The organism is Variovorax sp. VRV01 (genome assembly GCF_014852545.1).
GTDB classification, from domain to species: domain Bacteria; phylum Pseudomonadota; class Gammaproteobacteria; order Burkholderiales; family Burkholderiaceae_C; genus Variovorax; species Variovorax beijingensis_A.
Map to the genome: position 1 here is coordinate 55,669 of NZ_JACVBS010000003.1, position 55,439 is coordinate 111,107.

54 protein-coding genes and 1 tRNA gene (2 of these 55 only partly in view) are annotated in these 55,439 nt (G+C 66.7%); 25 read left to right on the forward strand and 30 right to left on the reverse strand.

All coding sequences use genetic code 11. The features are described 5' to 3' along the window. Positions 1 to 340, forward strand: the 3' portion of a protein-coding gene (locus IB278_RS06515) for a VWA domain-containing protein (protein WP_025569678.1). 698 nt of this gene lie to the left of the window's left edge; 340 of the gene's 1,038 nt are visible here — the last part of the coding sequence; its start codon lies beyond the left edge, outside the window; its stop codon occupies positions 338 to 340. On the opposite strand, the gene IB278_RS06520 is transcribed toward IB278_RS06515, so the two are convergent. Both IB278_RS06520 and IB278_RS06525 read right to left on the reverse strand, forming a co-directional pair. After that, positions 324 to 965, reverse strand: a complete 642-nt coding sequence (locus tag IB278_RS06520) for a TetR/AcrR family transcriptional regulator (RefSeq protein ID WP_025569679.1) — start codon at positions 963 to 965, stop codon at positions 324 to 326. The two genes, IB278_RS06515 and IB278_RS06520, sit on opposite strands and share 17 nt — an antisense overlap. Positions 966 to 1,024: 59 nt before the next feature. Then, positions 1,025 to 1,627, reverse strand: a complete 603-nt coding sequence (locus tag IB278_RS06525; RefSeq protein WP_145741183.1) for a phenylacetic acid degradation protein PaaY — start codon at positions 1,625 to 1,627, stop codon at positions 1,025 to 1,027. A 152-nt stretch (positions 1,628 to 1,779) separates the two neighbouring features. Here IB278_RS06525 and IB278_RS06530 point away from each other — a divergent pair, with 152 nt between their 5' ends. The 16 genes from IB278_RS06530 (at position 1,780) to IB278_RS06605 (ending at position 17,451) form a co-directional block, all read left to right on the forward strand. After that, positions 1,780 to 2,583 (forward strand): enoyl-CoA hydratase-related protein, encoded by an 804-nt coding sequence (locus IB278_RS06530; RefSeq protein ID WP_192323012.1) that lies wholly within the window; start codon positions 1,780 to 1,782, stop codon positions 2,581 to 2,583. 3 nt (positions 2,584 to 2,586) lie between these two features. Next, positions 2,587 to 3,030 (forward strand): hydroxyphenylacetyl-CoA thioesterase PaaI, encoded by a 444-nt coding sequence (gene paaI, locus IB278_RS06535; protein ID WP_145741179.1) that lies wholly within the window; start codon positions 2,587 to 2,589, stop codon positions 3,028 to 3,030. Between the two features lie 14 nt (positions 3,031 to 3,044). Further along, positions 3,045 to 4,361, forward strand: coding sequence for a phenylacetate--CoA ligase PaaK (gene paaK, locus IB278_RS06540; RefSeq protein ID WP_192323013.1), 1,317 nt, complete (start codon positions 3,045 to 3,047; stop codon positions 4,359 to 4,361). Between the two features lie 37 nt (positions 4,362 to 4,398). Next, complete coding sequence (paaA, locus tag IB278_RS06545) at positions 4,399 to 5,409, forward strand: 1,2-phenylacetyl-CoA epoxidase subunit PaaA (RefSeq protein ID WP_192323014.1); 1,011 nt, start codon at positions 4,399 to 4,401, stop codon at positions 5,407 to 5,409. Continuing rightward, positions 5,406 to 5,702: a 1,2-phenylacetyl-CoA epoxidase subunit PaaB gene (gene paaB / locus IB278_RS06550; RefSeq protein WP_025569821.1), complete on the forward strand. Its 297-nt coding sequence runs from the start codon at positions 5,406 to 5,408 to the stop codon at positions 5,700 to 5,702. The genes paaA and paaB overlap by 4 nt, the downstream gene beginning before the upstream one ends. Positions 5,703 to 5,712: 10 nt before the next feature. Continuing rightward, positions 5,713 to 6,492, forward strand: a complete 780-nt coding sequence (gene paaC, locus IB278_RS06555; protein ID WP_145741173.1) for a 1,2-phenylacetyl-CoA epoxidase subunit PaaC — start codon at positions 5,713 to 5,715, stop codon at positions 6,490 to 6,492. Beyond that, on the forward strand, positions 6,489 to 7,019 hold the full coding sequence (gene paaD / locus IB278_RS06560) for a 1,2-phenylacetyl-CoA epoxidase subunit PaaD (RefSeq protein ID WP_192323015.1): 531 nt from the start codon (positions 6,489 to 6,491) through the stop codon (positions 7,017 to 7,019). Before paaC ends, paaD begins: the two co-directional genes overlap by 4 nt. Positions 7,020 to 7,022: 3 nt before the next feature. Further along, complete coding sequence (gene paaE / locus IB278_RS06565) at positions 7,023 to 8,117, forward strand: 1,2-phenylacetyl-CoA epoxidase subunit PaaE (protein ID WP_145741169.1); 1,095 nt, start codon at positions 7,023 to 7,025, stop codon at positions 8,115 to 8,117. A gap of 37 nt (positions 8,118 to 8,154) precedes the next feature. Next, a complete protein-coding gene (locus IB278_RS06570) occupies positions 8,155 to 9,303 on the forward strand; it encodes an ABC transporter substrate-binding protein (RefSeq protein WP_192323016.1) in 1,149 nt (382 codons plus the stop codon). Between the two features lie 140 nt (positions 9,304 to 9,443). Then, positions 9,444 to 10,472: a branched-chain amino acid ABC transporter permease gene (locus IB278_RS06575; protein WP_145741165.1), complete on the forward strand. Its 1,029-nt coding sequence runs from the start codon at positions 9,444 to 9,446 to the stop codon at positions 10,470 to 10,472. Continuing rightward, the gene (locus IB278_RS06580; protein WP_192323017.1) at positions 10,469 to 12,367 is read left to right on the forward strand and encodes an ABC transporter permease subunit; all 1,899 of its coding nucleotides are present in this window, start codon (positions 10,469 to 10,471) and stop codon (positions 12,365 to 12,367) included. Before IB278_RS06575 ends, IB278_RS06580 begins: the two co-directional genes overlap by 4 nt. After that, positions 12,364 to 13,095, forward strand: a complete 732-nt coding sequence (locus IB278_RS06585; protein WP_145741161.1) for an ABC transporter ATP-binding protein — start codon at positions 12,364 to 12,366, stop codon at positions 13,093 to 13,095. Before IB278_RS06580 ends, IB278_RS06585 begins: the two co-directional genes overlap by 4 nt. Positions 13,096 to 13,237: 142 nt before the next feature. Then, positions 13,238 to 15,292, forward strand: coding sequence for a phenylacetic acid degradation bifunctional protein PaaZ (paaZ, locus tag IB278_RS06590; RefSeq protein ID WP_192323018.1), 2,055 nt, complete (start codon positions 13,238 to 13,240; stop codon positions 15,290 to 15,292). Further along, positions 15,292 to 16,050: an SDR family NAD(P)-dependent oxidoreductase gene (locus IB278_RS06595; protein WP_192323019.1), complete on the forward strand. Its 759-nt coding sequence runs from the start codon at positions 15,292 to 15,294 to the stop codon at positions 16,048 to 16,050. The genes paaZ and IB278_RS06595 overlap by 1 nt, the downstream gene beginning before the upstream one ends. A 30-nt stretch (positions 16,051 to 16,080) precedes the next feature. After that, on the forward strand, positions 16,081 to 16,641 hold the full coding sequence (locus IB278_RS06600; protein WP_145741155.1) for a methyltransferase family protein: 561 nt from the start codon (positions 16,081 to 16,083) through the stop codon (positions 16,639 to 16,641). Between the two features lie 6 nt (positions 16,642 to 16,647). Then, a complete protein-coding gene (locus IB278_RS06605; protein WP_192323020.1) occupies positions 16,648 to 17,451 on the forward strand; it encodes a CPBP family intramembrane glutamic endopeptidase in 804 nt (267 codons plus the stop codon). A gap of 27 nt (positions 17,452 to 17,478) precedes the next feature. On the opposite strand, the gene IB278_RS06610 is transcribed toward IB278_RS06605, so the two are convergent. From IB278_RS06610 to IB278_RS06650, 9 genes are read right to left on the reverse strand one after another with little or no spacing between them, the layout of a single operon-like run. Next, positions 17,479 to 18,087, reverse strand: coding sequence for a flavin reductase family protein (locus IB278_RS06610; RefSeq protein WP_192323021.1), 609 nt, complete (start codon positions 18,085 to 18,087; stop codon positions 17,479 to 17,481). Between the two features lie 36 nt (positions 18,088 to 18,123). Then, positions 18,124 to 19,599, reverse strand: a complete 1,476-nt coding sequence (locus tag IB278_RS06615; protein ID WP_192323022.1) for an N-acyl-D-amino-acid deacylase family protein — start codon at positions 19,597 to 19,599, stop codon at positions 18,124 to 18,126. Further along, positions 19,596 to 20,507, reverse strand: coding sequence for a MurR/RpiR family transcriptional regulator (locus IB278_RS06620; RefSeq protein WP_145741147.1), 912 nt, complete (start codon positions 20,505 to 20,507; stop codon positions 19,596 to 19,598). Before IB278_RS06620 ends, IB278_RS06615 begins: the two co-directional genes overlap by 4 nt. 11 nt (positions 20,508 to 20,518) lie before the next feature. Then, positions 20,519 to 21,829, reverse strand: coding sequence for an amino acid deaminase (locus IB278_RS06625; protein ID WP_186454140.1), 1,311 nt, complete (start codon positions 21,827 to 21,829; stop codon positions 20,519 to 20,521). A 2-nt stretch (positions 21,830 to 21,831) separates the two neighbouring features. Beyond that, positions 21,832 to 22,809 carry an ABC transporter ATP-binding protein gene (locus IB278_RS06630; protein WP_145741143.1) on the reverse strand — a complete coding sequence of 326 codons (978 nt, stop codon included), beginning with the start codon at positions 22,807 to 22,809 and terminating at the stop codon, positions 21,832 to 21,834. Positions 22,810 to 22,861: 52 nt separating this feature from the next. Beyond that, positions 22,862 to 23,896 (reverse strand): ABC transporter ATP-binding protein, encoded by a 1,035-nt coding sequence (locus IB278_RS06635; protein WP_192323023.1) that lies wholly within the window; start codon positions 23,894 to 23,896, stop codon positions 22,862 to 22,864. Then, a complete protein-coding gene (locus IB278_RS06640; RefSeq protein ID WP_145741139.1) occupies positions 23,896 to 24,735 on the reverse strand; it encodes an ABC transporter permease in 840 nt (279 codons plus the stop codon). The genes IB278_RS06635 and IB278_RS06640 overlap by 1 nt, the downstream gene beginning before the upstream one ends. A gap of 4 nt (positions 24,736 to 24,739) precedes the next feature. Continuing rightward, positions 24,740 to 25,681, reverse strand: a complete 942-nt coding sequence (locus tag IB278_RS06645; protein ID WP_124957374.1) for an ABC transporter permease — start codon at positions 25,679 to 25,681, stop codon at positions 24,740 to 24,742. Between the two features lie 21 nt (positions 25,682 to 25,702). Further along, complete coding sequence (locus IB278_RS06650) at positions 25,703 to 27,277, reverse strand: ABC transporter substrate-binding protein (RefSeq protein WP_145741138.1); 1,575 nt, start codon at positions 27,275 to 27,277, stop codon at positions 25,703 to 25,705. 183 nt (positions 27,278 to 27,460) lie between these two features. On the opposite strand from IB278_RS06650, the gene IB278_RS06655 reads away from it, so the two are divergent. Next, positions 27,461 to 27,850 carry a RidA family protein gene (locus IB278_RS06655; protein WP_192323024.1) on the forward strand — a complete coding sequence of 130 codons (390 nt, stop codon included), beginning with the start codon at positions 27,461 to 27,463 and terminating at the stop codon, positions 27,848 to 27,850. Here the strand turns inward: IB278_RS06655 and IB278_RS06660 are convergent, their stop codons facing one another. The 3 genes from IB278_RS06660 to IB278_RS06670 all read right to left on the reverse strand — a co-directional run bounded on the left by IB278_RS06660 (position 27,851) and on the right by IB278_RS06670 (position 30,498). Further along, positions 27,851 to 28,447 carry an ATP-dependent Clp protease proteolytic subunit gene (locus IB278_RS06660; RefSeq protein WP_124957377.1) on the reverse strand — a complete coding sequence of 199 codons (597 nt, stop codon included), beginning with the start codon at positions 28,445 to 28,447 and terminating at the stop codon, positions 27,851 to 27,853. Positions 28,448 to 28,541: 94 nt separating this feature from the next. Beyond that, the gene (gene lolD, locus IB278_RS06665; RefSeq protein WP_145741135.1) at positions 28,542 to 29,249 is read right to left on the reverse strand and encodes a lipoprotein-releasing ABC transporter ATP-binding protein LolD; all 708 of its coding nucleotides are present in this window, start codon (positions 29,247 to 29,249) and stop codon (positions 28,542 to 28,544) included. Beyond that, positions 29,242 to 30,498: a lipoprotein-releasing ABC transporter permease subunit gene (locus IB278_RS06670; RefSeq protein ID WP_021005926.1), complete on the reverse strand. Its 1,257-nt coding sequence runs from the start codon at positions 30,496 to 30,498 to the stop codon at positions 29,242 to 29,244. The genes lolD and IB278_RS06670 overlap by 8 nt, the downstream gene beginning before the upstream one ends. A gap of 74 nt (positions 30,499 to 30,572) precedes the next feature. On the opposite strand from IB278_RS06670, the gene IB278_RS06675 reads away from it, so the two are divergent. From IB278_RS06675 to IB278_RS06685, 3 genes are all read left to right on the forward strand, one after another. Next, positions 30,573 to 31,541: a hypothetical protein gene (locus IB278_RS06675; RefSeq protein ID WP_145741133.1), complete on the forward strand. Its 969-nt coding sequence runs from the start codon at positions 30,573 to 30,575 to the stop codon at positions 31,539 to 31,541. Continuing rightward, positions 31,538 to 33,259, forward strand: coding sequence for a single-stranded-DNA-specific exonuclease RecJ (gene recJ, locus IB278_RS06680; RefSeq protein ID WP_145741131.1), 1,722 nt, complete (start codon positions 31,538 to 31,540; stop codon positions 33,257 to 33,259). Before IB278_RS06675 ends, recJ begins: the two co-directional genes overlap by 4 nt. A 124-nt stretch (positions 33,260 to 33,383) precedes the next feature. After that, positions 33,384 to 34,397: an SDR family oxidoreductase gene (locus tag IB278_RS06685; RefSeq protein ID WP_145741129.1), complete on the forward strand. Its 1,014-nt coding sequence runs from the start codon at positions 33,384 to 33,386 to the stop codon at positions 34,395 to 34,397. Here the strand turns inward: IB278_RS06685 and IB278_RS06690 are convergent. Then, entirely contained in the window at positions 34,372 to 35,160 is a 789-nt protein-coding gene (locus IB278_RS06690) for a YoaK family protein (protein ID WP_145741127.1), read from the reverse strand. The two genes, IB278_RS06685 and IB278_RS06690, sit on opposite strands and share 26 nt — an antisense overlap. Positions 35,161 to 35,320: 160 nt before the next feature. Between IB278_RS06690 and IB278_RS06695 the strand changes: the two genes are divergently transcribed. Next, positions 35,321 to 35,722, forward strand: a complete 402-nt coding sequence (locus tag IB278_RS06695; RefSeq protein WP_145741125.1) for a YXWGXW repeat-containing protein — start codon at positions 35,321 to 35,323, stop codon at positions 35,720 to 35,722. Between the two features lie 86 nt (positions 35,723 to 35,808). Here the strand turns inward: IB278_RS06695 and IB278_RS06700 are convergent. The 6 genes from IB278_RS06700 to petA all read right to left on the reverse strand — a co-directional run bounded on the left by IB278_RS06700 (position 35,809) and on the right by petA (position 40,167). Further along, positions 35,809 to 35,884 (reverse strand) — tRNA-Thr (locus tag IB278_RS06700). A gap of 80 nt (positions 35,885 to 35,964) precedes the next feature. Beyond that, complete coding sequence (locus IB278_RS06705) at positions 35,965 to 36,558, reverse strand: ClpXP protease specificity-enhancing factor (protein WP_145741123.1); 594 nt, start codon at positions 36,556 to 36,558, stop codon at positions 35,965 to 35,967. A 30-nt stretch (positions 36,559 to 36,588) separates the two neighbouring features. After that, positions 36,589 to 37,200, reverse strand: a complete 612-nt coding sequence (locus tag IB278_RS06710; protein WP_012746352.1) for a glutathione S-transferase N-terminal domain-containing protein — start codon at positions 37,198 to 37,200, stop codon at positions 36,589 to 36,591. 95 nt (positions 37,201 to 37,295) lie between these two features. Beyond that, positions 37,296 to 38,069: a cytochrome c1 gene (locus IB278_RS06715; protein WP_021005919.1), complete on the reverse strand. Its 774-nt coding sequence runs from the start codon at positions 38,067 to 38,069 to the stop codon at positions 37,296 to 37,298. A gap of 29 nt (positions 38,070 to 38,098) precedes the next feature. Further along, positions 38,099 to 39,535, reverse strand: a complete 1,437-nt coding sequence (locus tag IB278_RS06720) for a cytochrome b (RefSeq protein WP_145741122.1) — start codon at positions 39,533 to 39,535, stop codon at positions 38,099 to 38,101. Positions 39,536 to 39,549: 14 nt separating this feature from the next. After that, the gene (gene petA / locus IB278_RS06725; protein ID WP_145741120.1) at positions 39,550 to 40,167 is read right to left on the reverse strand and encodes a ubiquinol-cytochrome c reductase iron-sulfur subunit; all 618 of its coding nucleotides are present in this window, start codon (positions 40,165 to 40,167) and stop codon (positions 39,550 to 39,552) included. 283 nt (positions 40,168 to 40,450) lie between these two features. Here petA and IB278_RS06730 point away from each other — a divergent pair, with 283 nt between their 5' ends. From IB278_RS06730 to IB278_RS06740, 3 genes are all read left to right on the forward strand, one after another. Then, the gene (locus tag IB278_RS06730) at positions 40,451 to 40,744 is read left to right on the forward strand and encodes a hypothetical protein (RefSeq protein WP_145741118.1); all 294 of its coding nucleotides are present in this window, start codon (positions 40,451 to 40,453) and stop codon (positions 40,742 to 40,744) included. Between the two features lie 134 nt (positions 40,745 to 40,878). Then, on the forward strand, positions 40,879 to 41,499 hold the full coding sequence (locus IB278_RS06735) for a YjbF family lipoprotein (protein WP_192323025.1): 621 nt from the start codon (positions 40,879 to 40,881) through the stop codon (positions 41,497 to 41,499). Further along, positions 41,496 to 44,585, forward strand: coding sequence for a YjbH domain-containing protein (locus IB278_RS06740; protein WP_192323026.1), 3,090 nt, complete (start codon positions 41,496 to 41,498; stop codon positions 44,583 to 44,585). Before IB278_RS06735 ends, IB278_RS06740 begins: the two co-directional genes overlap by 4 nt. 149 nt (positions 44,586 to 44,734) lie before the next feature. Here the strand turns inward: IB278_RS06740 and IB278_RS06745 are convergent, their stop codons facing one another. The 9 genes from IB278_RS06745 to IB278_RS06785 all read right to left on the reverse strand — a co-directional run. Then, positions 44,735 to 45,964: a lipopolysaccharide biosynthesis protein gene (locus tag IB278_RS06745; RefSeq protein WP_145741106.1), complete on the reverse strand. Its 1,230-nt coding sequence runs from the start codon at positions 45,962 to 45,964 to the stop codon at positions 44,735 to 44,737. A 16-nt stretch (positions 45,965 to 45,980) separates the two neighbouring features. Next, complete coding sequence (locus IB278_RS06750; protein ID WP_225612778.1) at positions 45,981 to 47,258, reverse strand: hypothetical protein; 1,278 nt, start codon at positions 47,256 to 47,258, stop codon at positions 45,981 to 45,983. Next, entirely contained in the window at positions 47,258 to 48,325 is a 1,068-nt protein-coding gene (locus tag IB278_RS06755) for a glycosyltransferase family 4 protein (protein ID WP_145741102.1), read from the reverse strand. Before IB278_RS06755 ends, IB278_RS06750 begins: the two co-directional genes overlap by 1 nt. Before the next feature lie 11 nt (positions 48,326 to 48,336). Beyond that, a complete protein-coding gene (locus IB278_RS06760) occupies positions 48,337 to 49,485 on the reverse strand; it encodes a polysaccharide pyruvyl transferase family protein (protein WP_145741100.1) in 1,149 nt (382 codons plus the stop codon). Between the two features lie 39 nt (positions 49,486 to 49,524). Beyond that, positions 49,525 to 50,238, reverse strand: coding sequence for a sugar transferase (locus IB278_RS06765; RefSeq protein WP_192323027.1), 714 nt, complete (start codon positions 50,236 to 50,238; stop codon positions 49,525 to 49,527). Between the two features lie 342 nt (positions 50,239 to 50,580). Continuing rightward, the gene (locus IB278_RS06770; RefSeq protein WP_145741096.1) at positions 50,581 to 52,833 is read right to left on the reverse strand and encodes a polysaccharide biosynthesis tyrosine autokinase; all 2,253 of its coding nucleotides are present in this window, start codon (positions 52,831 to 52,833) and stop codon (positions 50,581 to 50,583) included. Beyond that, positions 52,830 to 53,285: a low molecular weight protein-tyrosine-phosphatase gene (locus IB278_RS06775; RefSeq protein ID WP_192323028.1), complete on the reverse strand. Its 456-nt coding sequence runs from the start codon at positions 53,283 to 53,285 to the stop codon at positions 52,830 to 52,832. Before IB278_RS06775 ends, IB278_RS06770 begins: the two co-directional genes overlap by 4 nt. Then, complete coding sequence (locus IB278_RS06780; RefSeq protein ID WP_192323029.1) at positions 53,282 to 54,445, reverse strand: polysaccharide biosynthesis/export family protein; 1,164 nt, start codon at positions 54,443 to 54,445, stop codon at positions 53,282 to 53,284. Before IB278_RS06780 ends, IB278_RS06775 begins: the two co-directional genes overlap by 4 nt. A 371-nt stretch (positions 54,446 to 54,816) precedes the next feature. Further along, positions 54,817 to 55,439, reverse strand: partial view of a phosphatase PAP2 family protein gene (locus tag IB278_RS06785; RefSeq protein WP_192323030.1) — the 3' portion only. 70 nt of this gene lie beyond the right edge of the window; only the last 623 of its 693 coding nucleotides appear in the window; its start codon lies off the right edge, out of view; its stop codon occupies positions 54,817 to 54,819.

A 55,439-nucleotide genomic window follows, 5' to 3' on the forward strand; every position in this document is an offset into this window, starting at 1 on the left:
CGATCCGCTCGATGCCGCCAAGGCCGCGGCGGATCGCGGCGTGCGCATCTACACGGTGGGCGTGGGCACGGTCGACGGCGAGACCATCGGCTTCGAAGGCTGGTCGATGCGCGTGCGGCTCGACGAGGAAACGCTCAAGGCCGTGGCCAACAAGACCCAGGCCGAATACTTCTACGCCGGAACCGCCGCCGACCTGAAGAAGGTCTACGAAACGCTGAGCTCGCGGCTCACGGTCGAGAAGAAGGAAACCGAGATCTCGGCGCTCTTTGCACTCGGCGCGGCCATCCTCACGCTGCTGTCGGCGGGGCTGTCGCTGCTCTGGTTCAACCGGATTCTTTGACGGAAGCGCCGGGCCGTGAAACGGCAGGCGGCGACTTCACCGCCCCGATGCCGCCCAGGAACAGGTCGGCCACGATCGGCGCAATGGACGCATGGTCGAGCCGGCCGCCGGGCTTCATCCAGGTAAACATCCAGTTGATCATGCCGAACAGCAGCATGGTCAGCGGCTTGGCGAGGTCGTCGCTCGGCGCGCCCGGCCGCAATGCCGACACGGCACGTGCAAAGCCCGCCACCACCTCGCGCTCCTGGTTCAGCACGCGCTCGCGGTCTTCTTCTTCCAGAAAGCGCACGTCGTCGGTCAGCACGCGGTGCGCGTCCTGCGCGCCGGCGTATTCCTCGACGATGCGGTAGATGAAGCGGCGCAGGCGCTCCTCGTCGGTGTGCGTCGACGCCTCTTCCTCGGCCACCAGCGCCGCGAGCTTGGACACGTGCGTCTCGGCAATGCTGATCAAGAGGCTGCTCTTGTCCTTGTAGTAGTGGTAGAGCGTGGCCTTCGAGAGATTGCAGGCCTCGGCCACCTGGTTCATCGAAGTGGCGGGATAGCCGCGGCGCGCGAACAGCTGGGCGGCCTGCGCCAGGATGAACTCGCGCTGGTCGTCATAGGTGGCGGATCTTCCACGCGGCATCGGGTCTTCTTTCTTCCTTGATTGCAGTGCTTGCGGACAGGCCGTGATCTTGCACGAAGCTAGCCGCGCCTCGTCGCGATCAGCGAACGCACCTCGGAAGCGGGCAGCCGCGGGCGGCCGGGCTCCATCTGCTGCAGCGGCGCGACCTCGCGCAGGCTGGCCAGGCTGCGCACGGTGAGCGCCTGGTAGGTCTGCGTGCCTTCGAGCTTCCAGGCGATTTCTTCCTCGCTCAGCATCTTCTTCACCTTGGCCGGAATGCCCGCCACCAGCGAGCGCGCCGGCACCTTCATGCCGGCCGGCACGAAGGCGCAGGCCGCGACGATGGCCTGCTCGCCGATCTCGGCCTCGTCCATCACCACCGCATTCATGCCCACCAGCGCATCGCGCCGCACGATGCAGCTGTGCAGGATCGCGCCGTGGCCGATGTGGCCGTTGACCTCGACCACCGTGTCCTGGTCGGGAAAGCCGTGGATGCAGCAATGGTCCTGCACGTTGGAGCCTTCCTGCAGCACGATGCGGCCGAAATCGCCGCGCAGGCTGGCGCAGGGGCCGACGTAGCAGCCGGGGCCGACGATCACGTCGCCTATCAGCACGGCGCTGGGGTGCACGTAGGCCGTCGGGTCGACGACGGGAATCACGCCGTCGATGGCGTAGCTGGGCATTCGATCGGTCTCCTTTGTTGTGGCGGGCTCAGGGTTTGCCCTGAATCCATCCGCTTGTGCTGGCATCGGGCTCGATCTTAAAATCTACCGGACGGTCGGTCAATAGTGTTTGCACGCCGATTCGATTCCCACAGACAAGAGAGACAAGCCCGATGCCAGAACCTTTAGTTCTCACCAGCAATGCCGGTGCGGTTCGCACGCTGAGCCTCAACCGGCCCGCGGCGCTCAACAGCTTCACGACCGAAATGCACGGCGAACTGATGGCGGCGCTGGACCTCGCAGCCGACGACCCGGAGGTGCGCTGCGTGGTGCTCACGGGTGCGGGGCGCGCCTTCTGCGCCGGGCAGGACCTGGCCGATCCGGCGGTGGCCCCCGACCTTTCGCCCGGCGCCGCACCCAAGGACCTGGGCCGGGTCATCACCACCTGGTACGCCCCGCTCGTCGCGCGGCTGCGCTCGATGCCGGTGCCCGTGGTTGCCGCCGTCAATGGCGTGGCCGCCGGCGCGGGCGCCAACATCGCACTGTGCTGCGACCTCGTCGTGGCGGCGCGTTCGGCCAGCTTCATCCAGGCCTTCGCCAAGATCGGCCTGGTGCCTGACACCGGCGGCACCTGGCTGCTGCCGCGGCTCGTGGGCTCGGCACGCGCGCTGGGCATGGCGATGCTGGGCGACAAGCTGCCGGCCGAGGAAGCCGCGCGCATCGGACTGATCTGGCAGTGCGTGGACGACGCGGCGCTGCCCGAGACGGCCGCCGCGCTCGCCTCGAAGCTGGCCGCCATGCCCACCCGTGCCCTGGTCGCCACGCGCCAGGCCATGGCCGCAGCGCAGGGCATGGACCTGGAAACGGCACTGGCCGAAGAAGCACGCATCCAGCGAGAGATGGGCAATGCCGGCGATTACCGCGAAGGTGTCGAAGCCTTCCGCGCCAAGCGCGCGCCGCAATTCAAGGACCGCTAGACCATGGCAGACACGACCCGCACCCCCCAGCAAACCGCCGAGCACGTCCGCGACGGCATGTTCGCGAACGACAACGCCAGCAAGGGCCTGGGCATGCGCATCGTCGAGGTCGGCCCCGGCCAGGCCACGCTCGAAATGCGCGTGCGCACCGACATGCTCAACGGCCACGCCATCTGCCACGGCGGCTTCATGGCCACGCTGGCCGATTCCACCTTTGCCTTCGCCTGCAACTCGTACAACGAGCTGACCGTGGCCTCGGGCTTTTCCATCGACTTCATCGCACCGGCGCGTGAAGGCGACGTGCTTACCGCGCGCTGCTTCGAAGTGTCGAAGGCCGGCCGCACCGGCGTGTACGACACCGAAATCACCAACCAGCGCGGCGAGCGCGTCGCCATCTTCCGCGGCCGTTCATACACCGCCAAGGGCCGCCCCGCCGTTGCCGCCTGAGGAGACACAAGCCCATGACAGCCAGACACCCTGCCCCCGGCGAGCTCGAGCCCATCGAAACCGCGAGCCGCGACGAGATCACCGCGCTGCAGATCCAGCGCCTGCGCGCCACGCTGCAGCGGGCGTACGACAACGTGCCGCACTACCGCAAGGCCTTCGATGCCAAGGGCGTGCACCCCGATGACCTGAAGTCGCTCGCCGACCTGTCGAAGTTTCCGTTCACGGTGAAGGCCGACCTGCGCGACAACTACCCCTTCGGCATGTTCGCCGTGCCGCGCACGCAGGTGGCGCGCATCCACGCCTCGTCGGGCACCACCGGCAAGCCGACCGTGGTGGGCTACACGCTCAAGGACATCGACACCTGGGCCGGCCTGGTCGCGCGTTCCATCCGCGCGGCGGGGGGGCGCGCCGGCGACATGGTCCACGTGTCTTACGGCTACGGCCTGTTCACGGGCGGCCTCGGCGCGCACTACGGCGCCGAGCGCGCGGGCTGCACCGTCATCCCGATGTCGGGCGGCCAGACCGAGAAGCAGGTGCAGCTGATCCAGGACTTCAAGCCCGACATCATCATGGTCACGCCCAGCTACATGCAGGTGATCATCGAGCAGTTCGAGCGAATGGGCCTCGATGCAAAGGACAGCTCGCTCAGGATCGGCATCTTCGGCGCCGAGCCGTGGACCGAGGCCATGCGCCGCGACATCGAAGGCAAGGCCGGCCTCGATGCGGTCGACATCTACGGCCTGTCCGAGGTGATGGGCCCGGGCGTGGCCAGCGAATGCGTCGAGAGCAAGGACGGCCCCGTGATCTGGGAAGACCACTTCTACCCCGAGATCATCGACCCCGACACCGGCGAGCCGAAGGCCGACGGCGAGGAAGGCGAACTGGTCTTCACCTCGCTCAGCAAGGAAGCCATGCCGATCGTGCGCTACCGCACGCGCGACCTCACGCGCCTGCTGCCGCCCACCTCGCGTTCGTTCCGCCGCATGGGCAAGATCGTCGGGCGCAGCGACGACATGATGATCATCCGCGGCGTCAACGTCTTTCCCACGCAGGTGGAAGAGATCGTGCTCGCGCACGAGCGGCTCTCGGGCCTCTACCAGGTGCACGTGCGCCGCGAGGGCCTGCTCGACGAGGTCGAGGTGCATTGTGAGCTCGAGCACCGCCACGCCGGCATCGACGAGGCCGAGCGCAGGGCCATCGCGGCCTGGGTGCAGGACCGCGTGAAGACGCTGGTCGGCATCTCGACCACGGTGCGCGTGTTCGACCCCGATTCCATCGAACGCACGCAGACCGGCAAGGCCCGGCGCGTGATCGACACGCGCCCGCGCTGAGCGCGGCGTTTCAACCCCTTTTGCGAAGGACACCCACATGTACACCCAGGCCATGGACACCGCGGGCAAGGATGCAGGCGACGGCAAGCAGAAGGCCGTGCGCTCCGCCGAGGAGATGCGGCTCGAGGAGCGCTTCGACGCGCACATCGACGCTGGCGACTTCATCGAGGCGAAGGACTGGATGCCCGAGCACTACCGCAAGACGCTGGTGCGCCAGATCAGCCAGCATGCGCATTCGGAGATCGTCGGCATGCTGCCCGAAGGAAACTGGATCGGCCGCGCGCCCACGCTCAAGCGCAAGGCCATCCTGCTGGCCAAGGTGCAGGACGAAGGCGGCCACGGCCTCTACCTGTATGCCGCCGCCGAAACGCTGGGCACCTCGCGCGACCAGATGTTCGATGCGCTGCACAGCGGCCGCGCCAAGTACAGCTCGATCTTCAACTACCCGACGCTCACCTGGGCCGACATGGGCACCATCGGCTGGCTGGTGGACGGCGCGGCCATCATGAACCAGGTGCCGATCTGCCGCTGCTCGTATGCGCCCTACGCGCGCGCCATGATCCGCATCTGCCGCGAGGAAAGCTTCCACCAGCGCCAGGGCTACGAAGCGCTGCTGACCATGATGACCCACGGCACCGAGGCGCAGAAGGCGATGGTGCAGGACGCGGTCAACCGCTGGTGGTGGCCCTCGGTCATGATGTTCGGCCCGCCGGACGACCAATCCCCCAACAGCGCGCAATCGATGCGCTGGGGCATCAAGCGCTTCAGCAACGACGAGCTGCGCCAGAAGTTCATCGACGCCACGGTCGAGCAGGCGCGCATCCTCGGCGTGACCCTGCCCGATCCCGACCTGAAGTGGAACGAGGAGCGCCAGGCGCACGACTTCGGCGCCATCGACTGGAGCGAGTTCTGGCGCGTGATCGGCGGCGACGGCCCCTGCAACCGCGAGCGGCTGCAGGCCCGCGTCGACGCCTGGGAAGACGGCGCATGGGTGCGCGAAGCCGCGCTGGCCCACGCCAACAAACAACCTATGAAGGAGGCGGCATGACCGTCGAACAGAAGCAAGAGTGGCCCCTGTGGGAAGTGTTCGTGCGCAGCAAGGCCGGTCTCGACCACAAGCATTGCGGCAGCCTGCACGCCGCCGACCCGAAGATGGCGATCCAGATGGCGCGCGACGTCTACACGCGCCGCCAGGAAGGCAGCAGCATCTGGGTGGTGCGCTCGGACCAGATCGTGGCCAGCGACCCGGGGGACAAGGACATGTTCTTCGATCCCGCGGAAGACAAGGTGTACCGGCATCCCACCTTCTACAAGTTGCCCAAGTCCGTGGACCACATGTGAGCGGCGCGCCATGCAAGCATCGATCGAACTGAACCGCACGCCTGCCGTGCAATACCTGCTGCGCATCGGCGACACCTGCCTCGTTCTGGCGCAGCGCCTCGGCGAATGGTGCGGCCATGCGCCCGTGCTGGAAGAAGACATCGCGATGGCCAACATCGCGCTCGACCTCGTGGGCCAGGCGCGCGCACTGCTCACGCACGCCGGCAAGCTCGAAGGCGCCGGCCATGAGCACGACGAAGACCAGCTCGCCTACCTGCGCGACGAACGCGACTACTTCAACCTCACGATGGTCGAGCTGCCGCGCGGCGACTTCGCCTTTGCGGTGGTGCGCAACACGATGGTCGCCACGCTGCTCAAGCTGCTGTGGCAGCGCCTCGCCGCGTCGTGCGATGCCGAAGTGGCCGCCATCGCCGGCAAGGCCGTGAAGGAAGCGCGCTACCACCAGCAGCATTCGGGTGACTGGGTCGTGCGGCTCGGCGACGGCACCGATGAATCTCGCCGCCGCACGGAAAAGGCGCTGAGGCAGCTCTGGCTCTACATGCCCGAGCTGTTCGAGAGCGATGCGGTCGATGCGCAGGCCAGCGCGAGCGGCCTCGGCCCCGCATGGAGCGAGCTGCGCGAACCGTGGCTTGCCGAGATGCAGCAGGTGCTCGACGCCGCCGGGCTCGCGATGCCGCAGGAGACTGCCTTCCGCAGCACCGGCAAGCAGGGCGTGCACAGCGAGCACATGGGCTACATCCTGGCCGAGATGCAGTATCTCCAGCGCAGCTATCCCGGAGGCGTGTGGTGAACACCGCCCTCGCATCGCGCGTCGACGCGGCCTGGGCCGTGCTGCACACCGTCCTCGACCCCGAGGTGCCGGCCGTGTCGGTCTGCGACCTGGGCATCGTGCGCGAGGTGATCGAACACGGCGACGGGCTGGAGATCGTGCTCACGCCGACCTACTCGGGCTGCCCCGCGACCGAAGCCATCGAGCACGACGTGCTGGCCGCCATCGAAAAGGCAGGCCTCGGCCGCGCACGCGCCACCTTGCGGCGCGCGCCCGCCTGGAGCAGCGACTGGATCAGCGAGGAAGGCCGCGCCAAGCTCAAGGCCTATGGCATCGCGCCGCCGGCCCACCTCACGCCCGAAGCGGCCGCCGGCACCGCCGTGCCCATCCGCCTCTTCGGCCGCATCGCCGGCGGCGAACGCATTGCCTGCCCGCGCTGCGCGAGCGAGCGCACCGAGCGCCTCTCCGCCTTCGGCTCCACCGCATGCAAGGCGCTCTACCGCTGCCTCGCCTGCCGCGAACCCTTCGAACACTTCAAGCCGATCTGAGCGATGAGCACCCTCTTCCATCCCCTGCGCGTGAAGGCTGTCGAACCCGACACTTCGGAAGCCGTCATCGTCTCGTTCGAAGTGCCGCCCGAGCTGCAGCAGGTCTTCGGCTTCACCCAGGGCCAGTACCTCACGCTGCGCCGCGACATCGACGGCCAGGACCTGCGCCGCTCCTATTCGATCTGCGCCGGCCTGGACGACGGCGAGCTGCGCGTGGGCGTGCGCAAGGTGCAGGGCGGCGTGTTCTCCAACTGGATCAACGCGCACCTGCAGCCCGGCGACACGGTGCAGGTGATGGCGCCGCAGGGCCGCTTCTTCGTGCCGATCGAGCCGGGCTCCGCGCGGCATCATGTCGGCATTGCGGGCGGCAGCGGCATCACGCCGATCCTCTCGATCATGAAGACGGTGCTCGCGCGCGAGCCGCTGAGCCGCTTCACGCTGATCTACGGCAACCGGCAGCTGCAGTCCACGATGTTCAAGGAAGAGATCGAGGACCTGAAGAACCGCTACATGACGCGGCTCGCGCTGCAGCTGGTGTTCTCCGACGAGCACACCGACTCCCCGCTGGGCTCCGGCGTGATGAACCGCGAGAAGATCGGCGAGTTCCTGAACACGCTGGTGCCGGCCGCCGGCATCGACCACGCCTACATCTGCGGCCCCTTCCAGATGAACGACGAGGCCGAAGCCGCGCTGCTGGCCGCCGGCGTGCCCGAGGAGCGCATCCACATCGAGCGCTTTGGCGTTGCGCTGCCCTCGGCAGCATCGGCAGGCCAGGTGGGTGCGGTGGTGCACGAAGCCCTGCCCGGCGATGCCAAGCAGGCGCGCATCACCATCGTGCGCGACGGGCTGCAGCGCGAGATCACCTTCACCGAAGGGCAGCCGAGCATCCTCGATGCGGCTTCGGCCGCCGGCCTCGAAGTGCCGTTCTCCTGCACCTCCGGCGTGTGCGGCACCTGCCGCGCGAAGCTGGTGGAGGGGGAAGTCCGCATGGAAAGAAACTTCGCGCTCGACAAGAATGAAGTAGCCGCGGGATTCGTGCTGACCTGCCAGGCCCACCCTCTCACTGAACGTGTCACCTTGTCCTTCGACGAGCGTTGACGCCACAACGATTTTTCAACCCGGAGACAAGTCCAAAATGAAATTCTTCTTCAAGCCCCTGCTGATCGCCGCGCTGTGCGCCACCGCCGCCGCGGCCTGGGCCGACGTCAATGTCGGCGTGACGCTGTCGGCCACCGGCCCTGCCGCTTCGCTGGGCATTCCCGAGAAGAACACCATTGCGCTGATGCCCAAGACCATCGGCGGCCAGAAGATCAACTACATCGTGCTGGACGACGCTTCCGACACCACGGCTGCCGTGGCCAACACGCGCAAGCTCATCGCCGAGAACAAGGTCGACATCGTGCTGGGCTCGACCACCACGCCCAACTCGCTCGCCATGATCGACGTGGTGAGCGAAGCCAAGACGCCGATGATCTCCATTGCCGCGTCGGCCCGCATCGTCGAGCCGATGGACGCCAAGAAGCAGTGGGTCTTCAAGACGCCGCAGAACGACATCATGATGTCGCTCGCGATTGCCGAGCACATGGCCGCCAGCGGCGTGAAGACGGTGGCCTTCATCGGCTTCTCCGATGCGTACGGCGAAGGCTGGTCGCAGGAATTCGCCAAGGCGGCAGAACTGAAGAAGCTCAAGATCGTGGCCAACGAGCGCTACGCGCGCACCGACACCTCGGTGACCGGCCAGGCCCTGAAGATCATGGCCGCCAAGGCCGATGCGGTGCTGGTCGCGGGCTCGGGCACGCCGGCCGCGCTGCCGCAGAAGACGCTCAAGGAGCGCGGCTACACCGGCAAGATGTACCAGACGCACGGCGTGGCCAATGCCGACTTCCTGCGCGTCGGCGGCAAGGACGTGGAAGGCACCTTCCTGCCTGCCGGCCCGGTGCTGGTGGCCGAGCAGCTGCCCGCGAGCCATCCGGTGAAGAAGTCGGCCCTGGCCTATGTCACGGCCTACGAGGCCGCGAACGGCAAGAACTCGGTGTCGACCTTCGGCGCGCACGCCTGGGATGCGGGCCTCTTGATGACCTCGGCCGTGCCGGTCGCGCTCAAGAAGGCGCAGCCCGGCACGCCCGAATTCCGCGCCGCGCTGCGCGATGCGCTCGAGCAGGTCAAGGAAGTGTCGGGCGCGCACGGCGTGTTCAACATGACCGCCAACGACCACCTGGGCCTGGACCAGCGTGCCCGTGTCATGGTCAAGATCGAGAACGGCGCCTGGAAATACCAGCCCTGAAACTCGGCTCGCCCCCAGGCTTCGCGCACTTCGTGTCGCTTCTCCCACCCCCTACCGGGGGCAACACCAGAGGCCCGGCAAAGCCGGTTCCTCGGTGTTCCTGACCTGACTCACGGGCGCTGCCCGAAGGCTGTAGTTATATGGATCTGCAGATCGCCCTGTTGCTGGGGCAGGACGGCATCGTGAACGGTGCCGTCTACGGATTGATGGCGCTCGCGCTGGTGCTGGTGTTCTCGGTCACGCGCGTCATCTTCATTCCCCAGGGCGAGTTCGTCGCCTTCGGGGCGCTGTCGATGGCGGTGCTGCAGGCCGGCCGCGTGCCGGCCACGCTGTGGCTGCTGCTCGCGCTGGCAGCGATGGTGCTGGTGGTCGAGTTCTGGCGCTGGAAGCGCGGTGTGGTGGTCGACTGGGCCTCCGCGCTCGCATGGTGCGTGGTGCTGCCGCTGGCCGCCGCCGCGCTGGTGCTGCTGCTCAAGCCCACGTCGATGGCAGGCCAGACGCTCGCCACGCTGCTGCTCATCATGCCGCTCGGGCCGCTGCTCTATCGCCTGGCGTACCGGCCATTGGCCAGCGCCAACGTGCTGATGCTCTTGATCGTTTCCGTCGCGCTGCATGGCGTGCTGGTGGGGCTGGGCCTGCTCTTCTTCGGCGCCGAGGGCTATCGCACCACGGCGTTCTCCGAAGAGCGTTTCGACATCGGCGGCATTCCCGTCAGCGGGCAGTCGCTGGTGGTGGTCGGCGTCACGCTGCTGCTGGTGCTCGCGATGTTTCTTTTCTTCGGCCGCTCGATGATCGGCAAGGCGCTGCGCGCCACCGCCATCAACCGCGTGGGCGCGCGGCTGTCGGGCATCCCGACCGAGCTCTCGGGCGACCTGAGCTTTGCGCTCGCTGCGCTGATCGGGGCGGTCTCGGGTCTGTTGATCGCGCCGCTCACCACGGTCTACTACGACACCGGCTTCCTGATCGGCCTGAAGGGCTTCGTCGCCGCCATCGTGGGCGGACTGGCGAGCTATCCGCTGGCGCTCGCGGGCGCGCTGCTGGTCGGGCAGCTCGAGGCCTTTGCCTCGTTCTGGGCCAGCCCCTTCAAGGAAGTGCTGGTCTTCACGCTGATCATTCCGGTGCTGTGGTGGCGTTCGCTGCACAGCCATCATGTGGAGGACGAGGAATGAACAACACCCCGTCCAGCAACACTGCAGCCGCCGCACCGGCACCGGCCGGCCGCGCGCTGGCCACGCCGCGGCAGCTGACGCTCGCCTGCGTGGCGGCGCTGGCGCTCGCCTGGGGCTTCCTGCCCGAGTTCACGGTCTCCGTCCTCAGCAACATCGGCCTCTATGCGCTGGTCGCGGCCGGGCTCGTGATGCTCACCGGCGTGGGCGGCATGACCTCCTTCGGCCAGGCCGCGTTCGTCGGCATGGGCGCCTACGCCACCGCCTGGATCTGCACCTCGCCCGCGGCCGCCGCATGGATGGGCGGCGCCGTGAGCCCTGCGCTGCTGCCATGGGCCGGGCTCCTGCTCGGCCTCGCCTTCACCTTCGCGCTCGCCTGGGCGCTGGGCGCGGTCACGCTCAAGCTGCAGGGCCACTACCTGCCGCTGTGCACCATCGCCTGGGGCCTGAGCCTGTACTACCTGCTCGGCAACATGGATTTCCTTGGCGGGCAGACGGGCATCACCGGCGTGCCGCCGTTGGTGATTGCCGGCTACTCTCTGGCCACGCCGCGCGCGCTGGGCGTGGTGATCTGGGCCGTGCTGCTGCTCGCGCTGTGGGCCATGCACAACCTGCTCGATTCGCGCGAAGGCCGGGCCATCCGCGCGCTCAAGGGCGGCCGGCTGATGGCCGAATCGATGGGCGTGGACACGGCCCGGCACCGCGTGAAGCTGTTCGTGCTGGCTGCGCTGCTGGCGGCCGTCTCGGGCTGGCTCTATGCGCACCTGCAGCGCTTCGTGAACCCGACGCCCTTCAATCTCAACATCGGCATCGAGCTGCTGTTCATGGCGGTGGTGGGCGGCGCGGGGCACCTGTGGGGTGCGGTGCTGGGCGCCACGCTCATCACGCTGCTGAAGGAAAAGCTGCAGGACCTGCTGCCCGCGCTGCTGGGCAGCAGTGGCAACTTCGAAGTGATCGTGTTCGGCCTGCTCATGCTCTTTGTGCTGCAGCGCTTTGCGGACGGCCTGTGGCCCACGCTGGCGCGCCTCGCGGGGCGCTGGGTGCGTCCGCATGCCACGGCCGCGAGCAATGCCGCGCCGGCCGTGCAGCTCGCGCACCGCAACCTGCCCGCCAGGGGCGAGGTGCTGTTGCAGGCCACCAAGGTCAGCAAGCGCTTCGGCGGCCTGGTGGCCAACAACGACATCTCGATGACGCTGAAGGCCGGCGAGATCCACGCACTGATCGGACCGAACGGCGCGGGCAAAAGCACCTTCTTCAACATGGTCTCGGGCGTGGACGACCCGAGCTCCGGCGAAGTGCGGCTTGCGGGCCAGCCGATGGCGGCCAAGCCATCGCGCGTGTTCGCCGCACTCGGCCTGGGCCGCACCTTCCAGCACGTGCGCCTGCTCGGTGCGCGCAGCGTGGCCGAGAACGTGGCGCTCGGTGCCCACCTGCGCGCCAGGCGCGGCTGGCTCGCCGCGATGCTGCGGCTGGACCGCGCCGAGGAAGCCGCGCTGATGGCCGAGGCGCGCCGCCAGATCGAACGCTGCGGCCTCGGCGCGCATGCCGACACGCCGGCCGCATCGCTCTCGCTCGGCCAGCAGCGCGTGGTCGAGATCGCGCGCGCGCTGGCCGGCCAGCCTTCGGTGCTGCTGCTCGACGAACCCGCCGCGGGCCTGCGCCACCTGGAGAAGCGCGCCCTTTCCGTGCTGCTGAGCCAGCTGCGCGCCGAAGGCCTGGGCATCCTCGTGGTGGAACATGACATGGAATTCGTGATGAACCTGGCCGACCGCATCACGGTGCTCGAATTCGGCACCGTCATCGCCACTGGCACGCCAGCCGAAGTGCAGGCCAATCCGCGCGTGCTCGAAGCCTATCTGGGCGGCGCCGACGACGAACTCCTGGGAGACGCACGATGAGCGCGCCGATCCTTCAACTCGACGGCTTCTGCGTCGCCTACCGCAGCGTCGAGGCGGTGCACAGCGTGCAGCTGCTTGTGAACGAAGGCGAGATCGTCACCGTGATCGGCCCCAACGGCGCGGGCAAGACCACGCTGCTGTGCGCGGCGATGGGCCTCTTGCCCTCCACCGGCAGCCTCGCGCTGCATGGCGAGCGCATCGCGCGCCCGGGCGTCGAGACCATGGTCGCGCGCGGCGTGGCGCTGGTGCCCGAGCGGCGCGAGCTGTTCGGCGAGATGTCGGTCGAAGACAACCTGCTGCTCGGCGGCTTCTACCAGTGGCGCAAGGGCAAACGCGACCAGCGCGCGCGCATGGAAGAAGTGTTCGAGATCTTCCCGCGGCTGCGCGAGCGCAAGCCGCAGCTGGCCTCGACGCTCTCGGGCGGCGAACGCCAGATGCTGGCCATCGGCCGCGCGCTGATGGCACGCCCGCGGTTGCTGATGCTCGACGAACCCTCGCTGGGCCTGGCGCCGCTGGTGGTGCGCGAGGTGCTGCGCGTGGTCTCGCAGCTGCGAAGCCATGGCGTCTCGGTGCTGCTGGTGGAGCAGAACGCACGCGCCGCATTGCAGGTGGCCGACCGGGCCTATGTGCTCGAGATGGGCGCCATCGCGCTCGAAGGCAAGGCGCGCGACCTGCTGCATGACCAACGGATCATCGATACCTACCTCGGTATCGGCAAGAAGGAATGACCCGCTTTTCTCCCTCCCCTTCCGGGGGAGGGCGGGGGTGGGGGCACGCGGCCTCCAGCTCCACACGGCTTGAATTCGGGGACAGCCCCCATCCCAGCCTTCCCCCAGCGGGGGAAGGAGCAACACGGAAAGGACATTGCCCATGACCACCACCCTCCAAAGCTACATCGCTGGCCGCTGGATCGGCCAGCAGGCCGCGCAGCAACTGCGCAGCGCCGTCAACGGCCAGCCCGTGGCAGCCACGCACGCCGAGGCCATCGACTTCGCCGAAGCGCTGCAGTACGCGCGCCGCACCGGCCTGCCCGCGCTGATGGCGCTCGACTTCCAGCAGCGCTCCGAACGGCTGAAGGCGCTGGCCAAGTACCTCGCAGCCCACAAGGAAACGCTCTACGCGATCTCGGCCCACACGGGCGCGACCCGCGCCGACAGCTGGATCGACATCGAAGGCGGTGCCGGCACGCTGAGCGCCTATGCCGGCATCGGCAGCAACGAGCTGCCCTCGGGCAACCTCGTGCACGAAGGCCCGGCCTTTGCGCTCGGCAAGAAGGGTGGCTTCGCGGGCACGCACATCCTGGTGCCGCGCGGCGGCGTGGCGGTGCACATCAACGCCTTCAACTTCCCGGTGTGGGGCCTGCTCGAGAAGTTCGCGCCCAGCTTCCTCGCGGGCATGCCCTGCATCGGCAAGCCGGCCACGGCCACCAGCTACCTGACCGAAGCGCTGGTGCGGCTCATCGTGCAGTCGGGCATCCTGCCCGAAGGCAGCCTGCAGCTGGTGATCGGAGGCACGGGCGACCTGCTCGACCGGCTCGAAGGCGCCGACGTGGTCACCTTCACCGGCTCGGCCGACACCGCGGCCAGGCTGCGCGTGCATCCGAACCTGGTGCGCCAGTCGATCCCGTTCAATGCCGAGGCCGACTCGCTCAACTGCGCGATCCTTGCACCCGACGTGACGCCCGACGACGAGGAGTTCGACCTCTTCGTGAAGGAGGTGGCGCGGGAGATGACGGTCAAAGCCGGCCAGAAGTGCACCGCGATCCGCCGCGCGATCGTGCCGCGGCAGCACCTCGATGCCGTGGCCGAGCGGCTGCGCGCGCGGCTTGCCAAGACCGTCGTCGGCGATCCCTCGCGCGAAGAGGTGCGCATGGGCGCCCTGGCCTCGCGCGCGCAGCAGGCCGACGTGGCCGAGCGCGTGGCCGCACTGCTGCAGGGCGCCGAGCTGGTCTACGGCGAGCGCGACGGCTTCTCGCCCGTAGGCGACGGCGTGGCCGAAGGTGCTTTCTTCGCGCCCACGCTGCTCCTGAGCCGCAAGCCGCTCGAACACGATGCCGCACACGACGTCGAAGCCTTCGGCCCCGTCAGCACGCTGATGCCCTATGACGGCATCGACGAGGCGCTGGCGCTGGCCGCGCGCGGCCGCGGCAGCCTCGTCGGCACGCTGGTCACGCGCGACCCGGCCATCGCGGCCAGGGCCATTCCGGTGGCGGCCGCCTGGCACGGCCGCCTGCTGGTGCTCGACCGCGAGGCCGCCGCCGAATCGACCGGCCACGGCTCGCCGCTGCCGCAGCTCAAGCATGGTGGTCCGGGCCGCGCGGGCGGCGGCGAAGAACTCGGTGGCCTGCGCGCGGTGAAGCACTACCTGCAGCGCGCCGCGGTGCAGGGCTCGCCCACCATGCTGGCGGCCATCACCGGCGAACACGTGCGCGGCGCGGCCGTGCGCGAGAGCGAGGTGCACCCGTTCCGCCGCCACTTCGAGGACCTGCGCATCGGCGACTCGCTGCTCACGCACCGCCGCACCGTCGGCGAGGCCGACATCGTCGCCTTCGGCGGCATCTCGGGCGACTATTTCTACATGCACTTCGACGAGGTGGCGGCCAGAGAATCGCCGTTCGGCAAGCGCATCGCGCACGGCTACTTCGTGCTGTCGGCCGCGGCCGGACTGTTCGTCTCGCCCGCGCCGGGGCCGGTGCTTGCCAACTATGGCCTCGACACGCTGCGCTTCGTGAAGCCCGTGGGCATCGGCGACACCATCCGTGCGCGCCTGACCTGCAAGCGCAAGATCGACCGCAACAGGAAGGACGCGAGCGGCCAGGGCCAGGGCGTGGTGGCCTGGGACGTGGAGGTGACCAACCAGGACGGCGAACTGGTCGCGAGCTACGATATCCTGACCCTCGTTTCCAAGAAACCAGAAACCACCTGATGTTCGATCTCACGGGAAAAGCAGCGCTCGTCACCGGCGGCAACGGCGGCATCGGCCTGGGCATGGCCCAGGGGCTGGCCAGGGCCGGCGCGCGCGTCGTCATTGCCGCGCGCAACGCGCAGAAGTCGGCCGCCGCGGTCGAGGCGCTCAGGGCCCTCGGTAGCGACAGCTTCGCGCTCGAAGTCGACGTGGCCGACGAAGCCTCGGTGCAGAAGGCGGTCGACGAAGCGGCCGCGCGCTGCGGCCGCCTCCACATCCTCGTCAACAACGCCGGCACCACCGTGCGCAAGCCCGTCGACCAGCTCGCGCTGGACGAATGGCGCCTGGTGCTGGACACCAACCTGACCAGCGCCTTTCTCTGCAGCCGCGCCGCGCACCCGCACCTGAAGGCGGCCGGTGGCGGCAAGATCATCAACATCGGTTCGATGATGTCGATCTTCGGCGCGCCCTACGCGCCGGCCTATGCCGCGAGCAAGGCGGGCATCGTGCAGCTCACCAAGTCGACCGCGCTTTCATGGGCGGCCGACAACATCCAGGTCAACGCGATCCTGCCGGGCTGGTTCGAGACCGAGCTGACCGACGGCGCCCGCAGCCAGATTCCGGGCCTCTACGACCGGGTGGTGGCCCGCGCCGCCGCCGGCCGCTGGGGCCAGCCGGCCGACATCGCCGGCACCGCGGTGTTCCTCGCGAGCCCCGCCTCCGACTACGTGACCGGCACCGCGATTCCGGTCGACGGCGGATTCTCCATCTCTGGCTGAAGCCCGGCGGCCCGTGTAAATTCGGCCGCCATGCTTCTCTGGTTCCAGATCCTTCTCTTCGTTGCCGGCACGGCCGCGCTGCTGTACGTCTCGCGCGGACCGCTGCGCCAGCCCGGCTCGCACGGCTTCTACCGCTTCTTCGCGTGGGAATGCATGCTGGTGCTGATCATCGTGAACCTGCCGGTGTGGCACGTCGATCCGCTGTCCTTCACCCAGCTGCTTTCCTGCGTCTTCCTCGCGCTGTCGATCTGGCTGCCGATCCATGCGGTGAAGCTGCTCAAGGCCCACGGCAAGCCGACCGAGGCGCGCAGCGACGACCCGGCGCTCTACGGCTTCGAGAAGACCTCGTCCATCGTCAGCACGGGCGCCTTCCGCTATATCCGCCACCCGATGTACACCGCGCTGATGCTGCTGGCCTGGGGCGCCTTCCTGAAGCAGTTCACCTGGTTCACCCTGGCGCTGGTGCTGGCGGCCACGGTGCTGCTGTTTCTCACGGCCCTGAGCGACGAGAAGGAATGCATCGCGCACTTCGGCGACGACTACCGCGAATACATGCGCAGCACGCGGCGCTTCATTCCGTTCGTGCTGTAGCAGCCCATGTCCTCCACCAAGAGCACGGCCTTTCCCTCTGCCACGCAGGCCGCGCTGCTGTTCCTGGCGGTGTTTATCTGCGAATTCGTCATCGATGTTGCGCTGCGCGATGCCAATCGCTGGCTCGGCCTGAACGGGATGCAGCTCGGCGTGTTGTCCACAGTGCTGGGCAACGGCTGCGTGTTCGCCGTGGTCATGCACCACCAGAAGCTCACCTACCGCGAACTCTTCCACCAATCACCCGCTTCCGCCCGGGCCACCCTCATGCTGGTCGTGCCGCCCGTGCTGCTGCTCGTGCCGGGCCTGATGGTGGTGATGACCGCCGTGCTCAACCTGCTGGTTTTCGTCGCGCCGCTTTCGGCCTGGGAAGAGTCGATGTTCAGCCGCATGGCCGACGGCAGCATCGCGGCCACGCTGGCCGTGTGCCTCATGGCGCCGCTGCTCGAGGAAATGCTGTTCCGCGGCATCGTGCTGCGCGGGTTCCTGCTGCGCTATTCGCGGTGGCAGGCCATCGTGGGCTCGGCGCTGCTCTTCGGCGCCGCGCATCTGAACATCTACCAGTTTGTCGTGGGCCTGGTGATGGGTACCGTGCTCGGATGGCTCTATGAGCGCAGCCGCTCGCTGATCCCGTGCATCGCGCTGCACGCGGCCTACAACAGCGGCACGATCTTCATCGGCGACTGGCCGGATGGCACCTCGACGGCGGACATGGCGTGGGCCTTGCTGCTGGCCGCGATCGCAGGCCTGTGCGGCGTGCTGGCATTGCGCCGCATGCTGGTGCTACCGGTCGCGCGCAACCCCGCTCCCTGAAACCCGAAGCGGCCACGCGCGAAAAGACTAGCGGCGCACGGGCGCCAGCGGCCGCGCATCGACGGCCTCGCCGTCGACGATGAAATGCCCGCCCGCCACGTGATGCAGCGTGCGCAACTCGTCGTGCCCGGTGAAGTTCCATCGCCCATCGGCGAACACGCGCGCATCGGCCTGCGCCGCGGTCACCTCGCCCAGGAACAGGTCGTAGCGCTGCTGGATCGGCGGCTCGGGCAGCAGCCGGCATTCGAGCCAGGCCGCGCAGCCTTCCAGCAGCGGCGCATTGGTTGCCACGCCCGCGAAGGTCTGAAGGCCGTACGCCGCGAACTTGTCGTGACCCGCCCGCTCAACGATCTCGCGGCCCGAGCTGTTGCCCAGCGCATCGGTCAGGTCGAGCTGCGCGCGCGTGGGCACCTGCAGCGCGAAGCTGCCCGAGGCTTCGAGCAGCACGCGCGTCCAGGTGCTCTTGTCGAGCACCACGGCCACCTTGGGCGGGTCGAAGTCCAGCGGCATCGCCCAGGCCGCGGCCATGATGTTGCGCTGGCCGCCGTGCGCGGCACTCACGAGCACGGTGGGGCCATGGTTGAGCAGGCGGTAGGCCTTGGCGAGCGGAACGGGCTTGCGGTGAATGGCGTTCATGCACCCCATCGTACCGGCCGCGCCGCCAAGCACCTGCTATTCGCCGCGCGTCAGCATCCGCCCCGCGCGCGCAAGCACGCGGGGCGATCCGCCGTGGCCGCCTCGATACGCCAGCACCCCGTTCACGAACACCCGCTCCACGCCCAGGCTCACGCCGTGCGGCTTGTCGTAGGTCGCGGTGTCGGCGATGGTTTCGGGGTCGAACACCACCACGTCGGCCATCACACCAACACGCAGCAATCCGCGGTCTGCAATGCGCAGGTTGCGCGCGGTCATGCCTGTCATCTTGTGCACGGCCTGCTCGAGCGTGAACAGGCGGCGCTCGCGCCAGTAGCGCGCGAACACGCGCGGGAACGCGCCCCACAGCCGCGGATGAGGATGGCGGTCGTGCGGCAGGCCGTCGCTGCCGATCATGGTGAGCGGATGCGCGATGACGCGCTCCACGTCTTCCTCCTGCATCTGGAAGTAGCAGGCGCCGCCGGGCTTGAGGCGCAGGCAGGCCTCCTGCTCGGTGGTGCCCCACTCGCGCGCGATCTCGGAAACCAGGCGGCCGGTCATCTCGGGGTGCGGGTCGGACCAGGTCAACAGCACGTCGATGACGCCATCGACCAGGTCTTCGCGCAGCACGGTCGAACCAGCCACGTAGGGGTACACGTCCATCGAGATCTTCTGGCGCTGGGCAAGCGCTTCGATCAACGGCAGCGTTTCCTTCGTGCGGCCCCAGTTGGCGGGACCCGCGCACTTGTGGTGCGAGATGACGAGCGGCACGCCGGCGCTGAACGCCGTGTCGCCCGCCTCGTGCAGCGCCTCGATGATCTGCTGCATTTCGCTGCGCAGGTGCGTCGCGTAGACGCCGCCGTGCCTTGCCACGACGCGCGCGAGCGCTGTCACTTCTTCGGCCGGCGCGGCAAACGCTTCTTCGTAGAACAGTCCCGACGAGAGGCCATGCGCGCCTTCGGCCATGCAGCCGTCGAGCAGTGCCTCCATGCGCGCCAACTCCTCACCGCTCGCGGGCCGGTCGAGCGCCTCCATGGCCGCGAAGCGCAGGGTGGTATGCCCCACGAGCGCCGCCACGTTGAGCGCAGGCTGCACGGCATCGACGGCCGCACGGTACTCGGCCATGGTGGCATGCTGGAACGATTCCGCGCCCAGCAGCGTGAGCGGCGGCTTCGATTGCGGCGTGCGGTACGGCGCAAGCGAGATGCCGCAGTTGCCCGTCACCACGGTGGTGATGCCCTGCGACACCTTCGGCAGGCACAGCGGGTCGCCCAGCACGATGGCATCGTCGTGCGTGTGCGCATCGATGAAGCCGGGTGCGATCACTTTCGTGCGGCAGTCGACGACCTCGACCTCTTCGAGCGCCAGGCCTTCGGGCAGCCGCCCGCGCAGGCCTTCGCCGAGCGCGAGGATGCGGTCGCCCTGCAGCAGCACGTCGCCGGGCCACGAGGGACCGCCCGAGCCGTCGACCACGAGTCCGGCCTCGAGCAGGATGGCTTTCGATCGATCGCTCACGATGCGCGGCCTCCGGTGTTGATGCCACCGCCGTCCCAGCTTTGCAAGGGATGCGTGGTGGCGTCGATGCCGTGGCGCTGGAAGGCCTCGCGTGCGCGCTGAAGGCGCTGCACCGCAGGCTCGCCACGCCGCTGCGCCACCAGCACCGTGAGGATCTCGATGGCGGTGAGGTGCGTCAGGTAGGCATCGATGCCCACGTGCATCACGGCGTCGTCGGGCACCGAGAGGCCCAGCAGGAAATCGGCCTTGGCCGCCAGCGCCGTGCCGGGCCGCGTGAGCGCGACCACCTTGGCGCCCTGCCCACGCGCGATGTCCACCGCGTCGAGCAGCGAAGGCATGCCGCCCACGTGCGAGATGGCGATGACCACGCCGCCCGGGCGCTGCGCCGCACCGGCCACCTGCTGCAGGTGGTAGTCGGCCCAGGCATTGGCCGAGAGGCCGAGCCTGAAGAGCCGCGCCTGCAGGTCGTTGGCCATGAACCACGAGGTGGCGCCCGCGCCGTACAGGTCGACGTGCGGCGCGGCCGCGATGGCGGCCACGGCCCCTTCGAGCACCTGCATGTCGAGCTGTCCGCGCACGCCCGACACCGAGGCCGCTGCGCTGCGCGCGATCTTGCCGACGACTTCGTCTGCTGCATCCTCGATGTTCACGCGCCGGTGCAGCGGCGAGCCGCCGAGCGCCAGCTCCTGCGCGAGCGCGAGCTTGAATTCGCGCAGCCCGGCAAAGCCCAGGTCGCGGCAGGTGCGCATGATGGTGGGCACCGAGCTGCGCGAGCGCTCGGCCAGCTGCTCGAAACTCTCCTCGAGCGCGCGGTCGGGGTCTTCGAGGATCAGGTCGAGAATCGCGCGCCGCGTGGCGGGCGCGCTGCTGCGGGCCTGCGCGATCTTCTGAAGCAGGGAAGGAGTCATCGCGGCAGGTTTCAGAAATGCATGGCGACGGCGTCGCTCACGCGGTAGTTCTCCTCGACCACCGGCATCCAGTGCCATTTGTCGAAGGTGGTGCACGGGTGCGAGATGCCGAGGCCGACGCGGTCGCCGACCACGGGGGCCTGCGCTTCTTCGGCGGCGTCCCAGCGCAGGTAGGCGTGCTGGTCGTTGAGCGCGGTGATCTTCCAGCCGGCGGGCACGGCTTGCGCTTCGAGCATGCCGCGTGCGGCGCGGGCAATCGGCACCGGCATCGACAGGTCGAAGGAGATGTCGCGCTTGCCCACGGCCAGGATCGCCAGGCCCGGCTCGGGACGCGACTGCACCGTGGCCCACACTTCCATCGCGGGGCGCAGGCTCTCGCCGCAATCGCAACCCAGGCGCTCGTCCACCGCACTCACCATGCGTTTGTAGAAGCCGTGGTCGTGCGTCACATAGCAGCCCGAGCGCAGCAGACCGCGCACCGGCGAACCGAGCGCGGGCTTCAGGCGTCCGGCCACGAGATCGAAGATGGCGGAGCCGCCGGCCGAGACCAGCACCTCGTCGGTCTCGAACAGCTGCTGCGCATCGCAGTGGCGCGCGATGGCTTCCACGCGGTCCATCAGCGCAGTGGCGTAGGCCGTGTCGGGCTCGCTGGCACCCGTGGCGCCCTGCCCTTCGTAGGTCTCGATGCCCACGAGCTTGACCGCATCGCTGGCGCGCAGCCTCGTGGCGAGCGCCACCGCTTCCTCCTGCGTGCGGCAGCCCGTGCGGGCACCCTCGACGCCGATTTCCAGCATCACCTCGAAAGGCACGCTCTCGGGATGGCGCTTCGACCAGTCCTCGATCAGTGCGAGCTGGGCCAGCGAGTCGACCAGGAACACCACGCGCAGGTCGGCATGCGCCTGCAGCAGCAGCTGGATGCCGGCCAGGTCCTCGTCGCTCACCACCTGGTTGGCGATGAGCGTGCGGCGCGCGCCGGCCGCCACGCCCACGCCAAGCTGCGTGACGGTGGCGAAGGTGAGCCCCCAGGCACCGGCGTCGAGCTGGCGCTGGAAGAGCTGCGGCGACATGGTGGTCTTGCCGTGCGGCGCCAGGTCGATGCCCCATTCGCGCACGCGCGACTGCATCCATGCCAGGTTGTGCTCGAGCGCCTCGCGCTTGAGCACGGCCAGCGGCAGCGGCAGGTCGCCCGCCAGCACGTTCCAGCCCGCGGCACCCACCTCGCTGCGCCGGCGCGGCGGCTGGGTGCGCGGGTAGCCCTTGAAGCTGTTGCCCAGCAGGGGGTCGTTGAAGTCCTTGTCGGCGGTGGCAGCGGTGTCGGTCATGGTCATGCGGCAATGTTGGAAAGCAGTTCCTTGCGGATGCAGGCGCTGTAGTGTCCGGGAGAAATCTCGTCGAGCGGCGGCACCGTCTGCGCGCAGGCCTCGATCGCGTGCGGACAGCGGGTGCGGAACACGCAGCCCGAAGGCGGCGAGATCGGGCTCGGGATGTCGCCCTTGAGCGCGATGCGCTCGGTGGCGAGCGTGGGGTCGGGCTTCGGGCTCGCGGCCAGCAGCGCCTGCGTGTAGGGATGCGATGGCCGCGCGAACAGTTCGTCGGTGGTGGCCACTTCCATCACCTTGCCGAGGTACAGCACCACCACGCGGTCGCACAGGTACTCGACCACATCGAGATCGTGCGAGATGAAGAGCATGGTGAGGCCGAGCCGCTCGCGCAGGTCGGCCAGCAGGTTGATGACCTGCGACTGGATCGACACGTCGAGCGCCGACAGCGGCTCGTCGGCCACGATGAACTCGGGCTCGACCGCAAGCGCGCGCGCCACGCCGATGCGCTGGCGCTGGCCGCCCGAGAACTCGTGCGGAAAGCGGCTCGCATGCTCGGCGCGCAGGCCCACGGTTTCGAGCAGCTCGGCAATGCGCCTGTCGCGTGCCGCGGCGCCCTTGTGCAGGCCGTGCGTGGACAGGGCCTCGCCGAGGATCGCGCTGATGCGCATCTTCGGATTCAGGCTTGCGTACGGGTCCTGGAAGATGATCTGCAGCTTGCTGCGCAGGCGCCGCATGCGTTCGCCCGACAGCGCGCCGATGTCGTCGCCGCGGTAGAGCACCTGGCCCTCGGTGCGCTCGACCAGACGCAGCACGGTACGCCCGATGGTGCTCTTGCCCGAGCCCGATTCGCCGACGAGGCCCAGCGTCTCGCCGGGCTGGATGGCAAAGGACACATCGTCGACGGCACGCACCGGGCGGTCGCTGCTGCCGAAGTATTTCTTGAGTCCGCGGACTTCGATGAGGGGAGCGGCGGTGGTCATGGAAGGCTTTCTCCCTCCCCCGGGAGGGAGCAAGGCGGGAGCAGCGCGCGATTCATGCGGCCCTCGCGATTTGGGCATCGGGCTGCACGCGAATGCAGCGCGCCTGGCGGTCCTGGCGGATATCGATCAGCGGCGGAATTGCGGCGCTGCAGCCCGCCAGCGCGAGGTCGCAGCGCGGCTCGAAGGCACAGCCCGGCGGCGGTGCTAACGGGCTGGACACCTGTCCGCGAATGGCGAACAAGCGCTTGGGCTTCGGTTGCCCCGGCAATCTCGCCTTGCCCGGCAGGCAGGCCAGAAGGCCCTGCGTGTACGGATGCTCGGGCTGCGCGAACAGCGGCCGCACGGGTGCGCTCTCGACCACGCGGCCCGCATAGAGCACCACCACGTCGTCTGCATGGTGCGCAACCACGCCGAGGTTGTGGGTGATGAAGAGAATGCTCATGCCGGTCTCGGCCTGCAGCCGGCGCATGAGCTCGAGGATCTGCGCCTGGATGGTCACGTCGAGCGCGGTGGTCGGTTCGTCGGCGATCAAGAGCGTGGGGTCGCAGGCCATCGCCAGCGCGATCATCACGCGCTGGCGCATGCCGCCCGAGAGTTGATGCGGATACTCGTGAAGGCGCTGCGCCGCCGCCGGAATCTCGACCAGCTCGAGCATGCGCAGCGCATGGGCCATGGCTGCCTTGCGGTCCAGTCCCTTGTGCAGCCGCACGCTCTCGGCAATCTGCTCGCCGATGGTGAAGACCGGGTTCAGGCTGGTCATCGGTTCCTGGAAGATCATCGACAGCTGGTTGCCGCGCAGGCTGCGCATCTCGCGCTCGCCGATCTGCAGCAGGTCGAGCGTCTTGCCTTCGCGGGTCACGAAAGAGGCTTGTCCACTGACCTGCGCATTGGCGGTCTTGGGCAACAGCCGCATCAGCGTGAGGCTGGTGACCGACTTGCCCGAGCCCGATTCGCCGACCAGCGCGGTCGTCTTGCCAGGCTGGATCGAGAAGCTCACATCGGCCACCGAACGGACCAGGCCGTCTTCGGTGGGAAAGCTGGTGCTGAGGTTGCTGACAGAAAGACGTGGGGTGTTCGTGGTCGTCATCACAGCGTCTTCTTCAGTTTGGGGTCGAGCAGGTCCCGCACGCCGTCGCCCAGCAACTGCAGCGAGAGCGCGGTGAAGATGATCGCGAGCCCCGGGAACAGCACCACCCAGAAGGCCTGGTGCGCGTACTGCTGGCTGCCGGCGACCATGGTGCCCCAGGTCGGGATCTCGGGCGGGACGCCGACGCCGAGGAACGACAGCCCCGCCTCGGCCAGGATCGCGTAGGCGAAGATGAACGACACCTGCACGAGGATCGGCGACATCAGGTTGGGCAGGATGTGGCGCCACAGGATGCGCGAGGTGCGCACGCCCAGCGCACGCACCGCCTCGACGAACAGCAGCTCGCGCACCACCAGCGTCGAGGCCCGCACCACCCGTGCCACGCGCGGCGTGTAGACCAGCACCAGCGCCAGCACGGTGTTGATCAGCGAAGGTCCCAGGATGGCCACCAGCGCGATGGCCAGCAGGATGTCAGGAAACGACATCATCGCGTCGACCACGCGCATCAGCGGCGCGTCGAGCCGGCGGAAGAAGCCCGCCATGAGGCCCAGCACCGTGCCCGCGACCACCGCGCCCAACGCGGTGAGTGCCGCAATGGCCAGCGAATAGCGCGCGCCATGCACGATGCGCGAATACATGTCGCGGCCGAGCTCGTCGGTGCCCAGCAGATGCTCGGCGCTCGGTCCCTTCAGGCGCTGCAGCACGGCGGTGTCGTTGGGGTCGATGGAGGCAAACAGCGGCGCGCCGATGGCGAGCACTGCAATGGCCAGCAGCACCAGCGCCGAGACCATCACGATGCGGCGATGCATCAGCTGGCGGAGCATTCGGGGCATTTGCATTTTTTCAAACCTTCACGCGCGGATCGACGACGGCATAGAGCAGGTCGATGGAGAAATTGATCAGCACGTAGATCGCCGCAATCACGAGCAGCGCGCCCTGGATCACCGGATAGTCGCGCCGCAGCACCGCACTCACCACGAGATTGCCGACGCCCGGCAGGCCGAACACGGTCTCGGTGATCACGGCGCCGCCGATCATCAGCGCGACCGTGAGGCCGATCACCGTGACGATCGGCACCAGCGCATTGCGCAGGGCGTGCTTGAGCACGACGGTGCTTTCGCTCAGGCCCTTGGAGCGCGCGGTGCGCACGTAGTCTTCGCCGAGCACGTCGAGCATCGAGGCGCGCGTGAAGCGGATGATGAGCGCCGAGTTCAAGAGGCCCAGCACTGTGGCCGGCAGCACCAGCGCATGCAGCCGCTCGGCCAAGGGCGCATCGGGCGCGCCGTAGCCCGAGACAGGAAACCACCCGAAGGACACGGCAAAGATCTGGATCAGCACGATGCCGAGCCAGAAGCTCGGAATGCTCGCGCCGAGCATCGCGATGCCGGTGAAGAGCTGGTCGACCACGCGCCCGCGGAACACCGCCGAGACGATGCCGCAGGGCACGCCGATCAGCGCCGCAATGGCCACCGCCATCAGCGCGAGCAATGTGGTGGGCTCGGCACGCTCCCACAGCGCCTGCGTCACCGGCCGCTGCAGGAAGATCGAGGTGCCGAGGTTGCCCTGCAGCACTTCGCGCAGCCAGTAGCCGAACTGCAGGGGCAGCGGCTTGTCGAGGCCGTACTCCTTCTGCACGCGGGCGATGTCGGCCGCGGTGGCCTGGTCGCCCAGCAGCACCGAGACCGGATCGCCCGAGGCCGCGCGCGTGAGCACGAACACGAGCACCGCCACGATCGCGAGCACGACGAGCATGCCGGCGGCACGGGAAGCAAGGTAGCGAAACATGGGGGGATGGCGCCGCGGGGTTTACTTGATTTTTGCGTTCCAGAAGAACGGCCAGGTTGCGGGCTGGTAATTGTCCAGCGCCGGGCTCTTCGCCGAGAGGCCGTTGAACTTGCCGACGTTGATGTACGGCACTTCTTCATAGACCACCTGCTGCACCTTGCCCCACAGCGCGCCGCGCTTGGCCGGATCGCTCTCGACATTGAAGGCCTGCAGTGCAGACTTCTTGGCGGGCGTGTCCCACCAGCCCGGCGCGCCGTCGCCCAGTTGCGGCGGCGAGAGCATCGGCTCGGGGAACTGGCCCGAGTGGGTCACGTAGATGTCCCACAGCTTCGGGTCGTTGCGGCGTTGCACCAGCGTGGCCCAGTCGACCACGTTCAGGTCGACCTTGAAGCCGGCGCGCTTGAGCTGCTCGGCCATCAGGAGCGACATGTTGTAGTGGAAGTCGTATTGGCGGCTGGTGAGCACGCGGATCGGCTCGCCCTTGTAGCCGGCCTTGGCCGCGGCCTCCTTGGCCTTGGACGCATTGCGCTCGTTGTAGAGCGTGGTGCCCGCAGTCGAATAGAACGGCGAGCCCTTGGGAAAGTGGTTGCCTTCGGCCACGAAGAAGCGCGTGTCGCCAAAGCCGGCCGCGAGCATCTCGCCTTCGCCGAGCGCCGACTGGATCGCCTGGCGCACGGCCTGGTTCGAAGCCACGCCCTCCTTGGTGTTGAGCACGAGGTACGGGAAACCGAACGAAGGCGTCATGATCGGCACGGTCTTGCCGCCCGACTTCTCCAGGCGCGGCAGGGCCTCGACCGGCAGCAGGTCGGCAAAGTCGTACTGGCCCGCCAGGGCGCCTTCGACGCGCGTGCTGGCATTGGGCACCGGCACGAAGCGCAGCTCCTCGATGGCCGCCTCGCGCTTGCCACCATAGCCGCTCGCGGGTTCCTTGCGCGCCGTGTACTTGTCGAAGCGCGTGAGCAGCACGAACTGGTCGGGGCGGCGCTCCTTGAACTTGTAGGGGCCGGTGCCGACGAACTCCTTCAGCGGCGAAGCGATGGAATCCTTGGCCATGATCGCGGCCATGCCGCTGGGCAGCGCGAGCTGCGAGAGCAGCGGCGCATACGGCGCCTTCAGCACGATCTCCACGCCCAGCGGTCCCTTGGCCTTGAGGCTCTCGATTTCCTTGCCCACGGCCTTGCCGCGCGGCGACTGGTCCATCCAGCGCTGCAGGCTGGCCACCACGTCGTCGGCGTTGAGTTCGCGGCCGTTGTGCAGCATCACGCCCTTGCGCAGCGTGATCGCGTAGGTCTTGCCGTCGGCCGAGATCTTGGGGCTGCTCTCGGCCAGCATCGGCACCACGTTCCACTTGGCGTCGAAGGTGTAGAGCGTCTCGTACACGTGCTGCATGATGGTTCCGACCAGGTCGGCCGTGGAGGCCATCGGGTCGAGCGTCTGCGGTTCGGCCACCATCGCCAGCGTGGCGAAGTTGCGCGGCCCCTGGGCATGCGCTGGCTGTTGAGGCAGCGCGGCACACAGCACCGCGAGCAGGGAGGCGCCCAGCAGGCTGCGCTTCGACAGCTTCGGCAGGCGCTGGACAAGACCGGCATGAGACATGGGAACTCCTTCGTGGGGGCAGGCAAATTGTGAAAGAAATTTTCTTTTCGGCCCGCACTTTGAAGCACTATCCATGCCAAATCATCCGTGTTAACCCTTGTTTGTGGGTTTTTCTGAAACAAATTTTCAGATTGGATCGATACTTGCGATCCGCCTTTTTTCATTCTTTTCAGGAGTCTTCCCATGCCGCTCGAATACCTCGGCGCCCCGCCCGTCGCCTCGGACCGCCAGGCCCGCCCCTTCTCCCCGGCCGTGCGCGCCGGCGATTTCATCTACGTGTCGGGCCAGGTGCCTGCCAATGCCGAAGGCGAGATCGTGGTGGGCGGCATCGAGGCGCAGACGCGCCAGGTGATGGAAAACCTGAAGAAAGTGCTGGCGCTGGCGGGCGCCACGCTCGACGACGTCTGCAAGAGCACCGTCTGGCTGCAGGACGCGCGCGACTTTGGTGCCTTCAACCGCATCTACATGGGCTACTTCGGTGAAAACAAGCCGGCGCGCTCGACCACCGAGGCGCGGCTGATGGTCGACGCCAGGGTCGAGATCGACGTGGTGGCCTACAAGCCCAAGGCCTGATCAGGCATGCAGCTCGGTCTTGCGCTGGATGATGCGCGAGACCAGGCCGTATTCGACCGCCTCGGCAGCCGAGAGCCAGCGGTCGCGCTCGATGTCGGCCAGCACCACGTCGATCGGCTTGCCGGTCTCGCGCGCGATCTCGTGCGCAATGCGGTGCCGGGCCTTGATGATTTCCTGCGCCTGGATCGCGATGTCGGTCGCCTGCCCGCCGGCGCCGCCGCTGGGCTGGTGGATCAGGAAGCGCGTGTTGGGCAGGCACACGCGCCGCTCGCGCGGCACCGCCAGGTACAGGTGCGTGGCGGCGCTGCCCACCCATCCGGTGCCGATCATGTTCACCGGCGCGGAGATGAAGCGCACGATGTCATGGATGGCATCGCCCGACTCCAGGTGGCCGCCGGGCGAGCTCACCAGGATGTCGATGGGTTTGTCCGCGCTGTCGGCGTCGAGCGCGATGAGCCTGCGCGTCACGTCGGCGGCCACGGAGTCGGTGATGCTGCCGAAGATCAGCAGCGTGCGCGACTTGAAGGCTTTTTCTTCGAGGTACGAATTGCGCGGCTCGGCGGTGGCCGCGGGCGGGGTGTCGTCGTCGGTTTCCATGATGAAGAAGCGCTCCTGTGATTGCACGGCCTCGTGCCGCGCAGACGGACAGTTTCGCGACATTGCATGCGCCGTGGCAAGCGGCATCGGCAATTCAGCCCGCCAACCGCCCCGCCACCAGCTGCAGCACGCGGTCGCAGCGCTTGGCGAGCTCCTGGTCGTGCGTGACCATCACGAAGGCCGTGCGGTGCTTGTGCGCGAGTTCGATCATCAGCGCGAACACCGTGTCGGCCGTGCTGCGGTCGAGGTTGCCCGTGGGCTCGTCGGCCAGCACGCAGGCCGGCTGCGTGACCAGCGCGCGCGCAATGGCCACGCGCTGGCGCTCGCCGCCCGAGAGCTCGGCCGGCCGATGGTGCAGGCGTTCGCCCAGGCCCACGCTTTCGAGGATCTTCGTGGCCGCGGCCGCCGCCTGTGCGGAATCCATGCGCCGGATCTTGAGCGGCATCGCCACGTTGTCGAGCGCGCTGAACTCGGGCAGCAGGTGGTGGAACTGGTAGACGAAGCCCAGGTGCTTGTTGCGCAGCCGCCCCTGCTCGGCCGCATCGGCATGCGCGATGTCCTTGCCGAGCAGCTCGACCTTGCCGGCCGTGGGTGCATCGAGCCCACCCATCAGGTGCAGCAGCGTGCTCTTGCCCGAACCCGAAGCGCCGACGATGGCCAGCGTTTCCCCGGCGCGCACGTCCAGGTCGACGCCGTGCAGCACCGTGAGGTCGATGCGCCCTTCGTGAAAGCGCTTGGTGAGGCCGCGCGCCTTCAGCACCACGCCATTGCCTGGCGCGGCGGTCTCTTGTCGTTCACTCATAGCGCAGGGCCTCGGCGGGATTGACGCGGCTCGCGCGCCAGCTGGGATACAGCGTTGCAAGAAAAGCCAGCACCAGCGAAATGATCGCGATCGGCATGATGTCGCTGCGCTGCGGATCGCTCGGCATCTTGCTGATCAGGTAGATGTCCTTGGGCAGGAAGCTCGCATGGAACAGCTGCTCGAGCGCCGGCACGATCACGTCGATGTTGTAGGCAATGCCCAGCCCCAGCAGCAGCCCGGCCACCGTGCCGATCACGCCGACCATCGCCCCCTGCACCACGAAGATGCCCATGATGCTGCGCGGCGAACTGCCCAGCGTGCGCAAAATGGCGATGTCCGCGCGCTTGTCGGTCACGGTCATGACCAGCGTGGACACCAGGTTGAAGGCCGCCACCGCCACGATGAGCGTGAGGATGATGAACATCATGCGTTTCTCGACCTGCACGGCCGCGAACCAGGTCTTGTTCTGGCGCGTCCAGTCGCGGATGAGGAACTGGCCCGGCAGCGTGACGGCCATCTGGTCGGCCACCTCGCGTGCCTCGTTCAGGTCCTTGAGCTTGATGCGGATGCCGGTCGGGCCTTCGAGCCGGAACACGCGCTGCGCGTCTTCCGCATGGATCATGGCCAGCGCCGAGTCGTATTCGTAGTGGCCCGAATCGAAGGTGCCCACCACGGTGAACTGCTTGAGCCGCGGCACCACGCCGGCCGGCGTGACCTGGCCGCCCGGCGCCACCAGCGTGACCTGGTCGCCCGGCTGCACGAAGAGCGAACGTGCCAGTTCGCCGCCGAGCACGATGCCGAACTCGCCCGGCACCAGCTTGTCGAGCGTGCCCTTCTGCGCCGTGGTGGCGATGTCGGTCACCTCGGGTTCGAGCTTGGGCACGATGCCGCGCACCAGCGTGCCCTTCATGTCCTCGCCGCGCGCGATGAGCGCCTGCGTGGCAATGAAGGGCGCGGCGCCGATCACCTCGGGGTTCTTGCGGGCGGCAGCCGTGATGGCATCGATGTCGGGCAGCGCCTGTCCGTCGCGCGACAAAATTTCGATGTGCGACACCACGCCGAGCATGCGGTCGCGCACTTCCTTCTGGAAGCCGTTCATCACACTGAGCACGATGATCAGCGCCGCCACCCCCAATGCGATGCCGAGCATCGACACGCCGGAGATGAAGGAGATGAAGCCGTTGCGCCGCGTCGCCCGGCCTGCGCGCGTGTAGCGCCAGCCGAGCTTCAGTTCATAAGGAAGTCGCATATTTTTCAGTTATTCCCAACGCGCTTCGGGCGGCGTTTCATGCCGGGATTGTGGCATCCCGGACAATAGGGGGAATGGCCGAACCTTCCCCCCGTCACTTGTTGATCCCCTTTGCCGGCCGCGGTTCCCCGGCGTGCCGCGCGGCACTGCCCACGCTTCGGCTGCCCAATCTCGAAGCGCTGCTCTCCCGGCTCTCGCTCGCCGAGGCCGATACGCAGGACGAAAGCACGCGCTCGCCGCCCCATGAACGGGCGCTGGCCCGGGCGCTGGGCATTTCCGCACCCGACGGCTGCATTCCCTGGGCCGCGCTGGAAGCCCGGCAGGCCGGCATCGCCGAACCCGGCGACCGCGAGGGCTGGGGCCTGGTCTCGCTGTGCAACTGGCAGGTGGGCATCGACGACGTGGTGCTGGGCGACCCGTCCGCGATCGAGATCGACGCCGCCGAATCGGCCGCGCTGCTGGCCGCCGCCCATCCCTTCTTCGAGGAAGACGGCATCGCGCTGCACCCTTCCCCCGCGCCCGGCCGCTGGCTCGCGCGCGCGCACATCTTCGAGGGCCTGGCCACGGCCTCCATCGACCGCGCGGTGGGCCATCCGATCTCGCAGTGGTCGCCACTGGCCGAAGCCGCGCGGCCGCTGCGCCGTCTCCAGAACGAAATGCAGATGCTGCTCTACACCCAGCGCGTGAACGACGACCGCGCCGCGCGCGGCGTGCCGCCGATCAACTCCTTCTGGCTCAGCGGCACCGGCGCCCTCGAGGCCGGCGTCCCCTCGCCCGGCACCCTTCCACCGACCGTGAGCGACGCGCTGCGCGTGGCCGCGCTGCGCGATGACGGCCTGGGCTGGGCCACGGCATGGCAGGCACTGGACGCAGGCCCCATCGCCGGCCTGCTGGCCGACTGCACCGCCGGCGCCGACGTCACGCTCACGCTGTGCGGCGACCGCGCCGCGCAGCGCTATGCGGTGCAGCAGCGCGGGCTGGTGGGCTGGGCCAGGAGCCTGTTCGACCGGCCGCGCGCCGCCAGCGTGCTGGAGGCCCTGTGAAGATCATCGCCCGCGAAATTCCGCCCCGCACGGTCTGGGCGCTCGAACAGGCCGGCGTGCATCCGTTGCTGGCCCGCCTGTTCGCCGCGCGCGGCGTGCTGGCCAAGGACGAGCTCGACGACGGCCTGGCGCGCCTGCTGCCGCCCGACACACTGCACGGCACGCGCGAGGCCGCGGTGCTGCTGGCCGACGCCATGGCGCAGGACAAGCGCCTGTGCATCGTGGCCGACTACGACTGCGACGGCGCCACCGCCTGCGCCGTCGCGGTGCGCGGCCTGCGCCTGCTCGGCGCAAGAAACGTGAGCTACCTGGTGCCCGACCGCGTGGTCGACGGCTACGGCCTCACGCCGCCGATTGCCGAGCGCGTGGCCGCGACCGGCGCCGACATGCTGATCACCGTCGACAACGGCATCGCCAGCGTCGAGGGCGTGGCCGCCGCCAAGGCGCGCGGCCTGCAGGTGCTGGTTACCGACCACCACCTGCCCGGCCCCGAGCTGCCGGCCGCCGACGTGCTGGTGAATCCCAACCAGCCCGGCTGCGGCTTCGAGAGCAAGAGCATCGCCGGGGTCGGCGTGATGTTCTACGTGCTGCTGGCGCTGCGTTCCGAGCTGCGGCTGCGCGGCATCTTCACGGCGGCCACGCAACCCAAGCTCGACGTGCTGCTGCCGCTGGTCGCGCTCGGCACCGTGGCCGACGTGGTGAAGCTCGACGCCAACAACCGCCGCCTGGTGGCGCAAGGCCTGCGGCGCATCCGCGCCGGTGCACTGCCCGCGGGCATCGCGGCGCTGTTCAAGGCCGCGGGGCGCAACGCCGCGGTGGCCACCACCTTCGACTTCGGTTTTGCGCTCGGTCCGCGCATCAACGCGGCCGGCCGGCTCGCCGACATGACGCTGGGCATCGAGTGCCTGCTGACCGACGATGCGGGCCGCGCCGACGAACTCGCGCGCATGCTCGACGGCATCAACCGCGAGCGCCGCGACATCGAGGGCGGCATGCGCGACCAGGCGCTGCTGCTGGCCGAATCGCTGTTCGGCGCCACCGCCGACGGCAGCGAGGCGCCGCCCGCCGCCATCAGCGTGTTCGATGCCGACTTCCACGAAGGCGTGGTCGGCATCGTGGCCTCGCGCATCAAGGACCGCTTCCACCGCCCGACCTTCGTCTTCGCCGCCAGCGGCGCGCCCGGCAAGGAGCACGAGCTCAAGGGCTCGGGCCGGTCGATTCCGGGCTTCCATCTGCGCGATGCGCTCGACCTCGTGGCCAAGCGCCATCCGGGCGTGCTGCTGCGCTTCGGCGGCCATGCCATGGCGGCCGGCTGCACCGTGGCACGAGAGAAGTTTGAGGTGTTCGAGCGCGCGCTGGCCGAGGTCGCGCACGAATGGCTGGCCGCCTCCGCGCTCACACGCCAGATCGAAACGGATGGGCCGATCGCACGCGAGTACATGCGCATCGACCTCGTGGACACGCTGCACCGCGAAGTGTGGGGCCAGGGCTTCGCCCCGCCCACCTTCAGCGAAGAGGTCGAAGTGGTGTCGCAACGCCTCGTGGGCGAGAAGCACCTGGCGCTCAAGCTGCGGCACCAGGGGCAGCCGGTCGACGGCATCTGGTTCGGCCACACCGAGCCGCTGCCCGCGCGCGTGAAGCTCGCCTTCCGGCTCGATGCCGACGAATGGCAGGGCGTGCGCCGGGTGCGCTTCCTGGTCGAGGGCGCTGAAATTTAGTCCACCTCAAGCGGCTCGGAACGCCCGGGGTCAGCCTCGGTGGGCGTGCTTTCGGGACGGATTCCTACGCAGGCCGCGCACCGGCGTTCTACGGTGGTCTTTCATACGCAGGAGCCCATGCAACATGAAATCGACCACCGCATCACCCGCGAAATCCGCCAAGTCCCGGGGACCCGCCCACACCGCCAGCAGGCAGCGGGCCGTTCAGCACACGCAGGACGCGAAGGACAACGCCAAACCCGCCGCCAAGAAAACCAGCCCGCCCGCACAGGCGGGGCCGCGCTCCCAGCCGGCCAACCCGATGCCGGCACAGCACTTGCGCAAGCCCGGGCTCGAAGCCGACATGACGCTGCGCCCGCGCTTCGAAGCGCCGCACTACAAGGGCAGTGGCAAGCTCGAAGGCATGGCGGCGCTGGTCACGGGCGGTGATTCCGGCATCGGCCGCGCCGTGGCGCTGCTCTATGCCCGTGAAGGCGCCGACGTCGCCATCGCCTACCTCGACGAAGACGAGGACGCCGAGGAAACCCGGCGCCACGTGGAGGCCGAAGGCGCACGCTGCATCCTCATCAAAGGCGACGTCTGCGATCCGGCGTTCTGCCGCGACGCGGTCGACCAGACGATCGAGGCCTTCGGCAAGCTCGACATCCTGGTGAACAACGCGGCCTTCCAGCTGCATGCGGCGTCCATCGAGGACATCACCGACGAGCGCTTCGAACTCACGCTCAGGACCAATGTCTTCGGCTACTTCCAGATGGCGCGCGCCGCAGTTCCACACCTGGGCCAAGGCGCCTCGATCATCAATACCGGCTCGGTCACCGGGCTGGAGGGCAGCGCGCACCTGCTCGACTATTCCACCACCAAGGGCGCGATCCATGCCTTCACCAAGTCGCTGGCCAGCAACCTGCTGCCCAAGGGCATCCGCGTGAATGCGGTGGCGCCCGGGCCGGTGTGGACGCCCCTGAACCCCGCCGACAGCCCGCCCGAGAAGGTGAAGGATTTCGGCAAGAACACCGACCTGCAAAGGCCCGCGCAGCCGGAAGAACTCTCGCCTGCCTACGTGTTCCTGGCCGCGCCGAGCTGCGCCAGCTACATCACCGGCATCGTGCTGCCGGTCACGGGCAGCGTGGGCGCCGTCTGAAGGCCGCCAGCAGCTTCTGCAGCGGCCTGGAGCGCGGCACGTCCTCCAGGAGCGGCGGAATGGAGACGGCCAGCAGCAGCGCCGCGAGCGGCACCACGCAGACGAAGCCGATGTAATTGAAACCCAGCGCGCCGACGATGCCGCCCAGCACGAACATGCCGATCAGTCCCCCCGCCATCTGCATCCGGCGGCGGTTGTGGCGCACCATCGCGTGGGCCGGCGTCGAATGCCGGTTCCAGTAGAACAGCTTGCCCAGCTCCATTCCCACATCGGTGATGTTGCCTGTCATGTGGGTGGTGCGGACGCTGCCGCCGGAGGTCTTGGAGCCGACGGCGTTCTGCAGCCCCATGATGAAAGACAGCAGCAGCACCGTGAGCGGAACGGCAAAGGGCGTTGGCCAGGTCAGCGTGATGGCGCCCATCAACCCGAACGGGAACATGAGCGCCGCCTCCAGCAGCAGCGGCACCGCATAGACGCTGCGCAGCTGGTGCTGGCGGCCCCAGTTCACGAGAATCGCGCAGACCGCCGCACCCGCCAGAAAGGCAAGGAGGGCGCCCAGCGCATTGAGCAGCAGCCTGGTGTTGCCCAGCACCAGCCCGTCCGCGAACTGCGAAGCGAAGCCCGTCATGTGCGAGGTGTACATGTGCAGCACCAGGAACCCGCCCGCATTCACGGCGCCGGCGTTGAAGGCCAGCAGCAGGCCAAGCAGCCGGTTCGTGGAGGGCGCCCGGTGACGGTGGGTGAGAAAGCGTAGTCTGCGCATCGGCGTGCAACTTGCACTTCGACTCTAGCATCCGAAACCGGCGGACGGGCGCGCACCGGCGGCCACGGCTGCGCTGCCGGCCCCACCCCAGGGAATGTGCTGATTACACTTTCCCGCCGGTCTGCGTTGTGCAGACCTGTCCACATGTTCAAGGGTTTCAATGAAAGTCTCAGCTCTTCTGGCCGCGGCCGCGCTGGCCGTGTCCGCACTGCCCGCCGCGGCGCAGGTTTCGGTTCACATCAACGTGCCCGGCCTGATCCAGGTGGCGCCTCCTGCACCGCGCTACGAACCCATGCCAGGGCCGCGGCCCGGCCAGGTGTGGGTGCCCGGCCACTGGCAATGGAACGAACGCGCCTACGTCTGGCGCTCCGGCTACTGGCAGGCCGCGCGGCCCGACTACGCCTATGCGCCGGGCCGATGGGTACAGGCCGACGGCGGATGGCGCTGGATGGAGGGCGACTGGCGACGCGCAGAGCCGCAACACCGCCATGCCGACGAGCATCCTGGCGGCGGCGGTGGATACCACTGCCCGCCGGGACAGGCCAAGAAGGGCCGCTGCTGATCTTCGGCCAAGAGATGGAAAAGAGCGGGCAGATCGCCGCTTCTTTCTTGCCCGGTCAGCGCGAGTGCTTTCCGGTATGTTCGATATGGTGCCGCTTGTCGGAATCGAACTGACGACCTTCCGCTTACAAGGCGGGTGCTCTACCAACTGAGCTAAAGCGGCACGGATTCTCCTGCGGGATTTTAGCGGGGCGACAACAGCGCCGACCGCCCGGACCCGCTTGTGCGTTGACTGACGGCCGGCTACTTCACACGCTTGAGCGACGGACGGCTTCCGCCTCCTGCCGGCGGGCGCGGCGGCTCGTCGGTGGGGTCAGTGGGCGAGCCGGCGTCGTCGCCGACATCGACCATTTCATCCGCGTCTTCACCCGTCACCAGGTGAACGATCTTGCCGGCATCGCCTTCGGTGCCGCGCGACGCGTCGCGCAGCGGCATGCGCGCAGGCCCCTGGGGCGAGGAAGGCGCGCCGGCCGCCAGAGATGGCCCCCCGCCCTCGGCGCCGCTGCCGCCAGGTACCGGCGCGGGAAACGCCATGCCCTGCCCGTTCTCGCGCGCGTAGATCGCGATCACGCGGCCCACCGGCACGACGATTTCGCGCGCACTGCCTGCGAAGCGGGCCTTGAACTCGATGAAATCGTTGCCAAGCTTGAGCGAGCTGGTCGCGTCGAAGCTGATGTTCAGCACGATCTCGCCGTTCTTCACGTACTCGCGCGGCACCTGGACGGTGTCGTCGACCTGCACCGCGACATAGGGCGTAAACCCGTTGTCGGTGCACCATTCGTACAGCGCCCGTATGAGGTACGGGCGGGTGGAGGACGACTCGAGCGCGTTGATCATGAAAGACGGCGAAGAACGATTGACGCAGTTTTACTTGCGCATGACCTTTTCGGACGGGGTGAGCGCTTCGATGTAGGCCGGGCGCGAGAAGATGCGCTCAGCGTACTTCAGAAGCGGAGCCGCGTTCTTGCTGAGGTCAATGCCGTAGTAGTCGAGGCGCCAGAGCAACGGCGCAATCGCCACGTCGAGCATCGAGAAATTGTCGCCCAGCATGTACTTGTTCTTGAGGAACACGGGCGCCAGCTGCGTCAGGCGGTCGCGGATGTGCGAGCGCGCCTTTTCGAGCGCCTTCTCGTTGCCCTTGGCGGTGCGGTTCTCGAGCGCAGCCACGTGCACGAACAGTTCCTTCTCGAAGTTGAGCAGGAACAGCCGCACGCGCGCACGGTCGACCGGGTCGCCGGGCATCAGCTGCGGATGCGGGAAGCGCTCGTCGATGTACTCGTTGATGATGTTCGACTCATACAGGATGAGGTCGCGCTCGACCAGGATCGGCACCTGGCCATACGGGTTCATCACGCTGATGTCTTCAGGCTTGTTGTAGAGATCGACGTCGCGGATCTCGAAGTCCATGCCCTTTTCGAACAACACGAAACGGCAGCGGTGGGAAAAGGGGCAGGTCGTTCCTGAATACAAGACCATCATGGCGAGAGACTCCTAAAAATCAAAAAGAGTGGGTCGCGTTGGCAACCCACTCTGTGGGACCGCACGCACCAGGCGCGCGGTCGGCGTGGACGGAACTACTTGACGTCTTTCCAGTACGAGGCGTTCAGTCGCCACACGAAGACCAACGACATGACGAGGAACAGCAGCACCCACACACCGATGCGGATGCGCGTGTTCTGTGCGGGCTCGGCCATCCATTGCAGGTAGCTCACCAGGTCGCCGACCGCCGTGTCGAACTGCAGCGGCGTCATGGTGCCGGGGGTCACCTGCTCCCAGCCCTTGAACACTTCGGTCTCGTGGCCATGCTGCGACACCTTGGTGTAGACGGGACGGCGTTCGCCCTGCAGCTCCCACAGCGGGTTGGGCATGGCAACGCTCGGGAACAGTAGATTGTTCCAGCCGGTGGCCTTGGTGTCGTCGCGGTAGTAGGTGCGCAGGTAGGTGTACAGGTAGTCCGCACCCGTGCCGCCATGGCCGGCGCGCGAGCGGGCAACCAGGGTCAGGTCGGGCGGCGTCGTGCCGAACCATTCCTTGGCCTGGCGCGCGTCGATGTTGGCCTTCATGGTTTCGCCGACCTTGTCGGTCGCGAACAGGAGGTTGTCCTTGATCTGCTGCTCGGTAATGCCGATGTCCTGCAGACGGTTGTAGCGCATGAACGCCGCGGAGTGGCAGTTCAGGCAGTAGTTGACGAACAGCTTGGCGCCGTTCTGCAGGGAGGCGACGTCGGTGGTCTTGTTGGGCGCCTTGTCCCAGGCCATGCCACCGGACTCGGCCGATGCGGCGGCGGAAAAGGTCAGGCCCAAGGCCAGGCCCACAACCGCGAGCCAGCCAGAAATGCTTTTCTTCATCGTGTTTCTCTCGAGCTCTCTTGGGCTTCTCAATGGGCGGCGAAGGTCACGCGCTCAGGCACGGGCTTGAACTCGCCCTTGCTGCTCCACCAGGGCATGAGCAGGAAGAAACCGAAGTAGAAAAGCGTGCCGATCTGGGAAATGGTCTGCGCGATGTCGAGCGCGAACGAACCGATGACCAGGCTGCCCCAGACGCCAGGCGCCTGGATGCCCAGGTAGCCCAGGATCAGGAAGAAGAACACGAAGACGCCGTAGACATACTTGTGCCAGCCCGGACGATAGCGGATCGACTTGACTTCGCTCTTGTCGAGCCATGGCAGGAAGAACAGGATGATGACCGAGCCACCCATCACGAGCACGCCCCAGAACTTGGCGTCGAAGGCCTTGAGCAGGAAGATGGCCACGGCCGCCACGACGACGAGCGCGATCTTCAGGGCCGTGCTCGACTTGCCCTTGATGAAGTTCAGGACGGCGGCCGCGGCGATGATCAGCGCGAACACGTTGACCATGTCGTCGGTGGTCGCACGCAGCATCGAATAGAACGGCGTGAAGTACCAGACCGGCGCAATGTGGTTCGGCGTCTTGAGCGAATCGGCCGGGATGAAGTTGTTGTACTCAAGGAAGTACCCGCCCGCTTCCGGCGCGAAGAAGATCACGGCCGAGAAGATCGTGAGAAACACCACCACGCCGAAGATGTCGTGCACCGTGTAGTACGGATGCGACGGAATGCCGTCCAGCGGATGGCCGTCGGGACCGCGCTTGGCCTTGATCTCGATGCCATCGGGGTTGTTGGAACCCACTTCGTGCAGCGCGATCAGGTGGGCCACCACCAGGCCGAGCAGCACCAGCGGCACGGCGATCACGTGGAAGCTGAAGAAGCGGTTCAGCGTGGCGTCGCTCACCACGTAGTCGCCGCGGATCAGCAGCGCGAGGTCAGGACCGACGAACGGAATGGCCGCGAACAGGTTCACGATCACCTGGGCGCCCCAGTAGCTCATCTGGCCCCATGGCAGCAGGTAGCCCATGAAGGCCTCGGCCATCAGGCACAGGAAGATCGCGCAGCCGAAGACCCAGATCAGCTCGCGCGGCTTGCGGTAGCTGCCGTACATGAGGCCGCGGAACATGTGCAGGTACACCACGATGAAGAACGCCGAGGCGCCCGTCGAGTGGATGTAGCGGATGAGCCAGCCCCAGGGCACATCGCGCATGATGTACTCGACCGATGCGAACGCCTGGTTCGCATCGGGCTTGTAGTGCATCACGAGGAAGATGCCGGTCACGATCTGGATCACGAGGACCAGCATCGCGAGCGAGCCGAAGATGTACCAGAAGTTGAAGTTCTTCGGCGCGTAGTACTTGCCCCACTGGTCGTTCCAGAGCTTGCTCAGCGGGAAGCGGTTGTCGACCCAGTTGAGCAGCTTCTCGCCCGCGGGCGCGTTGGGGGAAATTTCGTGGAATTCAGCCATGTTGTTCTTCTGCCTCAGGCCTTCTTGGAGTCTTCACCGATCAGGAGCTTGGTGTCCGACAGGTACATGTGCGGGGGCACAGGCAGGTTGTCGGGCGCGGGCTTGTTCTTGAAGACGCGGCCTGCCAGGTCGAACGTGGAACCGTGGCAAGGGCAGAGGAAGCCGCCTTCCCAGTCGCTCGGCAGCGAAGGCTGCGGGCCGGCCTGGAGGCGGTCGACCGGCGAGCAGCCGAGGTGGGTGCAGATGCCCACCACCACCAGCACGTCGGGCTTGATCGAACGGTGTTCGTTCTGCGCGTACTTGGGGGTGAATTCGTCGGGGTGCCGCTTGGAGAGCGGATCGGCCAGCTGGCCGTCGAGCTTGGGGAGCTCGGCAACCTGCTCGGGAGAGCGCTTGAGGATCCAGACGGGCTTGCCGCGCCACTCGACGGTGATCTTCTCGCCGACCTTGAGGCCTGCGATGTCCACTTCGACGGCAGCGCCCGCGGCCTTGGCCTTTTCGGAGGGCTGGAACGTACTCACAAAGGGAATCGCGGTGGCCACGCCTCCCGCTACGCCGGCACAGCTGGATGCGATTAACCACGTCCGCTTGCTTGTGTCGATCCGGGGGGAGCCGGAGGTCATGTCACTCATGGGGATCCTCTAAGTCTTCTTCGCTGGAGCAGGGTCAACCGGCGATTGTAGCGGGCTGTTGCGCGCATATTCAACGGGGCCGGCCGGGAGCCGCGCGAATGGCCATTCCCAACCATGCGAAAGAGGCAATTAATAACAATGAATTAATCCTGATTTACAAGACATTTCGACACAACGATTTGCACGCGTAAAAGATGTCTCAATGGCTAAATTAGTTGCGGCACACTTCGCCAACTGCTAATCTTCTCCCAACTGTTAACTGCTAATTGAGAGGATATTTGCCATGCGAATCGCCCCCCTGATTTCCGCCACTTTCATTGCTGCGCTGGGCATTTCTTCGGCCCTGGCCCAAACCCCCCCGCCGGTCCAGACGCCAGGTCCTCAGCCGGCCAGCGCCACCGGCGCGACCAATTCCGCATTCGGCCGCATCACGGCCGGCCAAGCCGGCGGCATCGCGGCAAGCGTCGGCCTGGCAGCTGCCGTAGCCAGCGGCAACGGCGGCAACAGCGGTGGTGGCAGCGGCACGGGCGGCACCGGCGGCACAGGCACGGGTACAGGCACGACCGGCACGAATTAAACGTGCGGGCCCTCTTCGCGGGAGGGCAGTCGCTGAGGGCTCCGCGCGTTGGTCTGGCCACGCGACTTATTGAATGCTGCCTTTTGTCGGCATTTCTTTTGGGCGTTGGCGGCTGTTCTTCCGGATCCTCGGCCATGCTGGCCACGGCGCGGCATATCTATGGCGGCAGCGCCGCGGCACCCCAGCCCACTTTCAACCCGAATTACCGCTATTTGCGGGTCGCCGTCGGCGAGCAGACGGTCTTCATGGTGCTCGGTTACATCGACAAGCGCCCTGAAGGTGCCGTCGAGGTCTGGTACAGCGGCAACGGCGAGGTCGTGAGGCTGCTCGACGGGCGCCTCGTGGGAACCACCGGCCTCGGCACCGACTGGCGCGAGGTGCGCTTTTCCAGCCTGCCCGCGTGGACCGGCGATGCGGACGGCGCGGCGCAAAAGACCTACCAGCGCGAGCGCGACATGATGCCGGGCTACCGGTTCGGCATTCGCGACGAGATCGTGCGGACGCCCATTGCTGCGCCGCAGCAGACCGCGCTGGCCGGCACGGCTGCCGCGTCGCTGCGCTGGTACGAGGAGCGCAGCGTTTCGCATCCGGCGAGCGCCTCGCTGCCTCCGGCGCGCTTTGGCGTTTCGCACGCGGGCGGCGCGCCTCGGGTCGTCTATTCCGAGCAATGTATTTCCAATGATCTGTGTATGAGCTTCGAGCAGTGGACGCCTCCCCCCCCAGCACCCGTCGCAGCGGCGAGCGCTGGTACATGAGCAGTTCGCTCCTGCGTGGCTTCGGCAGACATCCCTGGCCTCTTCGCGCGGCGGTGGCCTGCGCACTGGCGGCGGGTTGCGCCGCCGGCGCACAGCCTTTGGGCAACAGCCCCGTCGACAACAAATCACCCGCCGACGACGCAGACATCCGTCCCGGCGAGCGGCTGAGCGCCTGGCTGCTGCGCCAGCCGGCGGAAACGGCTTCCCCGGGATTGGCATGGCGCATCCCGCAAGAGCGCCTGGCGCAGCAGTTCCTGAAGAACACCCTGCTGCTGCGACTCGATGCCGCCAGCCGGCGCGTGCCGCGCGAAGAGCAGGGCCGGCGCAAGCAGCTGATGGCCTGGCTGCAGGGCCTGCCGGTGACCGGCCGCGTCGCGCTCGGCATCGTCGATCCGCGCTGGCTCCAGGCGCATCCGGAAGAGGATCCGGTGCTGACGGCCGGCCAGCAACTCGTTGCGCCGCCGCCCGTGCTGAAGACCATTTCGGTGCTGCAGCCCGATGGGCAGCTTTGCCAGGTGGCCCACGAACCCGGCCGCACGGCGTGGGACTACGTTGCCGCCTGCAGCCCCGAGGGCAAGCACGACTGGGCCTGGGTCGCCCAGCCCGACGGACGCACGGCCCGCGTGGGCGTGGCGCACTGGAATGCGCATCCCTCGAACGAGCCGGCGCCGGGCGCATGGATCTGGGCCGCGCCGCGCGGCATGGACGACCTGGAGGCGATCTCCGAGGGCATCATCAAGTTTCTGGCCACGCAAGGGCCTTCGCCGCAAGGCGGCGCGATCCTGCAGCCTTCGGCTGGTGCGGCCGTACCGGCCGCCGCCATCACCGCACCCGCTGCACCCGCCCTGCCGGCCTTGCCCGACGTACCGCCGGCCCCCGCCGCGCCGGCGCCGTCGACCGCCATTTCCGTGCGCCCCGAGGCGGCACCGCAATACCGCGCGCTCCAGACGAGCGGCAACGACTGGGGCGAAACCGGCCTGCTGCAGACGCCCACGGCCCGCATGGGCCAGGCCGGCGACATGCGGACCTCGCTCACGCATGTCTCGCCCTACACGCGGCTGAACGTCATGTTCCAGCCGCTGGATTGGCTGGAAGCGGGCTTTCGCTACACCTCCATCAGCAACCGGATCTACGGCATCGGCCTCAGCAACCAGGGCTACAAGGACAAGAGCATCGACCTGAAGGCGCGGCTGTGGAAGGAGTCGGCCTACCTGCCCGAGGTGGCCCTGGGCTTTCGCGACATCGGCGGCACCGGCCTCTTTTCGTCCGAGTACCTGGTGGCAAGCAAGCGCCACGGCGACCTGGATTTCAGCCTCGGCATCGGCTGGGGCTACCTGGGGAGCAGCGGCAACATCAGCAACCCTTTCGGCTTGCTGAGCAGCCGCTTCAAGACCCGCGTGAGCGAGACGACCTGGGGCGGTGCCAACTTCGGCCGGCTCTTTCGCGGACCCGCCGCGCTCTTTGGCGGCGTCCAATGGCGCACGCCCTGGGATCCGCTGACGCTCAAGCTCGAATACGACGGCAACGACTACAAGAACGAGCCGCTCGAGAACCCCCAGCGGCAGCGCTCCCCGTTCAACATCGGCCTGGAGTACCGCTACTCGCCCGGCGTGACTTTCTCGGCCGGTTTCGAACGCGGCAACAAGGTGATGCTGGGCGTCACGCTGCAGACCAACCTGGCCACGATGCAGATGCCCAAGGCGGCAGACCCGCCGGCGCCGAGCTTTTCGCCGGACCCGCCCGCCGCTTCGCCGGGCTGGGCAGCCACCGCGGCCGACATCGAAAGCCGCACCGACTGGACCATCCAGCGCATCGCGCCGCAAGGCCAGATGCTGCATGTGTGGATCACCGAAAGCGCCACCGTCTACCGGGATGTGCGGGTCGAGAAGATCATTGCCGTGCTGCATCGCGATGCCCCGGCCTCGATCAAGAACTTCGTGCTCCACTATTCGGAGCGGGGCCTGCCGATGCACGCGCAAGTGGTCAACCGCAACGAATGGGTGACGGCGCACTACCAGGCGCAGACGCCCGGCGAGGTTCGCGCGGCCAGCCAGCGCGACTATGCGCCCCCGCCCGTGGGCTCGGGCGATCCGGCCACCTTCGTTCCACCGGGCAGCAGCGCCAACATTGCGGCCGCATCCGCAGCCTCCTCCTCCGCCACGGCTGACAACAAGGCCCTTGGCCCGTGGGAGCGCCGCAGCGACAAGTTCAGCATCGGCCTCACGCCCAGCCTCGGCCAGATCCTCGGCGGGCCCAACGCATTCCTGCTCTACCAGATCGGCGTGCAGGCGGTGGCGGAATACCGCTTCACGCCCAGCACCTGGGTCAACGGCGCGCTGAACCTGCGCCTGGTCGACAACTTCGACAAGTTCACCTACACGGCGGGCAGCAACCTGCCCCGCGTGCGAACCCTCCAGCGCGAGTACGTCACGGCCAAGCGGCTGACCATGCCGGTGCTCCAGCTGACGCACGTGGGCAGGCTTTCCGACAACCAGTACTACAGCGTGTACGGCGGTGCACTGGAAGCCATGTATGCGGGCGTCGGCGCGGAGTGGCTCTACCGGCCATGGCGCAGCCGGATCGCCTTCGGCGTCGACTTCAACCACGTGCGCCAGCGCGACTTCGAACAGGACTTCGGCCTGCGCGACTACAAGGTGAACACCGGCCACGCCACGCTCTACTGGGACACCGGCTGGAACGGCGTGCTGGCCAAGATCAGCGCGGGCCAGTACCTGGCGGGCGACCGCGGCGTCACCATCGACATCAGCCGCCGCTTCAACAACGGCGTGGTGCTCGGCGCCTATGCCACCAAGACCAACGTTTCGGCCAGGCAGTTCGGCGAAGGCAGCTTCGACAAGGGCATCTATCTTTCCGTGCCCTTCGACGCGCTGCTGCCGCGTTCGAACAAGTTCACCGCCAACTTCGCCTGGGCACCGCTGGTGCGCGACGGCGGTGCGCGGCTCGGCCGGATCCACCCGCTCTACGAGATGACCTCGGCCCGCGACCCGAGCGCCTACAAGTTCGCACCGCCGGACAGCGGCACGCCGCGCACGGGCGACAACATCCTGAACTTCGAGCGGCGGTAGGACCCACCCCCGCCCCTCGCTCGCTTCGTATCGCTCGACTCCCCCCCTCAAGGGGGCCACACCAGCGGCCCGGCAGAGCCGGTTCCGCGGTGTTTCCGAACCAGGGCTGAGCCTGAACTAGTGCTGAACCGTTTTCATGCGTTGCCGGCTCAGCGGGCCGGCGCCGCAGCGGCGCCGCGCATGATGAAGAACAGCCAGGCCATCATCATGGCCGCCATGCAGGCAAAGCCCAGCGTCATGGCGTTGATGGTCTGGATGTAGGAAATCGGCGGCCTGGCCGCGAGCATGGCCGCAGCGAACACCAGCGCACCGAAGATCGAGCACCACAGAAGCGCACCAGGCCGGCCGGCGGCCCTGAAACCCGTGCGCAGGCACATCGTCAGGCCGAAGATGGCGGGCGCGTAGAAGAACGGCGAAAAATCCATTCCGCCGTAGTTCTTGCCGAAGGCCAGGACCACGAGGTACGGGCCCAGCAGGCCCAGGAGGACTCCGCCGATCTCGGCCACCACGAAACCGAAGACGACGAACTTGACGAACAGGCGAAAGGCGTCCCTGCGCCGATCGGATGTCCAGCTGGCCGCCAGCCTTGGCAGGATGTAGTAGCCCAGCGCAAGCAGCACGTACTGCATCGGCAGCAGGAAGGTGATGTAGATCTTCAGCAGCCCGCCCTGCGCCGAGTCCGCGGAGGAACCCAGCAGCAGGATGGCGCCTCCCGTCATGATCCAGCTCATGAGCTGCGAAAGGCTGGCCTTCCAGCCGTAGCTGGCGGCTTCCCCGAGCGTCAGGGCCTGGGCGTTGGCCGCGGCCGGCAGCGGCGCCACCACATGGCGCAGGCTCATCGCCACCAGGAAGGCAAAGGGCAGCTGGATGACGGCAATCCACAGCAGCGCCTGCGTCCATGAGGCAGGCTTCAGGCCGATCAGGACCCCCACGTATCCAATGCAGATCAGCACGCCGGATGCACAGAGCACCAGGTAGCGGCGTCCCACGAGCAGGATGCTCCGGGAAATCCAGAATATTTCATAGCCCGCAATCAGGGCCACGCCGGCCCAGCTCAGCGGGCCCGGAAAACTCGTGAACTGCCAGGCCAGGAAGCCGGCAATGGAGACCGCCAACACGAGCGCCCAGCTCCACCAGGCGGCGGATCGGCCCGCGTAATAGCGCTTGATCAGCAGCGGCTCGTGCACCACTGCGGTATGCACGATGTACTGGAAGCTGACGATCGCCAGGAACGCCGAGGCAATGCCGAAATCGGAGGGCGACAGCGCCCGCGCCAGCGCGAAGCTCAGCAGCAGCTGGCTCGCGCTGTAGATGCACTGGTCTGCAACTGCATAGATCGGACCTGCGAGGCGCTTTCGAATTCCGGACAGGGACGCCATCCTGGGCCTGTTCACCCTAATCCGAAATGGAAAGCAGGACCGGATAGTCGGTGGCCTTGGCAGCAAAGCCCCCATCGACGGGGCTGCCGCAGCTTCCGCGGCGCACCTGCGGGAAGAAGTCGACCCGCGTGCACTTCTTCCCCTTCTCGGCCGGAACCAGCACGTTCTGCTCGCCGCTTTGCGTCCACACCACGTGCAGCAAGGAATTCCCGCGGCTCAGCACCAGCTTGTTCAGGCCAGCATTGCTCTGATATGAAACTTTCTTCGAATTCCGGGCGATCCTGAGGAATTCGGTGAGGCTCGAAAAGGCCTCCTTCTTCTCGCCGCCCTTCGACTTGAGACCGAAATTGTCCTCCCTCGAAATGACGGAGGTTCCCCGGTCCTGCCAGGCATAGAGATTCAGCAGCTTGATGCCCGCGGCCACGTTGGTCAGGTATTCCCGCAGGATCAGCGAAGCCTGGGTGTTGCGATCCCGGACCGGCAGGTAGGACGCATAGCCCCATTCGGAAGCGACGATTCCGATCTTTCCGAGCTGCTGCTGGTCGAGCTTCGCGCGCAGCTTTCCATAGTCCGCAATGGCGGTTTCCGGAATGGAGCGGTAGGGATGGATCGATATGTCCGTCAGGCAGTCGGCCTTGGCCGCCGACACGAAGGCATTCTCGAGCTGCGGCGGAACCTGGCCCGGGCTGAAAGGGAGCTTCGCAAAGCCGAATCCCATGACGATCTTCGGCGGCGTCTTCATTTGCGCGATGCTGCGGCAGAACTCGGCGGTCGCGGTTTCAAAGCTCGAAAAAAGCGCCGGGTTCAGGAAGGTCTTGTGATCGGGCTCGTTCCACAATTCCCAGACGGCGACATCGGCCGCGTGCGCGCTCATGAACTCGAGCGCGAACTTGGCAAACAGTTTTTCGCGCTGCCCCTCGCCCGCTTCCGCCGGACTCTGCCCCCAGATCTCGCGGCCCCCGAACAAGGTCACGATCGCCTGGAGCCTGGCGTTTTTCACGCGCTTGATCAGGTCCGAATAGTCGACCGATGCCGGGTTGACGCTCTTCAGCGGCGGCCGCGCGCCGAATCTCACGAATTCGAAGCCCGATGCCCTGATCTCGTTCAAGTCCTCGTTCGAGATGGTGGCCGGGTCGATCTGCACGCTCAGCGCGACCGGATATTCCGTGCCCAGTTCGGCAATGCCGCGCGCCTGCGCCGGGCAGGCCACGGCCGCCAGCGCCGCCGACGCGCACAGCAGCCTGAAAGCACTCAGCAAACGCCCTGCCGCCGAAGAAAAAGATGAAGGCTTCATCACTGTACCGACTCCTTGTACAAGTCCAGGATGGCGGCGTTCATTCGGTCGGCGGTGTATTTCTCCTCGAAAATCTCACGCCCGGCACGTCCCATCCGTTGCAATTCCTCATCGGAGATCCGGTCGATCTCGCGCAGCACGTCGTCCAGTGCGTCGAGCGAAAACAGCCGTCCGTTCCTGTTGTCTTCGACGATATCGACGAGACCGCCCACGGCGGACGCAAAAACCGGCTTGCTCCGGGCCATCGCCTCGACCGCGACGAGGCCGAAGCCTTCCCACCGGGAGGGAACGATGACGGCGTCGCACGACCTGTAGGCTTCTTCGAGTTCGTCCTTCTCGAGCCATCCGGCGAACTCGATCTCGCTCGAGCGTGCAAGGGAAAGATCGTTTCTGACGGCTCCGCCCACGATCACGAGCTTGAAGCCGGGCTGGACGCGGGCATAGGCGTCGAGCAAGGCGTCGATGCCCTTCTGCCGGTCGAGCCGCCCCACGAAAAGAACCCTCCGGGGCCGTGCCGGGACCTTGGGAGCCACCGTGTTTTCCGAAATGGGAGCGATGGGCTGAATTCCGTTCGGAATGCACTTGCACCGCTTGATGCCGAATTTCTCGGCAACACGGAACTCGTGGCCGCTGATGCAGATGATCGCGTCGCTCCAATGGGAAAGCAGCCATTCGATCCATCGATAGATCGACTTCTTGTACGCGGGCCCGACCTGGTCGAAAGCCCAGCCGTGCGAGCAATAGACAATCTTTGTCTCGGCCGGCACCTGGCCGAGCAGCGCCAAGGCGCGAACGATCCCGCCCGGAATCGAGCTGTGCAGGTGAAGAACCGCGGGGCGCTCCGAACGGATGATTTTCTTGATCTCGGCGGCGTAGCTCGCAAGGGCAAGAGGACTGCGGGCCGTGGGAACCACATGCGTGTCCTGGGAATTCAGCCACTCCACCGGGCCGGGCAATATGAACTTGGCCTGGCTGATCACCGGAGAGTTCTGCTGAAAACCCGAAACCAGCCGAAGATAGGTTTCGAGCCCGCCCTTGAGCGTTTCGGCAACGTGCAATATCTTCATAGAGGTGCCCATCAGATCAATGCATGGATACCGGCCACCACCTGGCTTCTCAATGCGTCGAGCGCTTTCCGGTCCGGGTGCCGGTCATCGAGCAGGCCCAGCACCGAGGTACCGAGCTTTTCGACCCGGGGCGACAAGTCGAAGAGGTAGCGCTTTCTGCCGGTCAGTTCGAAAAACGACTCCACCTTCTTGTCCCAATTCATTCCTATGGACGGAATGTTCAAACCGTAGGCCACGATATTCGCGTGCAGCCGGTGGGCCACGATGCACGAGCACGCGCTGATCAAGGCAACGAGTTCGTCCGGGTGCCGGGGAACGAGAAAAATCGATTTCGGCGCATCGGAGGTCGAAGAAATTTCTTCCAGGACCTTGTTGTCTTCGGAGGCGCCGTTCGTGAAATAAAGCACCCGCTTTCCCTCGGCCCGCAATGATTCGGCCAGGGCGGCAAAAAACTTGGCTGACTGCGTTGAATTGGAGCCTTCGTATTCGGAATTCATGACCAGGGCATCGAGGCTACTGACGCAAATTCCGATGTCCCAGTTTTTTTCCGGCGAAAGCTCTTCCGAAAAAGCGTCGGCACAAATGAGCGCCGGGTCCGGCACGACCTGTATGTCGCTTCTCGGAATTCGGAAGTAATTGTGCAGGTTGCTGGCCGATTCCTGGTCGCGCGTGGCGTAGAAGGCGGGCCTCGCATTTTTCAGGAATCGCCCGACGAGAAAGCGCCCGAGAAAAGACCATTTCGCCGTCACCCCGACCGACAGGACCACCACCTTCTTTCCACGCAGCAGCCTGCTCAGGAGAAACAGCTTTGCCGGAAAATTGAGCGCCACGTCGCAAAACAGCTGGCCGCCGCCAATGACGATCAGGTCCGCGTCGTCCACCGCGGCCTTCCAGTTTTTCCGCCAGCCGAGAAAATAGCCTTTGAGGCAATACAGGAACACGATCACCGACCTGATGAACGAAGGCAGCTTCGCAAAGAGCCGGAATGCGCCGCCGCCACGCAGGTTTTCCTCCTCGAAGCCGAGCCGGCCGGCAATGTCCAGGAATTCGACCCTGGCCTGCGGATACTTCAGGCCCGCAATATGAGCCAGGGAAGCCGCGATGACTCCGTCGCCCAGGTTGTCGCTGAAGGGCACGGCGCAGATAAGGATCTTTTTCATCTGTGAATCAAAGCTCGATTGCCTTCGAAGCCAGGCCGCTCATCGCGAGCCGTGGCCCACGGCGACCACCCAGATGGTCCTGATGAAGATGCCGATGTCCCGGCCGACCGAGAGCGTCTCGACGTAGGCGACATCCAGCGCCACGCGTTTCTTGTAGCTCAGCTGGTTGCGCCCGCTGACCTGCCACAGGCCCGTGATGCCGGGCCGGACGGCGCAATAGAACGACCAGTCCGCCCCGTACAGGACCTTCTGGTCGAGCATGCACGGCCGGGGTCCGACCAGGCTCATGTCGCCCACGAGCACATTCCAGAACTGCGGCAGCTCGTCCAGGCTGGTCTTGCGGATGAACTTGCCGAAGCGCGTGATGCGTGGGTCGTTTTCGAGCTTTTGATAATCGTCCCACTGCTGGCGCGCGACCGGGTCGTTCCGCAAATGCTCCTCGAGGATCTGGGCGGAGTTCGGCAGCATCGAGCGGAACTTGTAGAACTTGAATACGCGCCCTCCCCGCCCGAAGCGCGGCTGGGAATACAGGACAGGCGCTCCGGAAGTGATGAACACGCCCAGGGCGATCAGGACGTAAAGCCAGCCGAAGGCGCAGAAAAAGAACAGCGCAGCGGCAACGTCCACCGCTCTTTTCCCGGCGCGCAGCATCGCGGGATGCTGCACCCTCGTCCATGCGATGTCATTCGCAATGGCGCCGATCGCTTCGTCGCCTGCGGGTGCCATCGACTCTTCATGGCGGAAATTCGTCATAGGAATGCGCCCTTCTCACATTGGAAGCGGAGGCAAATTTGCAGCTTGAGAACTCTCATTGCAGGAGAACCTTTCGTCTTACAAGCAGGTGCTTGTCCCTTTCGGGTTCAGTGATACGTGGCGGCTTGGTTTTCAGGCCAATACGGCCTTGCACGGAAGCCGTGAAGGTTGCAGCGCAGAAAAATCAATGCGCAGGCCGAGCGATCCAAATACGTAATACAAAAGAGCGACACACTTGTCTCTAGTCCTTTGTTATTAGCGTTTGATTGAAGGCACCGATTTAGTGCGTGATGTGATAATTATCACAATGTCACTTAATTTTCTCAGAAACCATCGGCCAGACTAGGTGGTATCCCTGTTGTTTTTGTATTTATAGTGTGTGTAACGGTAACCGCCGTATTTGTAGCTGCTGCTTCCCGCATGGCGCCGGGATAAGTCCATAGCATTCAAAATTACGCCATTGGCCGAGCAGCCCGCGTGCGCCAGCCTTCTGACGCTTTCGTTCAATTCGCCCAGGTGCGTCTTTTCCGCCCGGGCCACGAGGAGAAGAGAGCCCGCGAGCGGGGCCACCGATGCGGTGTCCGCTGCCACCAGCACTGGCGCCGTATCAATAATCACAAGGTCGTAATCCGGCGAAAGCTTTTCCAGGATCTGGGAAAAAGAATCGCTCATGAGCAATTCCGCCGGATTGGGCGGCAGCACCCCGGTCGTCATGACGTCCAGGTTCGGCAGGATCGACGAGCGAATGGCTTTTTCCGTGTCCAGCGTGCCGGCAATCAATTCCGAAAGGCCCGACGAGCGGGAAAGGGAGAAGAATTGATTGACCCGGCCCTTGCGCAGGTCGGCGTCGATCAGCAGGACCTTCTTTCCCGAGGCCGCGGTGATGGCCGCGAAATTGACCGAGACAAAGGTCTTCCCGACTCCCGGCGTCGCGCCGGAAATGAGCAGGCGGTTGTTGGGCGCTTCCAGCATGGCGAACTGCAATGCGGTCCGCAGGCTGCGCAGGCTTTCGACCGCGGGATCCTCCGATTGCTGGAGGGCAAGAACGTGCATCCCCGGCGCCTTGGTCTCGATGTTCTTGTCGATCGTCCGCTGGGCCGGGCTCAACGGAATGCTGCTGTACACGTTGAGGCCCGTGTGCATCTCGATCTCGCTCGGATTGCGGATGCCGCCGAACAGCGAGTTCTTGGCAATCGCGAGCACGACGCCGGCCCCCAGGCCCAGCAGCAGGGCCAGGGCGATGACCAGCGGCCGCTTGGGCCAGACCGGCTCCTCGGGGAGGATGGCATCGTCCAGCAGGCGCACGTTGCCGACCTTGCCCTCCTTGGCCAGCCGCATCTGCAGCGAGCTGTTCAGGAGCGACACGTAGAGGTCGGTGTTGACCTTGATGTCGCGCTGCATCTGAACGGTGTTCTGCTGCAGCAGCGGCATCTTCCGGATGCGCGAATCGACCGCCGAGATCTGGCTGCGCCAGGCCGAAATCTGCGCGTCCAGCGTCTGGAGATTCGGGTGCTTGTCGGTGAAGCGTGCCGAAAGTTCCCGCCGCTTCTGTTCGGCTTCGAGCAGCTTGGATTGCAGGTCGACCGTCTGGGCCAGCGCGTTCTTGGCCTCGTCATCGAGGCTGACGGTGCCGTTCTCGTTTCGATAGCGGTTGTAGAGGTCTTCGGACTGCTCGAGCTGCTTCTTGAATTGCGGCAGCGCGGTGTCCAGGAAGCCCAGGGTCTTTTCGGCCTCGGCAGCCTTGCGCTCGATGTTCTGGCGGACATAGAGCCGCCCGATTTCATTGAGCAGCTGCGTCAGCTTTTCCGGATTCGGGCTTTTCAGGCTGACGTCGAGAACGCCGGACTGCTTGCCTTTTTCGACGACCTTGAGGTTGTCCTGCAGCGACAGCAGCGCCAGTTGCCTGGAATTGCGGACCAGCTGGAACTGCGCGCCGGGCTTGGCGCTGACGGAGCTGACCAGCAGCCGGAGGCTGCCGCCCGGAACGTTGGCCACGAGCGGGGTTCCGACGGTGCCCTTGAGCGGGGTGTCGACGTTGGGAACGAGCAGCTCGTAGCGGTTGTCCGGCCCGAGAGTCAGCATGAATTGCTTCGCTTCGAGATCCGCGGGCACGTCGAACTGCGGAACCATGATCGCCTCGGCCCCGGTCACGTAGCCGGAAAGCCCCATGAAGCCCGGGTCCGACAGCTCGGTGGCGCGCCGCGCGAGCCAACTGCCCACGATGGGGGCATAGCGCGGCTGCGCGCTGATGTACAGCTTGGTGTTCTCCACCGCCTGACCGAGGATGGCGCGCGACTTGATGATTTCGATCTCGCCCGCGGCCGGCGTCTTCACGCTCAGCAGCGACGACGCCGCATCGCCCAGGAAGCTGCCTGCCGAATTGCCGGAATCCTCGACCTGCACGGCCACATTGGTTTCGTACATCGGCTGCCCAAAAAGGGCGTAGGCCGCGCCGAGCAGCAAGGCCACGGCAACCACGACGGCAATGAACCACCGGTGGTCGATCAGGATGTCCAGGTACTCGACGAAGTTGAACCCGTCGTTCTCCTCTTCCAGCGCGGGCATCGGCAGGGCGGCTTGCTGGGGTGCGTTCATGTCGGTTGCTGCTCAGGTTTTGTAATTTTCAAAATGCGGTCGATCCATGTCCTGGCTCCCACGTCGATGAGCGCCAGGGCATGCTCGAAGGCCGCCTCGTCCCGTTTGTAGGGATCGGGCACGTCCTGCTTGGCGGCCTCGGCGATGCGAAAGACCTTGCCGCGCACGAAGGGGTAGGCCGACTCGAGATGGCGGCGCTGCGCCATGTCCATGACAAGGATCAGGTCCGCCTGCCGGCACAGCATCTGGTTCACCTGCTGCGCCAGGTGGCCGGAAATGTCGATGCCGCGCTCCTGCATGAGCTTCTGCGCCATCGCGTCGGCCGGCTTGCCCACGAGAGCGCCGGTGCCGGCCGACACCACGCGAAGATGCGGCAGGCCCGCGGCCAGGATGCCTTCCGCCATCGGGCTGCGGCAGATGTTGCCGATGCAGACTGTCAGGACCGATTTCATCTGTGGCGGCTCCAGACTTCGTCGCCGGCGTTGATCACTTGCGCGGCCGGCAGGATCAGGCTGGCCAGGCGGTTCCAGGTAACCAGCGGCACCGAATCGATGTAGACGACGTCGCGCGGCTGCAGGGGGAAGCGTTCGGCCAGGCCCAGCGCGGCCGGATTCTTGGCATTCAGGTGGAAGATGGCCGGCAAGCCCCGCGCGTTGTTGCGGATGACGTAGATCTGGCCCGTGTTGGCCGAAGTCAGGCTGGGGCCGCCGGCCTCGCCCAGCGCCTCATTGAGGCTGAGCCGCCCGTTGTGCATGAGCAGCGCCGACGGACGGGCAATTTCGCCCATCACGAACACCTTGCTCTCGTCGCGGTGCCGCACCTGGACCACGTCGCCGTTGCGCAGCGGAATCCTGCTCGCGTCCGCGCCCAGGTCCTGCAGGTTGGGCAGGTTGATGAGCGTGGTCTTGTCGCCGCGCGTGAGCGTCACGAACGAGCGGTCGCCATTGGCGGTGATGCCGCCGGCCCGGCTGAGGGCTTCGGCCAGCGTCATCGGCACGTCGGTGAAGATCTGCAGCCCCGGGTTTCGCACTTCGCCCTCGACGAAGGCGCGGCGGCTTCGGAAGGACTGGATGCGCACCGTGACCTGCGGCGCCTTGATATAGGTGGCGATGCGGTCCGCGATGAGGTCGGAGGCCTCGATTTCGGTCAGCCCCTGGAGCTTGACGCGGCCGATATAGGGGAACGTGATCTGCCCGTCCGCGCCGACGATGAAGCCGGGCGCCACGCTGATGCCCGTCGGGTCTGCCTGCTGCGTGATCACCGCACCGGCATTCGGCAGCAGTTCCGGATGGTCATAGACGATCACGCCCACGACGTCGCCCGGGCCGATGGTGTAGACCGGCGATTCGCCGAAAAGCGCCTTCACCTCCGCAGGAACCGCTGCCGGCTGAGACTCGGCCATCGTGCGGATCAAGGCCGGCGAAATGGACGTGATGACGCCATCCGGCGCACCATCGGCCGGCAGGTACTGGAACTCCGGCGGCAGGCTCTGGTCCGCCTCGTAGGCGCCCACGGAATTGAAGCCCGGTGCGCAGCCCTGCAGCAATAACGCGCCCATTAGGGCAAAACCCCACCCCTTCGGGTTCACGAAGCGTGTCAAATTGATCCCCATTGCACAAATTGGTTTTCAGCAGCCGCGATTCATATGCAAGGCCCGAGCCCAGTTGATATTGGGCGGGACTTTTTTTGCCGCGGTTTGTCAAAGCAAAGCCCGCGCATCGTGGACAGGCGGGCCGGAACGAATTGTCGCTGCCCGCACATTGACCCTTTTCCGTTCAATAGATGCAAAAAATGTGTCTATATGCGGATTAACCCGGGACTCGATGGGGTTATCTCGGGAATCAATGTCTGAAGCGCCTCTTTCATTGGGAAAAGGGGCTTCGATGACACGCTTTCAGCTGTGTCTTGCAGTTTGCAAATGTGAACTATCAATTAACTGGTTGCGCGGAGCAATTGTGGCGCTCCGACCACAAATCTTCCGCGTCAATCGCCCGCCGAAAAGCTTTGCTCTTTTGTAAGAAACTGTGTGCTTTTGGCAGGCTGACGCACGGCCCTGCGGTTCTGCAGGAGATCGGCTCGGGTGAAAGGGCGCTCGATGCCCGCCATCCACGCTGCGAGGGCCTCCAGCGCGTCCTGTGTGGGTGCAGGCCGCCCCACTATGAAAAAGAGGAGCGGCAGCGCCATCGCCCAGGCGAGCCAGCGTGGTGTTTTGACCGACATCGACTGGTGCCAATGCAACAGCAAAAAGCTTGCGCTTACAACTGTTCCAAGCATCGCCCCCGTGACGACCTCTGCGGTGGAGTGAACTTCGAGGGCCAGGCGCGACACACCAATGAAGGCGCCCCATACCCATCCCGATACCGCAGCCACCATGCGCACGTTTGGTGCGCGCCGCCGCGCCGCCAGCCAGAAAACGACCGGCCAGACGCTGGTTGCCAGCGCGGTATGCCCGCTGAAGCCGATGAAATCAAAATGGGCGCTGCCAATGCCCCAGCCCATGAAGAGGAGCTTGGACAGCATCACGATGAAACCGCAACCGCCGAATAGCAGCGCCCATCGCACCGCCGCCGGGCGCGTGCTGCGGTCGATTGCAAGCCAAATTGCAA

Bases quoted from the DNA above. Each gene is read 5' to 3' on its own strand.
- IB278_RS06520 (WP_025569679.1), bottom strand. From the start codon at position 965: ATGCCGCGTGGAAGATCCGCCACCTATGACGACCAGCGCGAGTTCATC.
- IB278_RS06525 (WP_145741183.1), bottom strand. From the start codon at position 1,627: ATGCCCAGCTACGCCATCGACGGCGTGATTCCCGTCGTCGACCCGACG.
- IB278_RS06530 (WP_192323012.1), top strand. From the start codon at position 1,780: ATGCCAGAACCTTTAGTTCTCACCAGCAATGCCGGTGCGGTTCGCACG.
- paaI (WP_145741179.1), top strand. From the start codon at position 2,587: ATGGCAGACACGACCCGCACCCCCCAGCAAACCGCCGAGCACGTCCGC.
- paaK (WP_192323013.1), top strand. From the start codon at position 3,045: ATGACAGCCAGACACCCTGCCCCCGGCGAGCTCGAGCCCATCGAAACC.
- paaA (WP_192323014.1), top strand. From the start codon at position 4,399: ATGTACACCCAGGCCATGGACACCGCGGGCAAGGATGCAGGCGACGGC.
- paaB (WP_025569821.1), top strand. From the start codon at position 5,406: ATGACCGTCGAACAGAAGCAAGAGTGGCCCCTGTGGGAAGTGTTCGTG.
- paaC (WP_145741173.1), top strand. From the start codon at position 5,713: ATGCAAGCATCGATCGAACTGAACCGCACGCCTGCCGTGCAATACCTG.
- paaE (WP_145741169.1), top strand. From the start codon at position 7,023: ATGAGCACCCTCTTCCATCCCCTGCGCGTGAAGGCTGTCGAACCCGAC.
- IB278_RS06570 (WP_192323016.1), top strand. From the start codon at position 8,155: ATGAAATTCTTCTTCAAGCCCCTGCTGATCGCCGCGCTGTGCGCCACC.
- IB278_RS06575 (WP_145741165.1), top strand. From the start codon at position 9,444: ATGGATCTGCAGATCGCCCTGTTGCTGGGGCAGGACGGCATCGTGAAC.
- IB278_RS06580 (WP_192323017.1), top strand. From the start codon at position 10,469: ATGAACAACACCCCGTCCAGCAACACTGCAGCCGCCGCACCGGCACCG.
- IB278_RS06585 (WP_145741161.1), top strand. From the start codon at position 12,364: ATGAGCGCGCCGATCCTTCAACTCGACGGCTTCTGCGTCGCCTACCGC.
- paaZ (WP_192323018.1), top strand. From the start codon at position 13,238: ATGACCACCACCCTCCAAAGCTACATCGCTGGCCGCTGGATCGGCCAG.
- IB278_RS06595 (WP_192323019.1), top strand. From the start codon at position 15,292: ATGTTCGATCTCACGGGAAAAGCAGCGCTCGTCACCGGCGGCAACGGC.
- IB278_RS06600 (WP_145741155.1), top strand. From the start codon at position 16,081: ATGCTTCTCTGGTTCCAGATCCTTCTCTTCGTTGCCGGCACGGCCGCG.
- IB278_RS06605 (WP_192323020.1), top strand. From the start codon at position 16,648: ATGTCCTCCACCAAGAGCACGGCCTTTCCCTCTGCCACGCAGGCCGCG.
- IB278_RS06610 (WP_192323021.1), bottom strand. From the start codon at position 18,087: ATGAACGCCATTCACCGCAAGCCCGTTCCGCTCGCCAAGGCCTACCGC.
- IB278_RS06620 (WP_145741147.1), bottom strand. From the start codon at position 20,507: ATGACTCCTTCCCTGCTTCAGAAGATCGCGCAGGCCCGCAGCAGCGCG.
- IB278_RS06625 (WP_186454140.1), bottom strand. From the start codon at position 21,829: ATGACCGACACCGCTGCCACCGCCGACAAGGACTTCAACGACCCCCTG.
- IB278_RS06630 (WP_145741143.1), bottom strand. From the start codon at position 22,809: ATGACCACCGCCGCTCCCCTCATCGAAGTCCGCGGACTCAAGAAATAC.
- IB278_RS06635 (WP_192323023.1), bottom strand. From the start codon at position 23,896: ATGACGACCACGAACACCCCACGTCTTTCTGTCAGCAACCTCAGCACC.
- IB278_RS06640 (WP_145741139.1), bottom strand. From the start codon at position 24,735: ATGCAAATGCCCCGAATGCTCCGCCAGCTGATGCATCGCCGCATCGTG.
- IB278_RS06645 (WP_124957374.1), bottom strand. From the start codon at position 25,681: ATGTTTCGCTACCTTGCTTCCCGTGCCGCCGGCATGCTCGTCGTGCTC.
- IB278_RS06650 (WP_145741138.1), bottom strand. From the start codon at position 27,277: ATGTCTCATGCCGGTCTTGTCCAGCGCCTGCCGAAGCTGTCGAAGCGC.
- IB278_RS06655 (WP_192323024.1), top strand. From the start codon at position 27,461: ATGCCGCTCGAATACCTCGGCGCCCCGCCCGTCGCCTCGGACCGCCAG.
- IB278_RS06660 (WP_124957377.1), bottom strand. From the start codon at position 28,447: ATGGAAACCGACGACGACACCCCGCCCGCGGCCACCGCCGAGCCGCGC.
- lolD (WP_145741135.1), bottom strand. From the start codon at position 29,249: ATGAGTGAACGACAAGAGACCGCCGCGCCAGGCAATGGCGTGGTGCTG.
- IB278_RS06670 (WP_021005926.1), bottom strand. From the start codon at position 30,498: ATGCGACTTCCTTATGAACTGAAGCTCGGCTGGCGCTACACGCGCGCA.
- IB278_RS06675 (WP_145741133.1), top strand. From the start codon at position 30,573: ATGGCCGAACCTTCCCCCCGTCACTTGTTGATCCCCTTTGCCGGCCGC.
- IB278_RS06685 (WP_145741129.1), top strand. From the start codon at position 33,384: ATGAAATCGACCACCGCATCACCCGCGAAATCCGCCAAGTCCCGGGGA.
- IB278_RS06690 (WP_145741127.1), bottom strand. From the start codon at position 35,160: ATGCGCAGACTACGCTTTCTCACCCACCGTCACCGGGCGCCCTCCACG.
- IB278_RS06695 (WP_145741125.1), top strand. From the start codon at position 35,321: ATGAAAGTCTCAGCTCTTCTGGCCGCGGCCGCGCTGGCCGTGTCCGCA.
- IB278_RS06705 (WP_145741123.1), bottom strand. From the start codon at position 36,558: ATGATCAACGCGCTCGAGTCGTCCTCCACCCGCCCGTACCTCATACGG.
- IB278_RS06710 (WP_012746352.1), bottom strand. From the start codon at position 37,200: ATGATGGTCTTGTATTCAGGAACGACCTGCCCCTTTTCCCACCGCTGC.
- IB278_RS06715 (WP_021005919.1), bottom strand. From the start codon at position 38,069: ATGAAGAAAAGCATTTCTGGCTGGCTCGCGGTTGTGGGCCTGGCCTTG.
- IB278_RS06720 (WP_145741122.1), bottom strand. From the start codon at position 39,535: ATGGCTGAATTCCACGAAATTTCCCCCAACGCGCCCGCGGGCGAGAAG.
- petA (WP_145741120.1), bottom strand. From the start codon at position 40,167: ATGAGTGACATGACCTCCGGCTCCCCCCGGATCGACACAAGCAAGCGG.
- IB278_RS06730 (WP_145741118.1), top strand. From the start codon at position 40,451: ATGCGAATCGCCCCCCTGATTTCCGCCACTTTCATTGCTGCGCTGGGC.
- IB278_RS06735 (WP_192323025.1), top strand. From the start codon at position 40,879: ATGCTGGCCACGGCGCGGCATATCTATGGCGGCAGCGCCGCGGCACCC.
- IB278_RS06740 (WP_192323026.1), top strand. From the start codon at position 41,496: ATGAGCAGTTCGCTCCTGCGTGGCTTCGGCAGACATCCCTGGCCTCTT.
- IB278_RS06745 (WP_145741106.1), bottom strand. From the start codon at position 45,964: ATGGCGTCCCTGTCCGGAATTCGAAAGCGCCTCGCAGGTCCGATCTAT.
- IB278_RS06750 (WP_225612778.1), bottom strand. From the start codon at position 47,258: ATGAAGCCTTCATCTTTTTCTTCGGCGGCAGGGCGTTTGCTGAGTGCT.
- IB278_RS06755 (WP_145741102.1), bottom strand. From the start codon at position 48,325: ATGAAGATATTGCACGTTGCCGAAACGCTCAAGGGCGGGCTCGAAACC.
- IB278_RS06760 (WP_145741100.1), bottom strand. From the start codon at position 49,485: ATGAAAAAGATCCTTATCTGCGCCGTGCCCTTCAGCGACAACCTGGGC.
- IB278_RS06765 (WP_192323027.1), bottom strand. From the start codon at position 50,238: ATGACGAATTTCCGCCATGAAGAGTCGATGGCACCCGCAGGCGACGAA.
- IB278_RS06770 (WP_145741096.1), bottom strand. From the start codon at position 52,833: ATGAACGCACCCCAGCAAGCCGCCCTGCCGATGCCCGCGCTGGAAGAG.
- IB278_RS06775 (WP_192323028.1), bottom strand. From the start codon at position 53,285: ATGAAATCGGTCCTGACAGTCTGCATCGGCAACATCTGCCGCAGCCCG.
- IB278_RS06780 (WP_192323029.1), bottom strand. From the start codon at position 54,445: ATGGGGATCAATTTGACACGCTTCGTGAACCCGAAGGGGTGGGGTTTT.